General features: G+C 58.3%; 50 protein-coding genes and 2 pseudogenes (1 of these 52 cut by a window edge). 36 read left to right on the top strand and 16 right to left on the bottom strand.

The genetic code is table 11. The annotated features are described in order from the left end of the window. A protein-coding gene (locus ASG57_RS36105) for an HlyD family secretion protein (protein WP_057199280.1) crosses the window boundary here: on the bottom strand, positions 1 to 8 show its 5' end (the start). 1159 nt of this gene lie to the left of the window's left edge; only the first 8 of its 1167 coding nucleotides appear in the window; its start codon is at positions 6 to 8; its stop codon lies off the left edge, out of view. After that, positions 1 to 483, bottom strand: a complete 483-nt coding sequence (locus ASG57_RS36100) for a MarR family winged helix-turn-helix transcriptional regulator (RefSeq protein ID WP_057199279.1) — start codon at positions 481 to 483, stop codon at positions 1 to 3. Before ASG57_RS36100 ends, ASG57_RS36105 begins: the two co-directional genes overlap by 8 nt. A gap of 175 nt (positions 484 to 658) precedes the next feature. Continuing rightward, entirely contained in the window at positions 659 to 898 is a 240-nt protein-coding gene (locus ASG57_RS36095) for an acyl carrier protein (RefSeq protein WP_057199278.1), read from the bottom strand. 222 nt (positions 899 to 1120) lie between these two features. After that, entirely contained in the window at positions 1121 to 1417 is a 297-nt protein-coding gene (locus ASG57_RS39900) for a PepSY domain-containing protein (RefSeq protein WP_349510079.1), read from the bottom strand. Between the two features lie 827 nt (positions 1418 to 2244). Here ASG57_RS39900 and ASG57_RS38320 point away from each other — a divergent pair. The 4 genes from ASG57_RS38320 (at position 2245) to ASG57_RS36080 (ending at position 5061) form a co-directional block, all read left to right on the top strand. Further along, on the top strand, positions 2245 to 2394 hold the full coding sequence (locus tag ASG57_RS38320; protein ID WP_156402925.1) for a hypothetical protein: 150 nt from the start codon (positions 2245 to 2247) through the stop codon (positions 2392 to 2394). A gap of 4 nt (positions 2395 to 2398) precedes the next feature. Next, the gene (locus ASG57_RS36085; RefSeq protein WP_057199276.1) at positions 2399 to 3283 is read left to right on the top strand and encodes an alpha/beta fold hydrolase; all 885 of its coding nucleotides are present in this window, start codon (positions 2399 to 2401) and stop codon (positions 3281 to 3283) included. Further along, positions 3280 to 3696, top strand: coding sequence for a hotdog fold thioesterase (locus tag ASG57_RS37435; RefSeq protein ID WP_082529116.1), 417 nt, complete (start codon positions 3280 to 3282; stop codon positions 3694 to 3696). Before ASG57_RS36085 ends, ASG57_RS37435 begins: the two co-directional genes overlap by 4 nt. Positions 3697 to 3879: 183 nt before the next feature. Further along, a complete protein-coding gene (locus ASG57_RS36080) occupies positions 3880 to 5061 on the top strand; it encodes an ABC transporter substrate-binding protein (RefSeq protein WP_230646587.1) in 1182 nt (393 codons plus the stop codon). A gap of 945 nt (positions 5062 to 6006) precedes the next feature. Here the strand turns inward: ASG57_RS36080 and ASG57_RS36075 are convergent. The 4 genes and pseudogenes from ASG57_RS36075 to ASG57_RS36060 form a co-directional block, all read right to left on the bottom strand. Continuing rightward, positions 6007 to 7239 (bottom strand): benzoate/H(+) symporter BenE family transporter, encoded by a 1233-nt coding sequence (locus ASG57_RS36075; protein ID WP_057199274.1) that lies wholly within the window; start codon positions 7237 to 7239, stop codon positions 6007 to 6009. A 510-nt stretch (positions 7240 to 7749) separates the two neighbouring features. After that, a pseudogene (locus ASG57_RS36070) lies at positions 7750 to 8538 on the bottom strand (IS30 family transposase); the annotation flags it as partial. 241 nt (positions 8539 to 8779) lie between these two features. Then, a complete protein-coding gene (locus tag ASG57_RS38505; protein ID WP_162250096.1) occupies positions 8780 to 9229 on the bottom strand; it encodes a hypothetical protein in 450 nt (149 codons plus the stop codon). A 190-nt stretch (positions 9230 to 9419) separates the two neighbouring features. Beyond that, positions 9420 to 9851 carry a hypothetical protein gene (locus ASG57_RS36060; RefSeq protein ID WP_057199272.1) on the bottom strand — a complete coding sequence of 144 codons (432 nt, stop codon included), beginning with the start codon at positions 9849 to 9851 and terminating at the stop codon, positions 9420 to 9422. 760 nt (positions 9852 to 10611) lie between these two features. On the opposite strand from ASG57_RS36060, the gene ASG57_RS36055 reads away from it, so the two are divergent. Genes ASG57_RS36055 through ASG57_RS36030 form a run of 6 tightly spaced genes read left to right on the top strand, consistent with a single transcriptional unit; the run spans position 10612 to position 16005 of the window. Then, positions 10612 to 11229 (top strand): transglutaminase-like domain-containing protein, encoded by a 618-nt coding sequence (locus tag ASG57_RS36055; protein ID WP_230646583.1) that lies wholly within the window; start codon positions 10612 to 10614, stop codon positions 11227 to 11229. Continuing rightward, positions 11226 to 11675 carry a MaoC/PaaZ C-terminal domain-containing protein gene (locus ASG57_RS36050; protein WP_057199270.1) on the top strand — a complete coding sequence of 150 codons (450 nt, stop codon included), beginning with the start codon at positions 11226 to 11228 and terminating at the stop codon, positions 11673 to 11675. The genes ASG57_RS36055 and ASG57_RS36050 overlap by 4 nt, the downstream gene beginning before the upstream one ends. A gap of 35 nt (positions 11676 to 11710) precedes the next feature. Beyond that, a complete protein-coding gene (locus ASG57_RS36045) occupies positions 11711 to 12784 on the top strand; it encodes an acyl-CoA dehydrogenase family protein (protein WP_028139156.1) in 1074 nt (357 codons plus the stop codon). Continuing rightward, complete coding sequence (locus tag ASG57_RS36040) at positions 12781 to 13932, top strand: acyl-CoA dehydrogenase family protein (protein WP_057199269.1); 1152 nt, start codon at positions 12781 to 12783, stop codon at positions 13930 to 13932. Before ASG57_RS36045 ends, ASG57_RS36040 begins: the two co-directional genes overlap by 4 nt. Positions 13933 to 13971: 39 nt before the next feature. Then, a complete protein-coding gene (locus tag ASG57_RS36035; RefSeq protein WP_057199268.1) occupies positions 13972 to 14781 on the top strand; it encodes an enoyl-CoA hydratase/isomerase family protein in 810 nt (269 codons plus the stop codon). A gap of 27 nt (positions 14782 to 14808) precedes the next feature. Further along, positions 14809 to 16005, top strand: coding sequence for a phenylacetate--CoA ligase family protein (locus ASG57_RS36030; RefSeq protein ID WP_057199267.1), 1197 nt, complete (start codon positions 14809 to 14811; stop codon positions 16003 to 16005). Here the strand turns inward: ASG57_RS36030 and ASG57_RS36025 are convergent. Further along, positions 16002 to 17390, bottom strand: a complete 1389-nt coding sequence (locus ASG57_RS36025) for a TetR/AcrR family transcriptional regulator (protein WP_063997042.1) — start codon at positions 17388 to 17390, stop codon at positions 16002 to 16004. The two genes, ASG57_RS36030 and ASG57_RS36025, sit on opposite strands and share 4 nt — an antisense overlap. A gap of 120 nt (positions 17391 to 17510) precedes the next feature. Between ASG57_RS36025 and ASG57_RS36020 the strand changes: the two genes are divergently transcribed. From ASG57_RS36020 to ASG57_RS37430, 3 genes and pseudogenes are all read left to right on the top strand, one after another. Further along, positions 17511 to 18272: a glucose 1-dehydrogenase gene (locus ASG57_RS36020; protein WP_057199307.1), complete on the top strand. Its 762-nt coding sequence runs from the start codon at positions 17511 to 17513 to the stop codon at positions 18270 to 18272. 78 nt (positions 18273 to 18350) lie between these two features. After that, on the top strand, positions 18351 to 20288 hold the full coding sequence (locus ASG57_RS36015) for an AMP-binding protein (RefSeq protein WP_057199266.1): 1938 nt from the start codon (positions 18351 to 18353) through the stop codon (positions 20286 to 20288). Positions 20289 to 20536: 248 nt separating this feature from the next. Then, positions 20537 to 21482: pseudogene (locus ASG57_RS37430) on the top strand (IS481 family transposase); the annotation flags it as partial. A 40-nt stretch (positions 21483 to 21522) separates the two neighbouring features. On the opposite strand, the gene ASG57_RS36005 reads toward ASG57_RS37430, so the two are convergent. Further along, positions 21523 to 23556: an NADPH-dependent 2,4-dienoyl-CoA reductase gene (locus ASG57_RS36005; RefSeq protein ID WP_057199265.1), complete on the bottom strand. Its 2034-nt coding sequence runs from the start codon at positions 23554 to 23556 to the stop codon at positions 21523 to 21525. Between the two features lie 92 nt (positions 23557 to 23648). Between ASG57_RS36005 and ASG57_RS36000 the strand changes: the two genes are divergently transcribed. From ASG57_RS36000 to ASG57_RS35965, 8 genes are all read left to right on the top strand, one after another. Further along, positions 23649 to 24830 carry an acyl-CoA dehydrogenase family protein gene (locus ASG57_RS36000; RefSeq protein WP_057199264.1) on the top strand — a complete coding sequence of 394 codons (1182 nt, stop codon included), beginning with the start codon at positions 23649 to 23651 and terminating at the stop codon, positions 24828 to 24830. Then, positions 24827 to 25606 (top strand): enoyl-CoA hydratase/isomerase family protein, encoded by a 780-nt coding sequence (locus tag ASG57_RS35995; RefSeq protein WP_057199263.1) that lies wholly within the window; start codon positions 24827 to 24829, stop codon positions 25604 to 25606. Before ASG57_RS36000 ends, ASG57_RS35995 begins: the two co-directional genes overlap by 4 nt. Then, positions 25596 to 26786 carry an acyl-CoA dehydrogenase family protein gene (locus ASG57_RS35990; RefSeq protein WP_230646582.1) on the top strand — a complete coding sequence of 397 codons (1191 nt, stop codon included), beginning with the start codon at positions 25596 to 25598 and terminating at the stop codon, positions 26784 to 26786. The genes ASG57_RS35995 and ASG57_RS35990 overlap by 11 nt, the downstream gene beginning before the upstream one ends. 29 nt (positions 26787 to 26815) lie before the next feature. Next, on the top strand, positions 26816 to 28207 hold the full coding sequence (locus ASG57_RS35985) for a phenylacetate--CoA ligase family protein (protein ID WP_057199262.1): 1392 nt from the start codon (positions 26816 to 26818) through the stop codon (positions 28205 to 28207). Continuing rightward, positions 28204 to 29811, top strand: coding sequence for an acyl-CoA carboxylase subunit beta (locus ASG57_RS35980; RefSeq protein ID WP_057199261.1), 1608 nt, complete (start codon positions 28204 to 28206; stop codon positions 29809 to 29811). Before ASG57_RS35985 ends, ASG57_RS35980 begins: the two co-directional genes overlap by 4 nt. Positions 29812 to 29823: 12 nt before the next feature. After that, positions 29824 to 31839, top strand: coding sequence for an acetyl/propionyl/methylcrotonyl-CoA carboxylase subunit alpha (locus ASG57_RS35975; protein ID WP_057199306.1), 2016 nt, complete (start codon positions 29824 to 29826; stop codon positions 31837 to 31839). Further along, positions 31836 to 32792 carry a hydroxymethylglutaryl-CoA lyase gene (locus tag ASG57_RS35970; RefSeq protein ID WP_024343089.1) on the top strand — a complete coding sequence of 319 codons (957 nt, stop codon included), beginning with the start codon at positions 31836 to 31838 and terminating at the stop codon, positions 32790 to 32792. The genes ASG57_RS35975 and ASG57_RS35970 overlap by 4 nt, the downstream gene beginning before the upstream one ends. A gap of 189 nt (positions 32793 to 32981) precedes the next feature. Further along, the gene (locus tag ASG57_RS35965) at positions 32982 to 34535 is read left to right on the top strand and encodes a class I adenylate-forming enzyme family protein (RefSeq protein WP_057199260.1); all 1554 of its coding nucleotides are present in this window, start codon (positions 32982 to 32984) and stop codon (positions 34533 to 34535) included. Positions 34536 to 34677: 142 nt separating this feature from the next. On the opposite strand, the gene ASG57_RS35960 is transcribed toward ASG57_RS35965, so the two are convergent. The 3 genes from ASG57_RS35960 to ASG57_RS35950 form a co-directional block, all read right to left on the bottom strand. Next, on the bottom strand, positions 34678 to 35079 hold the full coding sequence (locus ASG57_RS35960; RefSeq protein ID WP_057199259.1) for a PaaI family thioesterase: 402 nt from the start codon (positions 35077 to 35079) through the stop codon (positions 34678 to 34680). Further along, positions 35076 to 35561 (bottom strand): PaaI family thioesterase, encoded by a 486-nt coding sequence (locus ASG57_RS35955; protein WP_057199258.1) that lies wholly within the window; start codon positions 35559 to 35561, stop codon positions 35076 to 35078. The genes ASG57_RS35960 and ASG57_RS35955 overlap by 4 nt, the downstream gene beginning before the upstream one ends. A 199-nt stretch (positions 35562 to 35760) precedes the next feature. Next, positions 35761 to 36612 (bottom strand): SDR family NAD(P)-dependent oxidoreductase, encoded by an 852-nt coding sequence (locus ASG57_RS35950; protein ID WP_057199257.1) that lies wholly within the window; start codon positions 36610 to 36612, stop codon positions 35761 to 35763. A gap of 190 nt (positions 36613 to 36802) precedes the next feature. Between ASG57_RS35950 and ASG57_RS35945 the strand changes: the two genes are divergently transcribed. From ASG57_RS35945 to ASG57_RS35880, 14 genes are all read left to right on the top strand, one after another. Next, the gene (locus ASG57_RS35945) at positions 36803 to 38401 is read left to right on the top strand and encodes an acyl-CoA carboxylase subunit beta (protein ID WP_057199256.1); all 1599 of its coding nucleotides are present in this window, start codon (positions 36803 to 36805) and stop codon (positions 38399 to 38401) included. Positions 38402 to 38413: 12 nt separating this feature from the next. After that, entirely contained in the window at positions 38414 to 39211 is a 798-nt protein-coding gene (locus ASG57_RS35940; protein WP_057199255.1) for a crotonase/enoyl-CoA hydratase family protein, read from the top strand. After that, positions 39196 to 41223, top strand: a complete 2028-nt coding sequence (locus ASG57_RS35935; protein ID WP_057199254.1) for an acetyl/propionyl/methylcrotonyl-CoA carboxylase subunit alpha — start codon at positions 39196 to 39198, stop codon at positions 41221 to 41223. Before ASG57_RS35940 ends, ASG57_RS35935 begins: the two co-directional genes overlap by 16 nt. Continuing rightward, positions 41220 to 42389 carry an acyl-CoA dehydrogenase family protein gene (locus ASG57_RS35930; protein ID WP_057199253.1) on the top strand — a complete coding sequence of 390 codons (1170 nt, stop codon included), beginning with the start codon at positions 41220 to 41222 and terminating at the stop codon, positions 42387 to 42389. Before ASG57_RS35935 ends, ASG57_RS35930 begins: the two co-directional genes overlap by 4 nt. Before the next feature lie 362 nt (positions 42390 to 42751). Then, the gene (locus tag ASG57_RS35925; protein ID WP_057199252.1) at positions 42752 to 43615 is read left to right on the top strand and encodes an SDR family oxidoreductase; all 864 of its coding nucleotides are present in this window, start codon (positions 42752 to 42754) and stop codon (positions 43613 to 43615) included. A gap of 52 nt (positions 43616 to 43667) precedes the next feature. Continuing rightward, complete coding sequence (locus tag ASG57_RS35920) at positions 43668 to 44462, top strand: ABC transporter ATP-binding protein (RefSeq protein WP_028139151.1); 795 nt, start codon at positions 43668 to 43670, stop codon at positions 44460 to 44462. Continuing rightward, positions 44452 to 46377: an AMP-dependent synthetase/ligase gene (locus ASG57_RS35915; protein WP_200948601.1), complete on the top strand. Its 1926-nt coding sequence runs from the start codon at positions 44452 to 44454 to the stop codon at positions 46375 to 46377. The genes ASG57_RS35920 and ASG57_RS35915 overlap by 11 nt, the downstream gene beginning before the upstream one ends. Further along, positions 46377 to 47264 (top strand): branched-chain amino acid ABC transporter permease, encoded by an 888-nt coding sequence (locus ASG57_RS35910; protein ID WP_057199251.1) that lies wholly within the window; start codon positions 46377 to 46379, stop codon positions 47262 to 47264. Before ASG57_RS35915 ends, ASG57_RS35910 begins: the two co-directional genes overlap by 1 nt. Before the next feature lie 3 nt (positions 47265 to 47267). Then, positions 47268 to 48341, top strand: coding sequence for a branched-chain amino acid ABC transporter permease (locus tag ASG57_RS35905; RefSeq protein ID WP_024343102.1), 1074 nt, complete (start codon positions 47268 to 47270; stop codon positions 48339 to 48341). A gap of 8 nt (positions 48342 to 48349) precedes the next feature. After that, positions 48350 to 49168, top strand: coding sequence for an ABC transporter ATP-binding protein (locus ASG57_RS35900; protein WP_029674699.1), 819 nt, complete (start codon positions 48350 to 48352; stop codon positions 49166 to 49168). Between the two features lie 41 nt (positions 49169 to 49209). Next, on the top strand, positions 49210 to 50457 hold the full coding sequence (locus tag ASG57_RS35895; RefSeq protein ID WP_230646581.1) for an ABC transporter substrate-binding protein: 1248 nt from the start codon (positions 49210 to 49212) through the stop codon (positions 50455 to 50457). Positions 50458 to 50559: 102 nt separating this feature from the next. Then, positions 50560 to 51810: an ABC transporter substrate-binding protein gene (locus ASG57_RS35890; protein WP_057199250.1), complete on the top strand. Its 1251-nt coding sequence runs from the start codon at positions 50560 to 50562 to the stop codon at positions 51808 to 51810. A 116-nt stretch (positions 51811 to 51926) separates the two neighbouring features. Next, on the top strand, positions 51927 to 52709 hold the full coding sequence (locus tag ASG57_RS35885) for an enoyl-CoA hydratase/isomerase family protein (RefSeq protein WP_057199249.1): 783 nt from the start codon (positions 51927 to 51929) through the stop codon (positions 52707 to 52709). A gap of 50 nt (positions 52710 to 52759) precedes the next feature. Further along, positions 52760 to 54037, top strand: coding sequence for an acyl-CoA dehydrogenase family protein (locus tag ASG57_RS35880; protein WP_057199248.1), 1278 nt, complete (start codon positions 52760 to 52762; stop codon positions 54035 to 54037). 53 nt (positions 54038 to 54090) lie between these two features. On the opposite strand, the gene ASG57_RS35875 is transcribed toward ASG57_RS35880, so the two are convergent. Genes ASG57_RS35875 through ASG57_RS35865 form a run of 3 tightly spaced genes read right to left on the bottom strand, consistent with a single transcriptional unit; the run spans position 54091 to position 56568 of the window. Further along, the gene (locus ASG57_RS35875; protein WP_063997051.1) at positions 54091 to 54957 is read right to left on the bottom strand and encodes an HTD2 family dehydratase; all 867 of its coding nucleotides are present in this window, start codon (positions 54955 to 54957) and stop codon (positions 54091 to 54093) included. Further along, the gene (locus tag ASG57_RS35870; protein WP_057199246.1) at positions 54957 to 55412 is read right to left on the bottom strand and encodes a Zn-ribbon domain-containing OB-fold protein; all 456 of its coding nucleotides are present in this window, start codon (positions 55410 to 55412) and stop codon (positions 54957 to 54959) included. The genes ASG57_RS35875 and ASG57_RS35870 overlap by 1 nt, the downstream gene beginning before the upstream one ends. A gap of 4 nt (positions 55413 to 55416) precedes the next feature. Further along, on the bottom strand, positions 55417 to 56568 hold the full coding sequence (locus ASG57_RS35865) for a thiolase family protein (protein ID WP_057199245.1): 1152 nt from the start codon (positions 56566 to 56568) through the stop codon (positions 55417 to 55419). A gap of 482 nt (positions 56569 to 57050) precedes the next feature. Here ASG57_RS35865 and ASG57_RS37425 point away from each other — a divergent pair, with 482 nt between their 5' ends. Next, positions 57051 to 57458, top strand: a complete 408-nt coding sequence (locus ASG57_RS37425) for an acyl-CoA dehydrogenase family protein (RefSeq protein WP_230646580.1) — start codon at positions 57051 to 57053, stop codon at positions 57456 to 57458. Positions 57459 to 57671 lie beyond the last annotated feature (213 nt).

The following is a 57671-nucleotide window of genomic DNA, read 5'->3' as shown; positions in this document are numbered from 1 at the left end:
TCAGCCATAACGCTGCTCCTCTCTAGACAAATCTTCGTTCGCACCCTGCACCGCGTTACGAACGTTTTCCTTGATTTCCTCAAGTTGTGTAAGCAGGCGGTAAGCATCCGCGACGGGAATGCCGTTAAGCGCAGTGGCAGTAAGCTCGGAACGCAGGCCGTTCAGTTTGCTAAGCAACTGGCGTCCGGCCTTCAAAAGATGGAGTCGATTGATCCGACGGTCATTGGCATCGCCCCGGCGTTCGAGCCAATTGTTCTCACATAATTTATCGACCAATCGCGTCAACGTGATCGGTTGCATCTCCATTTCTTCGGCGAGTTCCGCCTGGCTCATGCCCTCCTTGCGTCCTACCTTGGCCAAAACCGCCCACTGTGCGCGGGTTATGCCAAAGCGCCCTGCCTCCTTGTCCGCATAGACACGTAGCATTCGCGCCAGTTCGGCGAGAGTGAACAAAAAATCCTGATCCACGGAAGCGCGGCTCATTTACATCTCCGATAAGCATGTGATATTATAAGCTTGCTTATGTGATAGTCAAGCTTATGAGCGGCCGATCAAGATGCAATGATGCGCGGCGGGACGCTGGATGTGTAGGGTCGCTGAATCGCGTGCGAGCAGGCATTTTCATCGAATGACTCCAATCGCCTGCAAGAAGATTGGGCTATGTGTTTGCCTTGTCCTCGAGATACCTCCGCGCATCTCCTACGGTGAGGACAGATGTGGCAATCTCGTCAGGAATCTCACAGCCAAATGCCTCTTCAAAAGCTATGAGAAGCTCGATCGTATCAAGGCTGTCAGCGCCCAGGTCCTCGATGAAGCGAGCATTGTCGACGACCTTCTCCGGCGGAACGTCAAGATGCCGGCTGACTATGTCCCTAATCCGATGGCCAACGCTATCCATGGCTCAGATCTCACTTCAGCCACCGAAGACTACCGCACAATTTCAAAAACCCGTTAGGTAACAAACAGTTCCATCTACGCCGTGGGAAGTCGAGGGCAAGGCCCCGAGAGCCATCGGTAAAGCTTGCACGCGCCCGTCCCGATGGACGATCGTGGCCGCCTACCGAAGCACATGGAACTCCATGGCACCAACCACGCCGCCAAAGTCACAAAATGGCGACGGTCAAGGACGCCGCGCTGTCGGTGGCTCAAGGATGACTTCTCTTAACTGGTCGCCGCTCACGATCAGGATGATGAAGTTCAATCGGCCGTCCCTTTTCATCAAAGTTGCACTGATTGCATTTCCCTTTGTAACTTTCTCAGCAATAGCGACTGCATCCGATAATTCCTGCCGTACATTCTTCAGAGCCACCAATTCATTCCGGTTGTCGGAACTCTCCAAAGAGAGGGTGCTTTCTTTCCTTGCAACGCTTCCAGTTTTTGCGTCGATGGCATTCTCCCAGATCAGCGTCCTGCGCATGGTCTTGACCCAATAGACTGCGGAACCAGCCAAGATATCGAATCTGACTTCTAGTGCCGTTGATCCACTATGCAGCTTCTCTGCTATTTTGATCGCCCGCCGTAACGAAACTCGGGCTTCACGAAAGAATTGAAACTCCCGAGTTGTCCCTTGATCAGCGTCGCCAGTAGCCGGTGGATTGTCTTCGCTAGCCGCGACGTTTGACCACAGCATCGCTCGAGCTGGCGATAGGTGCGCGAGCGCCAGAAGGCCGATTAAGAAAAGTATGCGACTACACATCTCTAACCAAAGCCGAATCCCGGGACGAAATCCCCCGACAAGGTCGCAAACCTGTGTTTGCAAGCAATTTCCGACGCGGACGAACCTCTGCTTGTTGCCTTCCTCAATTCTCTCACTTCTTTCTCGCGCGAGCCCTATGGCGGCCATCGCGAGCAAATCCGTGCGCAAGCCTATCATAAGCTTGCTTGCTTCTTTCGAGAAAAGGGTTTATCTATGACGGAAAGGGACGACGCGGGTGCGCGTTCCATGCCTAAGGCGTGCCGGATTAAGTACTTGCCTTGCTTAGCGGTTCAACCGGTCCAATGAGAGAGCGGCGCGCACGGATAGAGTGGCAAGCTGGGGAGGGCCCGGCATCAACGATCGCGGTAGTCATTGCGGCGTGGTCTTGGGCGTCGTCGCCCCCTTCTCGGTTGCGGTGCTTCTGCTATTTTTTGAATGGGACGGTTGCTTTGGATTCTCCATCTGACCTTCATTGGCAAAAAGCCGGTCGCCAAAAGTCAGCGCTCTGCGAAGGCGTGTGGACTTAAGCATCAGGAGGGTCCCTGCAATTGTTCGCCCAGACCGGAATCAACCTGAGCCCCGAACATGCCTGCAAGGCCGCCCGCGCGGGGCCGCTCGCGATATCGATGATCGCCGCGCTGCCGATCGTCGGATCCTGTCACGAAACGTCGATCGACGGTAAGGTTACTCAGGATTGAGACGATGACGCAGCGCGCGACTATGCTCGCCGGGCACGAGGGCCACCAAATTGCCGCATCGACGGAAGGGCCAGAGAATGGCTTTCCGGTCGTGCTGGCACATGGCGGAGGCCAGACACGGCGAAGCTGGCTCGTCGTCTCGCAGCTGCTGGCCCGGCATGGATTTCGATCAATTGCAATAGACCTGCGCGGACATGGCGATAGCGCTTGGGCTGAGGATGGCGCATATGACATCCGAGATTTTGCGAGCGATCTTGTGGCCATCGCAAGCGCACAAGCTCGAAGGCCGGCGCTCATCGGCGCCTCGCTTGGGGGCTTGGCGGGCATTTTCGCGGAGGGCGAACTGAGCCCGTTCAGCTTTGCATCTCTCACGCTCGTTGATGTCACTCCACAAATGGAGCCGGCAGGCATCGCGCGCGTTGTCGGCTTTATGGCGGCTCATGCACGCGAGGGATTCGCCTCTCCCCAGGAGGCTGCGCAGTCGATTTCCAACTATCTGCCCCATCGCCCAAGCCGAAAAGCCTCATCCGGACTTCAAACATATCTTCGCCGCAAGGAAGACGGACGATATTATTGGCATTGGGATCCCGCCTTCATCGATCAAATCGTTCGACCGAAAGTGATGGAAGCAGCGGCGATCGATCGTCGGCGCTGCGCGCTGAACGCTGCGGCCGGCAGGCTGCGTCTGCCCGTCCATTTGATACGGGGAGGCTTGAGCGACCTCGTGTCTCCCGAAGCTGTGGTGCATTTCAAGACGCTGGTTCCCCACGCTGAATACACCGACATCGCGGATGCTACACATATGGTGGTGGGCGATCAGAACGATGCTTTCGGTCAAGCCATCGTTGAATTCCTGATCCGAAGGCATGGCGCGGAGGTGGTCTCGTGAACCGAGAAAGGAAGCCCCACGATATTGAACAACTGCGGAAGCGTTTGCTGATTGCTCCCTTTCATCGCTGGCTCGGGCTGAATTTGATTGATTTCGATATGAACGAACTCGTGCTCGAAATGCCTTGGCGAGACGAGATTGTCTCCAATCCCAAAATCGCATCGGCGCATGGCGGCATTCTTTCCGCGTTGATCGACCTGACGGGACTCTACACCATCCTTGCAGCTGGAGGGACACCGCGGGCGACAATCGATCTGCATGTCGATTTCCATCGACCTGCATTACCTGGTCAGCTGCGCGCAATTGGCCGATTAGTAAAGATGGGGCGTCAAATCAGTGTTGCTGAAACACGTGTTGTCGGTACCGACGGCGCCCTTCTGGCAAGTGGAAGAGGTGCCTATGTTTGCGAATAGGATGCCGTCAGGCCGTTTCGTCACATGCGTCACTGGCCCGATCTTCACTGGGCCCCAGCAAGGCACGGTTCACTTGCGGTCCGCCAAATAAGATTTCGCATAGAACTGATCCATCAAAAGCAAAGGAAGAATGGAATGAAGACAGTCACCTGCAGATTCGCCGCAGCGTCCCTCGCCCTGACGATGCTTGCGGTCTCGCCATCGGCGGCACTCGCCCAAAAGAAATACGATCCAGGCGCGTCCGACACCGAAATCAAGATCGGGAATATCATGCCTTACAGCGGCCCCGCATCCGCCTATGGCGTTATCGGCAAGACTGAGGAAGCCTACTTCAAGATGATCAACGATCGCGGCGGGATCAACGGTCGTAAGATCAACTTCATAACATATGACGACGCCTACTCTCCTCCTAAGGCAGTAGAGCAGGTCCGCAAGCTAGTCGAAAGCGACGAAGTCTTGCTCGTCTTCAACCCACTCGGCACGCCGTCCAATACAGCGATCCAGAGGTATCTCAACTCAAAGAAAGTCCCGCAGCTGTTCGTTGCGACGGGTGCAACCAAGTGGAACGATCCCAAGAATTTTCCCTGGACGATGGGCTGGCAGCCTTCCTACCAGAGTGAGGCCCACATCTACGCCAAGTATCTGATGAAGGAGAAACCAAATGCGAAGGTGGCCATCCTTTATCAGAACGACGACTTCGGCAAAGACTATGTCAAGGGCACCAAGGATGGGTTCGGCGCCAAGGCTGCCAATATCATCATGGAAGAGAGTCACGAAGTTTCCGAGCCGACTATCGACTCCCACATCGTCAAGATCAAGGCTGCCAACCCAGACGTTCTCCTGATCTACACAACCCCGAAATTCGGCGCGCAGGCGATAAAGAAAACGGCTGAGATCGGCTGGAGACCGCTGCAAATCATGACCAACGTCTCGGCATCGGTAGGTAGCGTGATGCAACCTGCGGGCTTCGACAATGCTCAAGGAGTGATTTCAGCTGCCTACGCAAAGGACGCGACCGATCCGCAATGGACTAATGATCCCGGCATGAAGAAATGGGCCGAGTTCGTCGACAAGTACATGCCTGGCGCCGACAAGACCGACAGCGGCCACATCTATGGATACGGCGCTGCCCAAACACTGGCGAAGGTGCTCGAGATGTGCGGCGATGATCTCACGCGTGCCAATATCATGAAGCAGGCCGCGAACCTGAAGGACTTTGAGCCTGACACGCTGCTGCCGGGCATCAGGATCAACACCGGGCCGACCGATTTTGCACCGATCAGTTCGCTCCAACTAATGAGATTCAAAGGCAAGAAATGGGAATTGTTCGGCGACACCATTCACGGTGACGTGCCTGCGGAATGATTCTCCGGCGGGTAGAACAAATAGGCTCCCGTGAGCAATCACGGGAGATCTTTTGTGACCTTGATGCTGTGCAGCAGCATGGCTCGTCCGACTTCGTCCATGACAAAGCAGCGCGACAACAAGGCTGGGTAACGCTTTCAGCGAGAGCGCTCGGCAGCGTCGGAAGTTTGGCAGGATTGAACTTTAGCGTCAGCGGCTTCGCCACCGGGGGCCGGCTACTCTTCGCGAAAGATGAACGTTCCTTCGAGAACTACCGCGGGAACTGCTCGGCCGTGCCAAGGTGACGAGCTATCCTGCCTCCGGCGCACGTTCCTTCAAACTTCAACGTGAGTTCGTCGTCGCTACCGAAAACGGTGTGCCCATCGGCATGCTTTGTTTTCAAGTTCTCCCTTCCTTTTAGAGCCATTCGGCGAGCGTTAGTGCTCCGACTGTCGGAGCAGGCCCGGGTTGCGAAGTCGGGGCGAGCGTGTTTGGATGATCCTCGGCGCGGCTCGGTCAGAAGTCCGCCCCAAGTCGCCGGTTGAAACGCCCTAGAGATAAAGGATTGGATCAGCACTTCGAGGCTCTTCGATCTCGGTGCATCGGCGGCAGAATCGCCGACGAAAAGCGGATGCGCGCCGAACCTTCACCGACGTGTTCGCGCACACGCTGAGCGCACAGCCCGATGCCAGTCATAATCCGGCTCAGGAGATGCCCGTGGCGCACCAACCCCTGGCGGCCATCCTCGGTGAGCTTGTCGGCATGCTGCTTAGCACGACTGCAGCTTTGGCCTCGACCGGCTGCGCCAACAGTGCTCATGTCTCAGATATTCAGCGGAGTGCTCCGGGTGATCGCGGACCTGCTTTTCGCGAAAATACCGCTTCTTCATTTCTCAGGCGACATCATTGCATGCTTTCTCGGGCTACCGCTGTTGGCCAAGAACAAATTGACCAGTAGAAATCCGTCTTACGACATCGGCCGCGACGCAAAGTCCGCCCGCTCCAACAGGACGGATATGACAATGCCGGAGACCAATCCCCAAAAGGGGGCCCCTACATTCAACAATGGCATGTCAGCAATGGTCACGAGAAACGCCACCAGCGCGCCGAAGGAGAAGCGGTTGGCGAACGCCGTAACGAAAGTCGTCTGCAACACGCTCAACATCGCGAGGCCTGCCAATGCTGCAACAAAGGACTTTGGAGTGTTGAGGAGCAGTCGGGTGAAAGTTGGCGCAAACAGCCCGAACATGATCGACAGAAGACCAACCACGATCCCGGCGACATATTGGCGTTTGCGCTCGCCGCTGCCGACGATGATGGCATTCGTCGGCCCTGTCAGGCACGTGCTGATGGCGCCAACAAGGGCGCTGGCGAACGCGCCGACCCCACAGGCGATCGTCACCGCAGTGACCGGCGGATTGTGCCCCGCTGCCTTGAGTACAGCGAAGCCCTGACCGTTCTGCACGACCAAGACGGTGATCGCCAGCGGCAAGACAAGCTCGACCAAAGCAGCGATCGACCAAGCCGGGTCCTGAATGACCGGTCGGATCAACTCGAACTCCAGCGGCGACGAATCCTCGAATCTGCCGAGGACGATCGTGGCAAGCGCGCCAACCACCAGCGCTCCGATGATGGGCGGGCAGCGGCGGCCCAGCCCTGGGACCGAGGACAGGAGCAGCCAGACCGCCACCATGGGTCCGGCGACAGCGCCGTCCGCGAATACCGCACGGACGAGGTCGAGGCCAAAACGCAAAAACACGCCGGCAACCATTCCCATCACTATCGGGAGCGGAACCAATTCCGTCAAGCGCTTCACCCAGCCGCTTCCACCCAGCACCAGGATGAGAGCGCCCGTGACGTAGTATGCTCCGACGACCTGATGAAAATTCAGGTGCGTCAATGACTGTCCGACCAGAACCGTGCCGGGAATCGTCCAGAAGAAAGCTAATGGCTGTCGATAAAGCCAGCAGAACAGGATCGTGATCAAGCCATTAATGAAGAAGGCACCGAAGATCCAGGACGCAATTTCGCCTTCCGAAAGTTCACCCTGCAAACCGGCTGTCAGGATGATGGCCATCGGAGCAGTCGCGGCAAAGAGCCAGCCGATGAATCCGTTCGAGGCGTACAGCAACCCAAAATCAGAAATGATCTTTCCGGATATTGACGGTCTATCAGTTGGCCGTTCGAGATGGGGGAGCATGGACAGCTAGCACCAGCGAGAAGTATCGGTGACCAATCCTACCAAGAGGCAGCTCGATACGATAGTCCGCAATCGGTTAGGAGCCAGGTGGTCCGCCGACGTCTCCAGAATGGCTTTTCTTGAACGAATGCCGCCTTGGCGAGGCTGCCCCCGGCACAAGGAGCCTCGCGACTCAGCCCCTCTTTCGGATTGTGCGATGACGCTGTGAAAGGGCACAAGCGTGCGGCGCGCTTTGGCACTAGTCCGATCGAAGGCCAGATCAGCAGGATCAAAGCCATCAAACGACAAATGTATGGCCGGGCAAACTACGCGTTATTGCGACGACGCGTCCTCCTGGCTGCTTTGCAACCTATCCAATCCCGATCGCTCATGCTTTGTCGCGCTATAGTGCTTCGCGCACTGCGCATGCCGGCTTCGTGCTCGATACGCTGGAACAGGCACTGCACGATCGGCGGCCGATCCATCGCGGCGGGCTCGTGCATCATAGCGACCGACGCAGCAAAGGCGGATTCAAGCGGTCGTCGCAACATCGATTTTGTTACTCATGGTAGCCACTCGTCAAGCGCCTCCGCCGGCGTTTTCCATCCCAGCGTCTTTCTCGGTCGGGCGTTGAGGGCGGCAGCAACGGCGGCGATCTCGTGAACGCTATGGACGCTCAGGTCTGTGCCTTTCGGGAAGTACCGACGCAGCAGAGTGTTCTCGTTAGTGCCGCGCTGCCATGGACTTTGCGGATCGCAGAAGTAGACCTGCACGCCTGCATCGATCTTGAGACGATCTTGTTGGGCCATTTCGGCCCCTTGGTCCCAGGTCAGCGAACGGCGCAGCTCTTGTGGCAAGGTGATGATGGTGCGAGTAATCGCGTCCCGCACGTTCAGCTCCGTGTCCCGCGAGCGCAGGCCCATTCTTGATGCGCGGAGCTTCGCCGTGCCCCATGAGCCGTGGAAGATGCAGCAGCATCGTGAACCGCGTTGTGCGCTCGACCAGCGTACCAATCGCTGAGCTGCCAAGACCAAGGATGAGGTCCCTCTCCGAGTGTCCCGGCACTGCTCGATCGGCTGCTTCGGCGGGGCGTTGACTGACCATGATCTCCGGCGAAACAAAGCCCTTGCCTCGCCTTCTTACGCGCGCTCTGGGCACTCTTAGCACACGTCCCGTTTGCAAGCAGGCCGTCAGTTCGCGGCGTAGCGCTCCCCGACCTTGAACGAAGAGAGCGTGATAGATGGCTTCGTGGCTGATGCGCATCGTGTTGTCGTCCGGGAAGTCGATCGGCAAGCGTCGGGCAATCTGCTCCGGGCTCCAGGCACCTCGGCCGCTGCCGTCTGTGCTGCGCGACCAAAGCGGCTGAGCCGAGTAGCCGCAGCGTCTCTTAGCTAACGGATGGTTAGTTCTTCCCGGAGGCCGTTTGATCAAAAACGGTTTCAGGGACCCGGCGGCGCACCAAATATCACCGGTGGCGCGTGTAGGTCGACCGCTCTGCTCATCCAACCGATATGCCTCCTCGAAGGCATCGTACGCGTCAGACGAGGGATCAACATCGAGATCAGCAATTGCCTCGAAAACATCCACGGCCACGTTGAACATGCAGGGCTGAATGTTCACAATATTTCCGTACCATTTGAATGCGGCAAATGCGGAGCGGATTTTCTTGATGCCGCCGCTCGGTCTCAACTTGCGCGCGTTCGATGAGCGAACGCGGCACAAGACACACGATCATCAGGTCTGTCGTCATTGGCGGGAGCTCATCGAGGGGAATGAGCTTGATTTCATGGACGGGCTCGACGTGGTGATGGAACAGATTGCGCAGCGCCTTCAGGGCAAGGAAGTTCGCGGATCCGAACAGGTCCCGACCGGCTTGCTTTTTGAGCTTGTCATTCAATCCGTAAAGGGCATTCAGGAAATTGAGCAGTGTGTCGGGATCCGGCTCTTGAAGCTGGTTGAAGTAGGATCGGAAAAACCGGTCGATCGCTGCGTTCAATGAATCGGAGCCCATGGGCGCTGTCTGGATGGACTTCGTATCCAAACCGCGCGATTCTGCTATAAGCATTGGGTCAAATTGAGATCTGGGAACCCGTTCGCGCAAGCACGCACCCTTTCATAGATGGCACCATCGTCACCGGGGGTGCCCAGCGTGAGATAGGTATGTCTTTCGTCCTGCCGGGCGTAGACAATCCATTCACCGGTCAGCCGCCGGGCTTGACTGCGATCATGATATCCGAGGTGACGAATTCGTGCAGCATGAAGCCGATCAGCTTGTCGTCGGGAACGGACATGTTGGTGGCCGCTTCTTCGACGGGGTCGGCGAAGCTGTTCGCGCGCCAGTGATTATCGACATTCGTCGGAATTAAGGCGGCTTGATGATAATGCTTATGCCGCAGGCCTCGCAGCGGTGGCCTTGTAAACAGTGACGGGGGTTTGGTGAGGCTCGGGCGGGCGATGGGATGTTCCTCCAGAGTGGCTATTTCATCAAAGACCGCAAACACACTGCCGGTGCGCCCCTCGTACACGTTGGCGAGTTCGCAAACAAGACCGGCAGAGTAACGGCCGTTCACCAGGTGAAGATCGAGGTTGTCACGGACGTAAGACGTGCTGTGGTCGAGGGCAGTTGATTCCATTGATGACATTCGTAAAGGCGACGGGTAGCCTCCGGCTCGACTATCTAAGGACGAGAATCGCCAGTTGGTGGATGCCGGATGATGTCGTGTTCATTGAAGAGATGCCGATGACGGCGACGGGGAAATCGGAATGCGTCACTACGCGAGAAATTTGAGGGTTGTGTGTTGCCCGAAAAACAGAGCTCGAGCAGACCTCAGCAGCCGCCACAGCGCAGCGGATGATCATCGCGGAATTTGATAAGCACGGCGTTTGTCTTGGTCACCCTAGACCGTACCGGCTCGTGGTCGAGGATCTCGCTGACCGTCTCATCGATCGGATGCGGCGCGCCGCCACAGCCAGTCAAGCCTAAAACTAGCAGGACGGTAGCCTGGCTTCGCGCACTTACCTCGATCGAGAAACATGCCGGTGAAGGTATCCGGACCGCTTCGCCGAGGTTGTCGATCTGTACGGAGGGCCCGCATTTCAATAGGGTCGACGCGGAACTGCCAGTGGGGCCGCTGCGAATAGATTTCCACAATTGAGGGAGCGGCCGAGGCGGATCGAACGTCCATCTCATTAAGCGGAAATCAAGATTTCGTGCACCGTTGACAGGCCTGCATACGATGGAGTAAATCTAACGTATGTTAGAAAAGCTGCTTCAAGGGGTGGATAATGTCTAGCGCGGATCATCGACCGCCGGCAGATCCGGCGTGCTTAACTTCCCCAACAAACTTTGTCGATAGCGATAGCGCCGAGGTGAGGGCTTTCGTAGAGTCTGCTTTGCGCAACCTGAACTCCAGCGCTTCCGATACCGAAAAGGCAATCCGACTGTTCGAAGCGGTGCGCGATGGCATCCGATATGATCCCTACACGTTTGAACTGAGCCCCGATGCTTATCGCGCTAGCGTGGTGGCAGGGGCGGAGTCTGCTTTTTGTGTGCCCAAGGCGATCTTGCTGACCGCCTGCCTACGTGCTGTTGGCATTCCCGCTGCATTGGGCTTCGCCGACGTTCGTAACCATTTGAATACGCCAAAGCTAACCGAGCTGATGCAAACGGATCTCTTCATTTACCACGGATACGTGCAGCTGTGGCTCGACGGGAGGCCCTACAAGGTTACGCCGGCCTTCAACATGGAGCTATGCAAGCGCTTCGGAGTAAAGCCTCTTCTCTTCGACGGGACGTCTGACGCTCTGTTTCACGAGTTCGACGAAAAGAATCAGAGGCACATGGAATATGTTCATGACCGGGGCTTGTACGTGGATGCGCCAATCGACGAATTCCTGGCGGCGTTCAAAGCAACCTATCCCAAGCTGGAGGAATTCAACCGTTGCCGGATCGCGGGGCAGAGCGGCTTTGACGATGGTTTTGCGCCGACGGAGGAAGGGCATCGGCCGTGAAGTACTTGGAGGATTTCAAGGTCGGACAAATTTTTGCGTTCCGCACCCCTCCCTTAAGCAAGGACGAGATAATTTCGTTCGCCAGGGAATGGGATCCGCAGCGGCTGCATACGGATGAATACTATGCCAAGCAAATCCATGGCGGTCTGATCGCATCGGGGTTCCAGACACTCCTCCTCGTATTCAGGCCGATTATGCGGGACTTCATGACGGGGGTCGCAAACATCGGTGGTTTGGGTTTCGAGAGACTATCTTGGAACGCGCCTGTGCGGGCGAATGAGCCGCTTGATGTTACATTGAAGATGCAGGCAGTGAGGCCCTCCCAAACCAAGCCCGATCGGGGTGTCGTCAGCTACCGTGTCGAAGCGCGCAACATGGCAGGAGAGCCCGTGCTGACCGTCGATACCGCCGCGATGGTTAAGCGAAAGGCAGCGCCGCCGTCATGAGCAATGTGAGGGCGCATTCACAGGACGATTTGCGGATGCTGCGCGGAAGCGTGCGCACACTCTTTGAGCGCGCGGGCGGCATCGCACGCGCCCGTAACGCTCGCGACAAGGGCTGGGACCGACAGGTGATGAACGAACTGGCCCATGCTGGCGTGCTCGGTGTCGCCGCCCCAGAAGCGGTCGGCGGACTTGGCATGGGACTTACAGCGGCCGGTGTGATCGTGGAAGAAGTTGGTCGCGCGCTCACGCCCGAACCGGTGGTGTCAGCCATCGCACTTGCGATCGGAATGATTCAACGGGTATGTCCTGGCGATGCGATGCTCGCTACGGCTATCAGTGGCAAAATCGCCTGCGCCCTCGCTTGGCAGGAACGTGGTCTTCGAGGTTACTCTGACCAAATGGCATGCCGTTTCGACGGTAAGGTGCTGAACGGCTCAAAGGCCTGGATTGCCGGGGCCGTCGGCGCGGATCAATTGCTCGTGGTTGCGCAAAATGATTCGAAGCCCGTTCTCGTTGCCCTCGACGCTGATGGCAAGGGGATCTACTCGGAGCTGCGGCGACAGTCCGACGGAAGCCAGCTCTGCGACATCGGCTTTGTCGACGCCCCAGGTAAATTGCTGGCCGAAGGCTCGGTGGTATCGGAAGCGTTGTCCACCGTCGTCGCCGACGCCACGGCGCTCGCCGCCGCCGAGCTGGTCGGCGTCAGCGCTAAAGCACTCGAACTGACCCTCGATTATGTGAAGACGCGCGAGCAGTTCGGCAAGCCAATCGGGTCGTTTCAGGTCATCCAGCACCGCGCCGTAGACCTGTATGTCGCTCAGCAGGTGGCCGAGGCGGGGGTGAGCGAGGCGCTGGCACGGATGGATGTGAGCGCCGATCAGGGCGCGCGCATACGTGAGGCGAGCCGCGCCAAAGCTCGCGCCTGCAGCACGGCCAAGAGGATCACCCGGGAATCGATTCAACTCCACGGTGCAGTCGGCTATACGGACGAGTTCGACATCGGCTTGTTTCTGAACCGTGCGCTTGTGCTTTCGGCCTGGCTCGGGGATGCCGCCTACCACCGGGCTCGTTGGATGGACGCTCTTGAGGCAAATGAGGCAGGTCGATGACCGACTGGAATGCACTGAGTGACGAAGCGTTCCGCCGCCAGGTTCGCACCTTCTTCGAGACCGAGTATCCCGAAGAGCTACGCCATCTGCCGCATCGGGCGAAGTTCGCCGAGATCCGCCAATGGCACGAGAAGCTCTACGCCAAGGGCATGGTCGCGCCTGCTTGGCCGGTCGAATATGGCGGCATGGGTCTGGAAGCTTCGAAGCTCCTCATCTTTTATGAAGAGCAGCAGCGCTGGGGCGTGACGCGGGGCCGCGACATGGGTGTGCAGATGGTCGGCCCCCTTATCATCAAGTTTGGCACCCAGGCGCAGAAACACTACTGGCTGCCGCGTATCCTTACTTGTGAGCACATCTGGTGTCAGGGCTACTCCGAGCCGGGCTCGGGGTCCGATCTCGCCAGTCTGCGCACGAGTGCCGTGATCGACGGCGATTATTTCGTGATCAATGGGCAGAAGATCTGGACCACGATGGCTCATGACGCCACGCACATCTTTATGCTGGTGCGCACCGATTCTCATGCGCGAAAAAAACAGGAGGGCATCAGCTTCTTGCTCGCCGAAATGAACCAGCCGGGCATCGAAGTTCGCACGATCACGACGCTCGCGGGTGAAGACGAGTTCTGCGAGGTATTCTTCGACAATGCTCGCGCGCCCCGCGAAAACCTGGTTGGCGAACTGAACAAGGGTTGGACGATGGCCAAGGCCCTGCTCGGCTTCGAGCGAATCTTCATCGGTGCGCCCAACCTGGCGCAAAACGCACTTGTTCAGTTACGGACGATTGCGCAAGGGCGCTGCATGTTCAACGATCCGGTGTTCCGCGATCGCTTTGCGAAAGTCGCTCTGGATGTTGAGGATCACGCGGCGCTCTATAGCCGCTTCGCCGACCAACTCAAGCGCGGCGAAATGCTCGGTCCCGACGTGTCGATGCTGAAGATCTGGGTCACTGAGACGTTCCAAGAGATTACCGAACTCATGATCGAATCCGCCGGACCTGACGGCGGCCTGATCGGTCCCTTACAGCTCGGCAATGTCGGTGTTGACGTGCTGGCGAACTTCTACAAGGCGCGACCGACCACGATCTACGGCGGGACGAATGAGATCCAGCGCAATATCTTGTCGAAAGCCGTTCTCGGCTTGCCTGGCTGATAGATAATTGCCCGTACATTGAAGGAGGAAGAACACACCATGTCTGACCGCTATGCCAAATACAACAAACTGAAATTCGACTATCCGGCGGACCGTGTTCTTCGGATCACGTTCGATCGTCCCGAAACCTTCAACTCCGTGGATGCGGAAACGCACACGCAAATGACCGACATGTGGATTGATGTCGACCGCGACCCCAACATCAACGCGGTTATCGTGACGGGGGCTGGCAAGGCGTTTTCGGCGGGGGGAGATTTCAGCCTGATCGAAAGAATAGCGGGCAACTTCGACGAGATGATGAGAACCTGGAAGGAAGCCAAGGATCTCGTTTACAACATCATCAATTGCAACAAGCCTATCATCTCGGCGATCAATGGCCCAGCCGCGGGTGCGGGGCTCGTTGTCGGAATTCTGGCTGACGTGTCGATCGCAGGCAAGCGAGCCAAGATTGTTGACGGGCACCCCCGCCTGGGGGTTGCCGCAGGTGACGTAGCGGCGATCATTTGGCCGCTGCTCTGCGGCATGGCCAAGGCAAAGTATTATCTTCTGACGTGCAAGGCAATCTCCGGCGAAGAGGCCGAGCGCATTGGCTTGGTATCCATGTGTGTCGACGATGATCAACTGCAGCAAGTCGCTCTCGACACTGCAGTTGAGTTGGCAAACGGCGCGCAAAGCGCGATCCGCTGGACGAAATATTCACTGAATAATTGGTTGCGCCAGGCCGGGCCAATCTTCGACGCTTCCACTGCGTTCGAGATGCTGGGTTTCATGGGCCCTGACGTCAAGGAAGGCGTGCTGTCACATCGGGAGAAGCGCGCTCCGAATTTTCGCAAGGACTGCCCTATTTAGTTTGCGCGGGAGAGAGGTAGCGAGCATATGCCCGACGCGATTTACCGGAAGATCGCTGCAGCCTATGGCCAGGCGGCACGTAAGGCGCCCGGCCTAAAGGCACGCTTCGATGCGGCGGGTTTCGACCCGGCAAGCATCAGATCATTGAGGGATCTCTCTCGCCTGCCGGTTCTGAAGAAAGAACAGCTCCTGGCACTCCAAAGGGAAAATCCGCCCTTTGGAGGCTTTCTCGCAGCCGATCTCGAAAGCCTGTCGCGGATCTATGTGTCGCCCGGACCGATCTTCGAGCCCTCATTGGCGGGAGGTGGCGGGCACGGCCTCAAGGAGCTGTTCAAGGCTGCGGGGATCACGGTGGGCGATCTCCTCCTGAACACATGGTCCTATCATCTGGTCCCGGCAGGTCTTTTGTTCGACGAAGCAGCGCGTGCAGTCGGCGCGACGGTCATTCCCGGTGGTACGGGAAACCGTGAGCTGCAGGCGCAGATCATCGTTGAAACCGGCGTGACCGCGGTCTGCGCCAGCACGGCATTCTTCCTTACATTGGCGGATACGGTAATCGAGGCGTATGGGCGGAACGCTTGGAAGGTCAGATCAGCATTCCTCGGCGGCGAGATGGGCGACTGGATGGCGAAACGGCGTCGTATCGAAGCGGACTATGGCGTTACAACCTGGGCCGCCTATGCGACGGCCGATCTGGGTCTTGTGGCTTATGAGGATGACGGCGAAGGGTATGTTGCGCATCCCAATCACGTGGTGCAGATCTGCGATCCCATCAGTGGGGAACCCTTGGCCGCCGGCGAAACCGGTGAGATCGTGGTGACCGCACGCGACGCCAACTGGCCGATGATCCGCTTCGGCACCGGAGATAGCGGCTTCGCTCTTGAGAGTGACGGAGATGGTCGCGTTACGCGTCTTTCGGCCTTGCAGGGACGAGTCGGCGCGGCCGTAAAAGTCCGTGAGATTTTCGTCTACCCCCGCGCCATCGAAGAAGTGGTTATCGCGACCCCAGGCGTGCGCGCCGCCCAGGCGGTTGTGACATGCGAGAACGATCGGGATACCGTGCGCCTCTTGCTCGTCGCCGAGCCCGGCGCCGATCGTATCATGGCCCAAACACGTGCCATCGAAGCTTTTGCCACCAGTGCACGAATCCGGGCCGATGGCGTGGAATTTATCGATCTCCTGGAGGAGAACGCGTCGCTGATTGTAAACAAGAAAGACGCTTAGCCGGCGTGAGATCCAGCGCGCAAGGCGCGCCGCCTCGTTCGTTTGCTCGTAGAGGGCAAGTCGCGATGGTGAAGCGAAGGACCGGCATCGTACTGAAGGCCATCCAACAGTAGGCTCTGCAACATCACAATCAATTCAGACAGCGAATAGTATCCATCGCGTTGGCCCTTTTCTGGATTGAACCACTCTACAGTCCAGTTGAGCGCTCCCAGCATGGCCTGCCGCAAAGGCACAACCTTGATATCGGAGCGCAGCTCACCCGCTTCCTGCGCTTTGCGTAAGCAGTCATCCCAAAGGTTCGCGTACTTGTGTCGTATTGGCTGATGACGTGCTCGCACCTTCTTGGGTAGCTGCCCGAAAATGCGGATATTCGCAGACGTAAATTCGCTCAAACGAAAGAGGTACTCCATATGGGTACGGATCGCTGCGGCGATCCGGCTGCGGTGATCGGGAAACTGATGTGTCTTCGAAATGGTCGACGACATTCCGCGCAGGACCGCTCGCAATCCAATATCGAGCACTTCGTCGAGTATCTCATCCTTTGAATTAAAATGATAATAGATGCTGCCTGCTTCCATGCCGGCTTCTTGCGCGATATCTCGCATTGTTGCAGCCTTGTACCCTCTGTCGCGAAAAATCCGCGCTGCAGCGGAGAGCACTTGGACGCGGGTGCGGGATGATTTGCTGTCGTCGGAATCAATCAGGTCCAGGGTTTCCAGTTCGATTGGACCTGGCTGTTTCAATGGCATGCCGCGTGCGGTGGACATTCCGTCCAAAAGAAGTTTACACAAGCGCTCAGACAGCATGCTTACGGGATAGCGCGTCGCATCATACCATTCGACTGTCCAATTCATTGCTCCCAGCACGAACTGTCGCAGCGGTACGACTTTGATGTCGCTCCGAATGTCCCCGGCCGTTTGAGCCTCTGCAAAGAAATTGTCCCACACGGAGGTGTAGGCTTGGCGCAGTGGTCGATGGGTCACGCGCATGTCCTGAGGAAGCCTCGAGTAATTTCGGATATTTGCCGAAGTGAAATCACTTTCTTTCAGGAAATACGTCAAGTGCGCGTCGATCATCAAGGCGAATGTCTGTCGGAAATCCCTGCCGGAGAGCCGGCAATCCTCTCGGACCTTCTGCACGGCGTCGAAAACGTGCCGTACGCCCAATCGAAGGATTTCGTCGAAGATCGCCTCCTTCGACGCAAAGTGATAATATAGGCTACCCGCCTCCATACGCGCAGCCTTCGCGATCTTGCGGAGCGTCGTGGCATCGTATCCTTCATCTCGAAATAGCTTCGCGGCGGCGCTCAGGATGAGGGCGCGCGTCTGCTCCGACTTGCCATGATTTTTTCCAGTAGTTCCAAGCTGCGGTGAGGGCGAATTCATATTGTGTAATTTGCCTCTAGACATCGAAATAGCAAGTGCGATAATCTAACATACGTTAGAATTTGGTCGCCTAAGGTTAGAACACCTATGGCGTATCCGCGGAAGGGAGGGGTGATAACCATGCGCGGGCTAAAAGGGAAGCGGACAATCGTAACCGGCGGCGGCAGCGGGATCGGACGCGAAGTATGCAAGCGATTCGCCGAAGAAGGCAGCGAGGTCGCCGTATTCGACATAAATGCCGCGGGTGCGACTGAAACTGTGAAGATCATAGGGGACGCAGGTGGCAAAGCGACTGCCCACGCCGTTGACATCACCGAACGTGCGGCAGTCGATGCGGCTGTGGCCGAGGTGGAGAAAGGCGGGCCCATCAATGTTCTGGTCAACAATGCCGGCTGGGACGTCCCTCGACTTTTCCTGGAATCCGACGCAACGCTCTGGAAAAAGGTTATTGACATTAACCTCTACGGTCCCCTGAACATGCATCACGCGGTACTTCCGGGCATGGTTAGAAACGGAGGCGGGCGCGTGGTCAATATCAGTTCCGACGCGGGCCGCGTTGGCTCCTCAGGCGAAGCTGTTTACTCGGCCTGCAAGGGCGGCATTATCGCCTTCACCAAGACAGTGGCGCGGGAATTGGCGCGCAAGGGAATACAGCTCAATGCCGTGGCCCCAGGGCCGACCGACACACCGCTTTTCGCCGAATTCTCGAAGGGCGAAGGTGGCGAGAAAATCGCGGAAGGTCTCAAGCGTTCCATTCCGATGCGACGGCTCGCGCAACCGACCGACTACCCGGGGATCATCTGCTTCCTTGCCTCCGACGACGCTGGTTTCATCACCGGCCAAGTGATTTCGGTCTCCGGCGGGCTGACGATGCATGGATGACGCGCGCGACGGCGGCGCCCTCAACTTGTGGATTGATACGGCCGGACCGTGCCGAGATACCGTATCGGATGAAATGGTATGTTTACGCCATCTAAAGACATCCAGGACTGCAGCGCGATCAGAGCTTTTCTCACGCGCTGCGGCCTGACAGATTACGAAAGTCTCGTCGCGCGGGCCGACGCTGAACCCGATTGGTTCTGGTCACAAATTCTCGATCTTGCGAACGTGCGCTTTTCGCGTCGTTACCGAACGTTGCGGGACGTGAGCGGTGGGCCAGCCGGAATCCGTTGGGCCGCGGACGCCACTCTCAACCTCACCGAGACTTGCCTTGACGCTCGTATCGAAGTTGGGCTCGGGGAAAAAGCCGCCATCGACTGGATCGGCGAAGACGGGGAACGGCGCGTCTGGACCTACCGCGATCTCGCCTGCGAAAGCGCCCGGGTTGCCAGCGCCCTGGCCGCCCGCGGCGTAGGCGCGGGTGATGCGGTTGGCATCTACATGCCGATGGTGCCCGAGATCGAAGCGGCCCTCCTGGGCGTTGCGAGGCTCGGCGCTATCGCCGTCCCCCTGTTCTCCGGATACCCGGCGCCGGCCGTGGCGGCACGCTTGAACGACTGCACGGCCAAAGCGGTTTTGACGGCCGATGCGAGTAGGCGTCGCGGCAGGCCTGTTCCCATGGAATCCGTGCTGGTTGAGGCTCTGGCCGACGTATCCAGCGTGCACACGGTGATCAGCCTGCGCCGCTTCGGCGGCAGCGCCGCCGACCCACGGCGGGATCTGGACTGGGCTGCCACAGTCGGGGCCGCAAAGGCGGATTTTGCACCTGTTCCGGTTGCATCAGAGGCGCCGCTGATGATTGCCTACACTTCTGGGACAACCGGCCGGCCCAAGGGGGTGGTTCACACGCATCTCGGTGTGCAGGCGGCGGCAACGACCAATTTCTTGTTGTGCCTCGACTTGAAGCGCGAGGACCGGCACCTGTGGATGACCGATATGGGCTGGGTTATGGGCCCGCTGACCCTGATCTCGACGCTTCTGGCGGGCGCGACACTGGTGCTGGCCGAAGGGGCGCCCTCCACGCCGGACGATCCATTCCGCCTGCTGCGCCTCGCGAGCGAACACGGCGTTACCCATCTTGGCGTCGCGCCCACGTTGGTGCGACAGTTTATGAGAAGCGATCCCGGTCCGCTGGCGCGGTACAATCTCTCCGCTCTGCGCATCGTCGCTTCCACCGGCGAACCCTGGACCGAGGATGCCTGGCTCTGGCATCTGGAACACATCTGCCGCCACAGGGCGGTGCCACTCAACATCTCCGGCGGGACTGAGCTTTTTGGCGCAATCCTGACGTCGACCGTGCTGCACACGTTGCGGCCCTGCGGTTTTTCCAGCGAGGCGTTGGGCGTCGGGGCGAAAGTGCTGCGACCGGATGGGTCCGAGGCGACAGACGGCGAGATGGGCGAGCTGGTGGTCACCAAGCCGCCGCTGGGCCTGACCCCGACGATCTGGCGGGATCACTCGCGATATCTCGAGACCTACTGGTCCGATTACCCCGGCGTTTGGCGGCATGGCGATTGGGCGCGCCGCGATTCCGACGGAACATGGTTCATTCTCGGCCGTTCGGACGACACACTCAACATTGCCGGCAAGCGTATCGGCCCGACCGAGATCGAGGCCGCACTAACCGCCACTGGTAATGTAATCGACGCCGCTGCAATTGCAGCGCCGGATGATCTAAAGGGCCTAGCTGTGGTCTGCGTCTGCGTCCTCGCCCCCGGCGTGAAAACCGACGACACCTTGGTGGAGCAACTGAAGGACAATGTAGCCGCCGCGGTCTCCCAACCTTTCCGCCCGCGCGAGATACACTTTGTCGAGGCGCTGCCAAAGACTCGCAGTATGAAGACCATGCGCCGCGTCGTCCGCGCGGCGTTTCTGGGCGAGAATCCGGGCGACCTGTCGCCGTTGCAGAATCCCGAGGTCATTGCTCCCATCGCTGCATTGAGGAACAAAGGCCGCTGAACGCCGTCTTGGAAGGGAGCGACAGGCTGCAACTCATCGACCGCCCCGCCAAGGGGGATCGCCGCTTTGGTATGGTATTGTCGGTCCTTCGAGGCGCGGTGCCCCAACAGGTTTCTTTTCGATAGCTTGGCCGCAATGCCGACGGCCCGCTGCGAGCGGGCTAGCTGTGAGCTTTCAGGAGGTTGTCCATTCGACCGCAACCGTGAACGCTGATGTCGCCAAACACACAGTGATTCGCGGGGGATCGAATGGACACTCACAAGAATGCGCCTCTGACGCCCAAAGGTCGAGAGGCCATGGTGCGCAGTGTTGTTGAAGGAGGGCTCAGCAAGGCCGCAGCCACGCGCCAATTCAACATCACCAACGATTGTCGCCAAGTGGGTCACCCGCTTCCGCACAGAAGGCGTGGATGGGCTGCGGGATCGTTCCTCACGGCCCCATTCATTGCCAGGCCAAACCCCGGCAGCTACATGTGCCACTGTCGAGGCGTTGCGTCGGCAGCGCCACACGGGCAGGCAGATCGCTGCCGAAGTCGGAATATCGCCCGCAACCGTCAGCCGCATCCTGCGCTGGCTCGGCCTGAACAGGTTGGCCGAGCTGGAGCCGGCCGAGCCGATCCGCCGCTATGAGCGCGAGCACTCCGGCGAGCTTATCCACCTCGACATCAAGAAGCTCGGCCGGATCGGCTCTGTGGGACATCGCATCACCGGGCGGTATCCCGGCGCGATCAATCGCCACCATGGCATCGGCTGGGAGTTCGTCCATGTCTGCATCGACGATGCTTCACGCATCGCCTTCGTGCAGGTGATGGCCGATCAGCGCAAGGAAAGTGCAGTGGCTTTTCTTGAGGCCGCTGTCACTTACTTTGCCAGGCTCGGAGTCCGCGTCGAGCGCGTGATGACTGATAATGGCTCGTGCTACCGCTCAAGGATGTTCCGAGCAGCTTGCAGGCGCCTTGGTCTTTCACCAAATCTTCACCAGGCCATATACCCCGAAGACCAACGGCAAGGCCGAGCGCTTCATCCAAACTTCCCTTCGCGAATGGGCATATGCCCGCGCCTACCAGAACTCAGATCAACGATCAGCCGAGCTGGTGCATTGGCTCATCGCTACAATTGGCATCGGCCGCATGGTAGTCTGAAGGCCAACACTCCCATCAGCCGACTCGGTTTAGCCAGGAACAACCTCTTGAGGCCCTACATAGACCAATGTCAACAGACGATATCATCCACCCTTAAAGCGATTGTGCCAGCCGGATGCCCTCGTCAATCGCGCGTAAGGCGTCCAGTTCGGTGGCTTCCTTGGCCCCGCCGACTACTGTGGCCGGGATGCCGCGCTCAATCAGTGCGGCGTGAAGCGCGCGCTCAGACTCCTGCCCGGTGCAAAGCACGATCGTGTCAGCTGCGATGACCTGACGTCGGCCGGCGATCTTGATGTGTAGGCCCTCATCGTCGATTCGCTCATAGCTGACGCCGCCCAACATCTCGACGCCGTATTTGCGTAGCGCGTTGCGAACGATCCAGCCCGTGGAAACGCCGAGTCCGTCACCGGGCTTAGTGGTCTTACGCTGCAGCATGACGACTTTGCGGGTGCCGCCCACCGGTGCTTGCGGATCAGCCTTGAGCGCGCCGGGCGCGGAGAAATTTCCATCCACGCCCCAAGTGTCGAAAAAAGCCTCGCTGCCGTTAGCCTCGGCGGTAGGAGTGACGAGAAACTCGGCCACGTCGAAGCCGATCCCGCCAGCGCCCACGATGGCGACGGTCTTTCCCGCGACCCGTGTGCCCGATAGGATTTCCGCATAGGTTGCCACCTTGGGATGGTCAACGCCCGGCAGATCGGGGATGCGGGGGCTGACGCCGGTAGCAATCACCACATGATCGTACCCGCTCAGATCCTCGGGGGAGGCGCGGCGGCCAAGATGCAGGTTGACCCCGTGCTTGTCTACCTGGCGTCGGAAGTAACGCAGAGTGTCGTCGAACTCATTCTTGCCAGGAACTGCGCGCGCCAGCGTAAGCTGTCCTCCGAGCGTTTGAGAAACTTCGAACAACGAAACAAAGTGACCGCGTCGCGCCGCTTCCGTTGCGGTAGCCATCCCCGCCGCGCCGCCGCCGACCACCGCGATCTTTTTCCGGACCTCCGCGGGCGTATCGCGCAGCTCGGACTCGCGGCCAGCGCGAGGATTTACAAGGCAACTCACCGCGCGGCCAGAGAAGATGTAGTCCAGACAAGCCTGGTTGCAGGCGATGCAGGTATTGATCTCGTCCACTCGTCCATCGCGGACCTTGTTGGCGAAGAACGGATCGGCCAGCATTGGCCGCGCCATAGAGATGAGATCTGCATCGCCGCTCGCGAGGATGTCCTCGGCCATCTCCGCGGTGCTGATGCGGTTGGACGCGACCACGGGGATGGAGACGGCAGCGCGGACCCGTGCGGCGGCCTTGCGCCAAGCTCCTCGTGGCACGGGGTAGGCGATAGTAGGCACGCGGGCCTCGTGCCAGCCAATTCCAGTGTTGATAATGTCGGCACCTGCGGCCTCCACCTTGCGGGCAAGGGCGGCGATCTCATCCGCCGGTGCGCCGTCTTCGATGAGATCGGCAGCCGAAATGCGATAGATGATCAGTAGATCCGGACCGCAGCGCTGGCGCACCGCGCGCACGACCTCGACAGGAAAACGATGGCGGTTCTCCGCGCTGCCGCCCCAAGCATCTTCGCGCTTGTTGGTGTGGGTCACCGTGAACTCGTTAATGAGATAGCCCTCGGATCCCATGATCTCCACACCGTCAAAGCCTGCAGCCTGCGCGTTCGCTGCCGCCTCGGCGAATTGGCTGATTGTGCGGAGAATGTCGCTATCGAGCATCTCGCGCGGGATATGGCGGTTGATTGGTGCCCGAATTGGGGAAGGCGCCACGCAGCCCGCAATCTTTGCATAGCGCCCTGCATGAAGGAGCTGCGCGCAGATGAGAGCGCCCTCGTGATGTACTGCATCGCAGATCGGGCGAAGCGCCTGGGCCTCTTCGGGATCGTCGAGCCGCGGTCCTTGAGCGTCAAGCACGCCTTCGGCGTTAGGCGAAAACCCCCCGGTGACGATGAGCGCAACGCCGCCGCGCGCACGTTCGACATAGAAGGCAAGTTGCGCGGCGATCGGGTCGGGCTTGCATTCGAGCTTGGTATGCATTGAACCCATGATGATCCGGTTGCGCATTTCGTGGCGCCCGACCTTGAGCGGTGAGAGCAATCTGGCGTAGGTCGACGAAGCCGTCGTGTTCATAATTTTCCTCCCTTTGGCACTTGCCGGGTATTCTAACGTTTGTTAGGTTTCTTGGAAAGTCGATTTAAGACGCTCCGCGGGAGGATCATTCAATGCCCTTTCAGCCGACCGAAGATCAGTTCGCCTTTCGGGAGGTCGCACGGCGTTTTGCGCGCGAAAGATTGGCCGATGGCTATCAAAAGCGCGCCAAAGGCCATGTCCTCGATCGGGGACTGATCCGTGAAATGGGCTCGCTCGGTCTGATTGCGCCGGATCTTCCTGAGAAGTTTGGCGGAATGGGTGAAAGCTCCGTCACGGCCGGGTTGATCACCGAACAGATCGCCTATGCCGATTTCAACGTCAGCTACGTGCAACTCCTGGGCTCGCTCATGGGCGGCATGGTCGCAAAACACGCCTCGGAGGACATCGCCCGCGATTGGGTGCCGCGAGTGATTGCAGGGGACGCGGTGATCGGACTTGGCCTTACCGAACCACGCGGCGGTTCGGACGCGGCAAATCTTCAGCTGCGCGCCGAGAAGTCAGGTAATGGCTGGCGGCTGAATGGCGAAAAGACCTCCATGAGCTTTGCTGCGCAGGCAGACGCTGCAGTTGTCTTCGCCCGCACCGGCGATCCAAAAGGCGGGTCGCGTGGCGTCAGCGCTTTCTTTGTTAACCTGACGGAAAAGGGGATCAAGCGGACCCATTTTGACGACATCGGCACCAAGCCGGTCGGCCGTGGCTCGGTTTTCTTCGATGATGTCCATGTGCCGGCTGAATGCTTGATGGGCGAACAGGACCGAGCCTTCGGGACCATCATGGCGGGCTTCGACTATAGCCGCGCGCTGATCGGGCTGGAGTGCCTCGGTCCGGCGCAGGCCTCTGTCGACGAGACCTGGGCCTATGTCCAGGAACGCGAGGCGTTCGGCGCGCCGTTGGCTCAATATCAGGGCGTCACCTTTCCGCTCGCCGAGGCCGAGACGCAACTGACGATGATGCGCCAGCTCTGTTACTATACCCTCGACCTGCGCGATCGCGGCATGCCGCATACGGCCGAGGCGGCCATGTGCAAATGGTATGTGCCAAAGACTGCCTGCGAGATCATCCACCAGTGCCTGATTTTGCACGGGCACTATGGCTACACAACCGACCTGCCGCACCATCAGCGTCACAACGACGTGCTCGGGCTTCAAATCGGCGACGGCACGGCGCAAATCCAGAAGCTCGTCATAGCGCGCGAGAAGGTAGGGCGCGTGGCGCTCCAATACGACAAGAGAGCGAAGGGGGCGGGAAAATGAGCGTTCCGGTCAAGATCCGAACCGAAGGCAGCACCGGGATCATCGAGTTGAGCCGGCCGGAGAAGCTCAACTGTCTTTCGCTCGAGGTACATCAGCTTATCGATGCCGGTCGTGCGAAATTTGAGGCCGACCGCTCGGTTCGCGCTGTTCTGATCTGCGCCCAGGGCAAACATTTTTGCACCGGAGCTGACCTCGTCGAAGTGAAAGGCAAGATGGACGATCCGGCGGCGCTGGATCGCTTCATTGGTTTCGGCATAGGCGTGTTGCGCCGGCTCGAGCAGAGTCCCCTACCGGTGGTCGTGGCGGTCCAGGGGCTGTGCCTGGCGGGGGGCATCGAATTGATGCTGTCGTGCGACGTCTGCTTCGCGGCGGAGACCGCGCAATTTGGTGATCAGCATGCGCAGTTCGGTCTCATTCCGGGTTGGGGCGGCAGTCAGCGGTTGGTCCGTCTTATGGGACTGCGCCGAGCGCTCGATCTGATGTTCTCTGCGCGTTGGTTGAAGGCGGACGAGGCCAAGGAGGCTGGACTCGTAAACTATGTCGTGGCCGATGATCAACTCCACAGCGCGGCCTTGGCTTACTGCCAGAAGATCGGCACGCGCTCGCGGCAGGGCATGGCTGAGATGAAACGGCTGGGTCGCGAGGGTCTGGAACTGACGCTCGACCAAAGCATGCGTCTTGAGCGCGACGCTGCATTGCGTCACCTGCCGGGAGCGGAGGTGGCCGAAGGGCTGGATGCCTTCGCCAATCGCCGCGAGCCGAGATTTGAACAATAACACCGCGTCGGAGTTCAATATGGATTTCAACTTGAACGATGAGCAGCGCCAGATCTACGAATACGGCGCCCAGTTGGCACAGCGTTTCGACAACGCCTATTGGCTCGATCATGCGCGTCGGCATGTTTTTCCGCGAGAGATGTTCTCTAAGATCGCCGATGATGGATTTCTGGGGCTTATGGTGCCTCAAGAGTTTGGCGGGGCCGGCCTCGGCATGACTGAGATGGCTTTGTTCATGGAGGGGACGGCCAATCACGGTATTCCGCTTCTGATGATGGTCGTCGGGCCGACCATGTCCTTGGCGCATATTGCGAACCATGGAAGCGAGTTCCAGAAAAAGGAGCTCCTGCCGCGGGCTTGTCGTGGCGAAATCCAGTTCTGTTTTGCGATCACAGAGCCCGGAGCTGGTTCGAACACGATCAAGGCTCGAACATTGGCAAGGCAAAGAGGTAACCGCTTTTCATTATCGGGGGAAAAGACCTTTATTACCGGCGCTGATGTCGCGGACTACTGCTTGGTAGTAGCCCGTACCAAGCCGCACGAAGAGGTCAAGCGCAAGACCGATGGCTTCACGCTTTTTGCGGTCGATCTGAAAAAGAAAGGCGTCGACAAACAACGGGTGAAGATTTCGATTCCACTACCCGAAGAACAATGGACGCTATTTTTCGACGAGGTTGATCTTGGTCCCGAAGATGTTGTGGGCCAAGTGGACGAAGGCTTTTCGATTCTTTTCGACTCGCTTAACCCCGAGCGCATCATCCTGGCTGCTCTATGCTGCGGAATTGGCCGATTCGCGCTAAATAAAGGCGTCGCCTATGCGTCGCAGCGCAACGTTTTCGGCCAGCCGATCGGTGCGCATCAGGGTGTCCAACATCCGATGGCCAAGGCCCACACCGCAGTCGAAATGGCGAGCCTCATGACCCGCCGCGCCGCTTGGGAATTCGACAACAGCCTACCCGCTGGCGCCTCGTCCAATATGGCCAAATATGCTGCGGCGGAGGCTGGCATCGAGGCGGTGGATGCGGCGCTCCAGGCTCATGGCGGATCGGGGTTTACCGAAGATACCGGCATTTACGAGCTATATCCACTGATGCGCTTGCTGCGCACGGCCCCAGTGAACCGCGAGCTTTGTCTGAGTTTCATCGGCGAAAAGATCATGGGCCTGCCACGCTCTTACTGAGAGCTGCGGATCGGCAAGGAGGTTAAGCAATGAATCTCGGGATGCGTTTCCGACGAGCGGACGCTCACGACAAGTCAAGCGCGCGCTGCTGGCATGCGATCGAAACAACGCCGCTCAGCGAAGTCCGACGCATTCAAGAAGAGAAGCTGATCGCGCAGATGGCCTACTTGCAGGCCAACTCGGAATTCTATCAGAAGAAGCTGGGCGCGGCCGGTGCGAGGTTCGACGACGTGCGCACTATCGATGATCTGCAGAAGCTGCCCTACACGTTCAAAGCGGAGATCCGCGACAGTCTTGCCGCTCGCAAGCCTTTCGGCCTCCACCTCGCGGCCAAGCCCGAAGATATAATTCAGATGCAGGCGTCCTCCGGCACTACAGGCAGCCCATCTTACGTGGCTCTGACCGAATCCGACGCCGCAATGTGGCATGAAATGTCGGCACGCTGTTTTTTCGCAACCGGCGTGCGGCCCGGCGACATGGTGCTGCATGCCTTCTCGCTGGCCAAAGGCTTTGTTGGCGGCATCCCGGTCATGCAAGGTTTGCAATACTTGGGCGCCATCGACATCCCGATTGGTGCCGATGGCGGTGCCGACCGTCTCATCCGAGCTTGTGCCGACATCCGCCCGCGCTGCGTGGTCGGTGCGCCAAACTTTGTTCTGCACTTGGGTGAGAAAGCGCCTGAGATCCTTGGCATTCCCGCATCGCAGCTTGGCGTCGAGCGGGTCATCGTGGGTGGCGAGCCGGGCGGTGGCATCCCCACCGTCCGCCGCCGCATTGAGGAGCTGTGGGGCGCAAAATGCACCGAGTTACTTGGTGGCACGGACCTCGGTGTGACCTATTGGGCCGAGTGCGACGAACAGTCGGGCATGCACATGGTCAGTATGGACTACATTATTACCGAGCTGCTCGACCCCGAAACTGGCAAGATTATCCCGTTCCAGGACGGGGCCCGTGGTGAGATGGTCTATACGGCGATAGGCCGTCAGGCGAGCCCGCTGCTGCGCTTCCGCTCCGGCGACTACATTGACGTCCTGGCCACCAGCTGCTCGTGCGGGCGAACAGGGCCAAAGATCCGTTGTATCGGTCGCGCCGACGATATGCTGATTGTCCGCGGTGCCAACGTCTTCCCCTCAGCCATCCACAGCATCATCAACGAAATGATGCCCGAGACCAACGGGGTTGTCCGCGTTGTTGCCGATTTCGAGGGGCATACGACGCAGTCGGCACTCAAAATCATTGTCGAACGCGGACCCCACCGTCCGCCCAACAGGGACGACGAACTAAGAAACAAGATCGAGACGCGTCTTCGCGATGCGCTGGTATTCAAGGCCGACGTCCGCATTGTGAAGCCCGACACATTCGAGAAACCCGGCGCGGCGAAGGTTGCGCTCACTCTTCGCAAATACCCCGATCTGTCATGACAATCCTTAAATCACTTCTCGATAAGGGTTCGGAGAATTTCCGGGCCAATGAGACGCACTATCGCGCGAGAATCAAAAGGCTGCACGAACTGCGGCTGGAGCAACGTGCCGGCGGCCCGCTGAAGGCACGGGAGCGACACGAGGAGAAGGGCAAGGTCCTGCCGCGTGATCGCGTCGAACGGCTGATTGATTCAGGCACCCCCTTTTTGGAACTGGGTGAACTTGCGGGCTTGAATAAATATGAAGGCGTGCCCCCTGGCGCTGGCATCATTACCGGCATCGGCATGATCGAGGGCCGGCATTGCATGATTATTGCAAACGACGCCACCGTAAAGGGCGGCACTTATTTCGGGATGACGAGCAAGAAACACGTTCGCGCCCAGCGCGTCGCTTGGACCAACCGGCTGCCAGTGATCACACTGGTCGACAGTGGTGGGGCTTTTCTGCCCGAACAAGCAAATATTTTTCCCGACGAAGGCCAGTTCGGCTCCATCTTCCACAACCAAGTGGGCATGTCGGGCGATGGCATACCGCAGATTGCTGTTGTGATGGGACCATGTACCGCGGGTGGTGCCTATATCCCGGCATTATGCGATGAGGTCGTGATCGTGCGCGGGCAAGGATTTATGTATCTTGGCGGGCCCGAATTAACGTTTGCCGCGACTGGCGAGAAGGTCGACGCCGAGACTTTGGGCGGCGGGAAGATGCATTGCGCGATCTCCGGCGTGACCGACCACTTGGCCGAGAATGACGCCCATGCGCTGGCGATTACTCGGCAAATCGTGGCACATCTGGGCGAAAAGACCAGTCCTCGGAAAATCCCCATCGTTCCGAAGCCTCCCGTTTATCCGGTTGATGAAATTTACGGCATCGTCAGTCGTGACGCCAAGGTACCGACGGATAATCGCGAAATCGTCGCGCGGCTGGTCGATGGCAGCGAATTGCACGAGTTCAAGCCGCTGTATGGCGACACATTAATAACTGGTTGGGCTCGCATTCACGGCCATGAGGTCGGCATCCTGGCCAACAACGGAGTGCTTTTCGTCGAGGCAGCTCTGAAAGCGGCTCATTTTATAAATCTATGCGTGCAACGCGACATTCCGCTGGTCTTTCTCGTCGACGTTAATGGGTTCATGGTCGGTCGCGAAGTGGAACAGGCGGGCATCGCTAAGGCTGGCGCCAAGATGATCACTGCTATGTCGTCGGCCCGCGTGCCGAAGTTTACGGTGATTACCGGCGGCTCCTACGGCGCGGGCTACCTCGCTATGTTGGGCCGACCGTTTCAGCCGGACGCCATGTTTGCCTGGCCGAACGGACGCGCGGCTATCATGGGGCCAGAGCAGGCAGCGAGCGTGCTGGCCCAAGTGCGTGCCCAGATCAATGACCGCGAAGGTAAAATTTGGACGGCCGAAGAGGAAGAGGTCTTTAAAGCTCCAATTCGCCGGGAGTACGAGACATTTCAAGACGCGTACAATTTCGCTTCGAATCTTTGGATCGACGGCGTTATCGAACCCGCTGAAACGCGCGATGTGCTGGCGCTGCTTCTGGATGTAGCTTCCCGACGTCCGAAGGTCGACAGTCACTTCGGCGTTTTTCGGTTTTAGGTGCGCGACACCATGCGTATTAAGTCTCTTCTCATTGCCAACCGCGGCGAAATCGCATGCCGGATCGCACGCACGGCTCGCTCGCTCGGAATCGTTCCGATCGGCGTCCATTCTGACGCTGACGCCGAGGCGTTGCATGTGCGCGAAGTCGGTCGGTCGCTCAGGATCGGAGGCGGACCGGCTGTCGAAAGTTATCTGCGGATCGACGCGGTGATAGCGGCCGCTCGGCAAGCCGGCGCGGACGCAATCCATCCCGGCTATGGCTTCCTCGCGGAAAATCCGGACTTCGCTCGTGCGGTGGAGGCCGCCGGTATGATCTTCGTCGGCCCTACCGCCGAGACACTACAGCGGTTCGGCGACAAGGCCAGTGCTAAAAAGGCCGCGACAGCCGCCGGCGTGCCGGTCATTCCCGGAGGCCATGGTGTCATGTCCGACCCCGATCAAATCGCACGGGCGGTACGAGAAGTTGGGCTTCCGGCTCTTTTGAAGGCCGTTGGGGGCGGCGGTGGGCGCGGTCAGAGGCTGATCGACAATGAGGCTACGCTGAAGGCCGACATCGAGAGCGCGCAGCGCGAGGCGAAATCCGCTTTCGGCTCCGAGGGACTTTTGCTCGAGCGCTTCCTGCCTGCGGCGCGCCATGTCGAAATACAAATCGCCGGTGATGGCACAGGCCACGTGGTGCACCTCTTCGAACGCGACTGCACGCTACAGCGCCGCCATCAGAAGGTGATCGAGGAAGCTCCCGCCTGGGGTCTCCCGCGGCCACTTCTCGATCACATCGCCCAGGATGCGGTCCGGCTTGCGGAGGCGCTGAACTATCGTGGGCTAGGCACTGTCGAGTTTCTAGTGCTAGGCGAAGAGTACTTTTTTCTGGAGGTCAATCCCCGAATCCAAGTCGAGCATCCGGTAACCGAAGCGGTCACCGGATTGGACCTCGTGGCGCTGCAGCTGCGCATCGCAGAGGGCGCAGGCTTGGGCCTGACCCAAGATCAGATCACCTGCACGGGGCATGCTGTGGAGGCTCGGCTCTACGCCGAGGATCCGCGGATGCAGTTCTCTCCTTCAACAGGGCGGATCACGGCGATTTCGCTGCCCGACGGTCTTAGGATTGATAGTGGCGTTGAGGCAGGCGACAGTGTTAGCCCTTTCTATGATCCGATGATTGCAAAGCTCATCGTGCATCATTCCGATCGGGATGCGGCGCTGGCGCGCCTGGCTCAAGCGTTGGATCACGTGGTTGTGGACGGGGTCGAGACGAACCGTACCTTTCTTGCTGCACTCACCCGAGACGCCGATTTTGCGCGAATGCAGGTGCATACCCGCTGGATCGACAGTTGCATCAATGCACTAACCGCCGCTCCGCAGCGCTCGGATGGGCGGCTGTGGCAGGCGGTGGCCGCCGTTCTGTTCGTCACCCGTGGCCGCGCCGACGGCGATGCCAACCCTTGGCGCAACCGTGATAGGTTTACCGGTTGGCGGCTCGGCCTTGGCGGCGCTCTGGACGAGGCAGGCCAGCGTGTGATCCTCGCGCATCCGGGAACATCCGGCAAAGAGCTGCGCGTCAGCCCGGTGGGAAATGACAACCTCTTTGTTGTCTACAGCGACGACAGCATGCCCTTGGCGCTGAACGCAACTGAGCTTCGATGCGGCCGCTTGCAGATCACGCATGAGGACGAAACGATTACCATCGAAGCGCGCGTCCGAGGCAATTCGATCGAAATCGACACGCCTGGCGGCCGTCTGCTGTACCAAGCGTCGACATCGCTGGCTTTCGCTGAAGTAGATAGCACTGCGGACCGCATTCTCGTGTCTCCTCTAACCGGCACAATTGTGAAGGTATTGATCGACGAGGGGGCCTCAGTAGCGGCCGGCGAGGTTGTGGCGATCCTGGAGTCCATGAAGCTTGAGATCTCGATAAAGGCGATGGTTTCGGGAGTGGCGAAAAATATATCCATCTCGCGAGGCGCAATGGTGGACCGAGGGCAGCCAATCGTCGAGATAACTCCCTTAGAAAGTGAGAGTTCATGAGCGATTTTCCAAAATTCGTCGAGTTTAGAGAAGAGGGACCCCGCGAGGGGTTTCAGATCGAAAAAAAGATCTACCCGATCGAAGAACGGGTCGAACTGATCGATATGCTCAGCGAAACCGGGCTGAAGCGGATTCAGGTAGGTAGCTTCGTCAACACCCAAAAGGTGCCCCAAATGGCCGATACAGCCGAGCTGTTCAAGCGCATTAGGCGGGTGCATGGCGTAAGATACACGTCGCTCTGGCTGAACGACAAGGGCTTTCGCAAGGCGCTCGCAGCGCCTCAAGTCGATATCGATCCGCGGCTATTGTTCTATCCATCCGACACATTCTCGCGAAAGAACAACGATGCTTCCTCGATGGAGATGCGCGAGAAGCAGCGCGAATGGGTCAACCTCTACAAGCAGGAGGGCTACACTGTCGACACGGCATATGTGATGACCGCATTCGGATGCAACTTCGAAGGACCGATCCCGCAGGACCGGGTCTTAGACGATTTCCGTTTCGTGCTGGATCTCTGCGCAGAAGAAAATATTCCGCTACCGATCCTTGTTGTCGCCGACACGATGGGGTGGGGCAATCCTGAGGCAGTTAAGCGCATGATCGGGGCGATAAGGGAAATCAAGCCGGATGCGCGCATCGGCATGCACCTGCACGACACCAGGGGCCTCGGCATAGCCAACATCTATGCGGCGCTTTCTATGGGCGTTGACATGTTTGAGAGCTCCGTCGCTGGACTGGGCGGATGCCCGTTTGCCGGTCACGGCCATGCGCGCGCGGCCGGGAATGTCTGCACCGAAGATGCAGTTTTTTTGTGCCATGAACTGGGCATTGCGACTGGCGTCGATCTCGATAAGCTCATTGCCGCTTCCGTTTATGCCGAAAAGATAATTGGTTCACCACTAATGGGCCGTGTGATGCATTCCGGCGGACTCGATAAGTACCGTAAAGTTTAGCTGAGGAAAAAACCGAGATGGCTAAGTTGCTCGACGGAAGTGGTGCTGCGGCAACTCAATTTTAGATATGCTGCAAACCGTACGTCGACGGCGGTGTTAGCGTTCATTCGAAAAGGGCGGCCAAATCGCAGAGCGATCTATCACAACGGCAGGAATGCGACTTGGTTAGAGTGACCGAGGGAGGAATTGATGCCGGAAATACTCCTGGCTGCGGGTCAGGCCAACGTCTATGGCCTGTTCAGAACCTGTGCACGAAAACAGCCATCCAGTGCCGCGATCGAGTATGAGGGGCTAACCGTTTCATACGGTGACCTTCTGAAGAGGGTCGACGCGATTGCTTCCGCGCTGCTCGGCCGAGGTGTCAATCCTGGCGACCGTATCGCGATCCTTTCGCATAACCGTCCTGATTACGTCGAACTGCAGCTGGCTGCAGCTGCAATCGGGGCCATCGTTGCTTGCTTGAACTGGCGACTTTCGCCGGCTGAACTCAAGCATTGCATCGAACTGGTGGAACCGGTGATGGCTGTCGTCGAGCCGGAATTACATGCGACGTTTGCAGCCGTGTCGGAATTGCCGACAATCCAAGTCGGCCCTGAGTTGAGTCGAATGAGCTCGTCGGCCGCCCTCGATTCTCGGCTCGGCACGTTGCTTGAAAGTGATGAGGAGGGGCTGACCATTCTTTTCACCTCAGGAACCACGGGACTGCCCAAGGGCGCACTTGTCAGCCATCGCGCACATGTGGCGCGTGCGATGGCTTTTTCGGCTGAATTAATGCTGGACCCACGTGACGCGTTCGTTGCTTGGGCGCCCATGTTTCATATGGCATCGACCGACCATATGCTGGCGACACTCATGCGGGGTGGTACGGTCGTCATCATAAACGGCTTCCAGCCGGAAGCGATCAATATGGCGTTGTCTCAGCACAAGATTGGTTGGCTGGTGATGATGCCGGGTGTGGTCGACGCATTCATCGAAGAGCGAAAAGCGCGACCAACACCCATCAAAGGCATCAAAATCTGTGGCGCCATGGCGGATCTCGTACCGCGGCATCAAATTGCGGAATTGACCCGCCTGCTTGACGCTCCCTATCTGAATTCCTTCGGCGCAACGGAGACCGGTCTTCCGCCAGCAAGCGGTTCTGTAATAGAGGTCGGAGTGACGCCGACCGATCTCGCCAAACGCATTTCTTCATTCTGCGAGATCAGGCTGGTCGATCCGCTTGACAACGACGTACCTGATGGCGAGCCGGGTGAAATGGTGGTCCGAGGACCCACGCTTTTTTCGGGCTATTGGAATGCGCCGGAAACCAATGCTGTAGATTTCAGAGGCGGTATGTTCCATATGGGCGATACATTTCGGCGGCTTCCTGATGGACGTGTGGATTTCGTTGACCGGGTAAAATACATGATCAAGAGCGGAGGTGAAAACGTTTACCCAGCCGAGATCGAGCGAGTGTTACTGGCTCATCCAGCAGTTTTGGAAGCGGCGGTAGTCAAGGCTAGTGATCCAAAATGGGGAGAAAGGCCCGTAGCGTTCGTCGCTTGTGACGAGGCAAACATATCCGCCGATGAAATCTTGCGGCTCTGCAGCGAACGCCTCGCCGGATACAAACGGCCAAGGGAGATCCGGTTCATTGCGTTCGATGATTTTCCGCGTTCGACCAGCGGCAAAGTCCAGCGTCACGTTCTCGAAGATCGGCTGAAGGATCAAGCTTCTGGCAGCCGAACACGTAACGCTGACTGATCGGAACTGCTATGACGATCTAGGCTTTCGGCGGAACTACGAGGCCTTTGTATCGTACTTGATAATGTATTTGTTCTTTGCAGGCCGGTTAGTGCCAAGGTCTGTCACCTGCGTTATTGTCGGGCGATAAGCGATCGCGCTCTCAAGCGAGCAGAAAATGAAATAGCCCTTTGGCGACAGAAATCTCCGGCTCCGCCTGCCAACTCACGGCTTCGACGCTTGCCATCCGACGCCCTTTTCGTAAGACCGTCGCCCGCACATTCAACGGCTCTGCGATGGCGGGCCGCAGGTAGTCAACCGTAAGGTTGATTGGCTTCGGACTTCGATTCCTAAGATCTTGCCAAACTGCGACGGATGCCACCGCCTCCATAACACTGGCAATGATGCCGCCATGATAGTAGTTCATGACAGGATTACCTATATAGCTTTCGGAAAAGGGCATTTGGGCAGCGACGTGTCCCTCCTCAATGTTCACGATGGTAAAGCCGAGGAACCTGAAGAAGGGCCTCTTCATCAGTAGCGTGTTCGTTTCCTCGGGCGTCATTCTGGTTTCCGCGGTGTTGTCTGGATATCGAAAAGATTTCTCTCGCCTCGTGTGAGAGCGAAGGTAGCACAGCCACGTGCGACTTCGTCGCCCTTGTCATCATCGAACCAGATAACGCCGGAATTGAAGGCAATATGGCGGGTCTGGTGATAGCATTTGGCGCGGACCAACACGTCGGCGCGGGATTGTGCCGGTCGAAGATAATCCACGCGCAGATCAAGCGTGGCCATCGTGCTGATGTCGTCGATCGCGATGAAATTGACCAGCCCGAATACACTGTCCAGCAGCGCAGTCAGCACTCCGCCATGGAGAAGAGTTGGTGGCTCGTCGATACAAAAAGCGGGATTGAACGGCATCCGGACGGTTACGCCGTCAGGCCCGTGCCCCTCAATCCGCAAGTTCATGTGGGTAATGAAACCCTTGGCTCTCGTGATCCAGAGAGTGCTGATTTGCTCAAAGCGTTGCTGGTCTTTGAGGAGCATCGGTGCGACCTTAGCTGATGACTATTGAAAAAAATAAGCGCGGTTTCTTTCAGTTCATGGAGATTTTGACTCTTCGAGGGGAAGCGGCGTTGTCTTGACAACAGCAACCCATTTCAGTGCTTTCCTCTGTAGGCCGCTCGAGCGCCGTCAAAATGCGAGGGTGCGCAAGCAATACTCCGGATGCGGAACGGTTACAAAATCAGCCATGTCGGCGATCTCCGCGTTGACGGTTGGCAAACATTTCGGTGTTGATCATGTCACGGGCATCGTGTGCTAGGTGAAGGGTTTCGCCGCCGTCTACGTACCAATCTTCGCCGGTGATGAAGTTACCTAACTTCGACGCAAGAAAGACAATCGCGCCAGCGACATCCTCGGGCGCGCCCATGCGGTTGAGAACGGAGCGGTTAAACTCATTCCATTTCTGTGGTGGGATCGGATAGCGACCGAGCGCCTCCGTCTTTACAGTGCCGGGTGCTACGCAATTTAGCCGAATGCCGTATTGTGCCCACTCGGCGGCGAGGGTCTTCATCAGTCCGGTCACGCCGGCGCGTGCAGCGGCGGTATGAGCAAAGCCGGTCAACGCGGTGCGGCTGACCGCCGTCACGAATACGATGGAGCCGCCATGTTCGAACATGAAATGATCGGCGACAGCGCGCGTCATCTGCCATGATCCAACTAGATTGTTACGCACTACGGCCTCAAAACCCTTGTTGGTGATATCGCGTGCGGCGGCAACATATTGCCCACCAGCGTTGTTGACCAGGACATCCAGCTGCCCGTAATTCTCTTTAATCCGGCGCATCGCAGCAGTAACACTTGCTTCATCTCGGATGTCGCCTGAGATTACCAATGCTTCGCCGCCCTGGGCACGAATCATCTCGGCGGTTTGCTGCAGCGGATCCTCGCGGCGGGCGAAAAGCACGAGCTTTGCACCGCAGAATGCCATTTCAAGCGCGGTAGCGCGGCCCATGCCAGAGCCGCTTCCGGTGACAAGTGCAACCTGACCGAGCATTAAACTAGGGGCGAAGCGACTTCCGATTTCTCTCTTCATCTCCGCTTTCCAATATTATTCCCAGAACGACTCGCCGATGATGGTCAGATTGCCATTTCTTGCACACGTGCACTCTCCGCAGATGCAGCTTACCGAAGACGTTGACAAAAATCAAACGGATGTTAGAAAACGGCAATTGCTCTGGACGCATCCGCGACAGTAGCACCGGTGAACAGTCTGAGAAGAACGAATGAGGAGCCTTTCTTCATCACTCAACATCGCCTCTGAACGATTTATTCGCAACCGCGCTACACAAAAGGCGCGCATAGCGCTTCTGCGCGACCGAATGGCCGAGGCCACAGGTGGTGGACGGGTTGAAATTGTTGAGCGGCACCGCGCTCGCGGCAAGTTGCTGGTGCGCGAGCGCATCGACGTCCTGGTCGATCCCGGCTCGGCATTTCTGGAGCTTTCGAGCTTGGCGGCATGGGGGCAGTATGGCGGCGAGGTACCGGGTGCGGGCATCGTCACTGGCATTGGAATCATCCACGGCCTGCACTGCATGCTGATCGCCAACGACGCTACGGTCAAAGGCGGATCATTCTATCACGAGACGGTGCAGAAACACATTCGCGCACAGGAGATCGCTGACCAAAATCGGCTGCCTTGTCTCTATCTCGTTGACTGCGGCGGTGCCTATTTGCCCGAGCAGGACCGAGTGTTTCCTGGGGGGCGCGATTTCGGCAACGCCTTCTATCGGCAATGCAACATGTCGGCTTCGGGGCTGCCGCAGATATCGGCAGTGTTTGGCGGCTGCACCGCTGGTGGAGCTTATATTCCCGCGCTCTCTGACGAGGTCATCATGGTGCGCGGCAATGCCCGCATTCATCTGGGTGGCCCTTCGATTGTCAAGGTGGCGATCCGCGAGGAAGTCGATGGCGAGACCCTCGGGGGGGCCGAGATGCATACCCGCGTCTCGGGCGTGAGCGATCATCTAGCCGAAAACGAGCATCACGCGCTCGCACTCATGCGCGATATCGTCGCTAGTCTGGGGCTGACACGCCCAACCGCGCCCACAGCTCCACCGCGCCGTCCGCTTTATGATCCCGAGGAGCTTCTGGGTGTCGTGAGCGGCGACCGTAAGGAGCCCTATGACGTGCGCGAGCTCCTGTTGCGCATCATCGATGCCGGTGAGTTCCACGAATTCAAACCCGATTGGGGGGCAACGCTGGTCTGTGGCACTGCACGTATTCACGGCTATCAGGTCGGCATCTTGGGTAACAACGGCGCGCTTCTGTCGGACTCTTCGCTCAAGGGTGCACAGTTCGTCTCAATGTGCGATCAGAGAAATCTGCCCCTTATCTTCCTGCACAATGTCACAGGCTTCATGGTCGGCACGGAGGCCGAGCGCGGCGGCATCGCCAAGAATAGCGCCAAGCTGGTTTATGCCATGTCGGTGGCCAAAGTGCCCAAACTTTCGATGATCGTTGGCGGCTCCTATGGGGCGGGTAACTATGGAATGTGCGGCCGCGGATTTGCGCCGCGCTTCCTGTTTGCATGGCCGACGGCAGAAGTTGCCACCATGTCAGCGGACATCGCAGCAAGCGTGATGATGGAGTTGCGTCGTCAAAAGGGGGGCGACGAGAGGCAGATGCAGGCGGAGCTGGAGAAGATCGAGCTCGCAGTGCGCGCGCAATATGCGGAACAATCCGATCCTTACTATGCAACCTCGCGGCTGTGGGACGACGGTCTGATTGAGCCGGGTCAAACGCGCGACGTCCTCGGGCTGTGCCTGGCCATCGTGACCTCGGTGCCCGAGGCCGGGCGCCATACGCCCGTCTTTAGAATGTGAGACAATGCAACCATGAAGCTCGGCGTACACAACACCGTCATCGTCGACGTGGATGCCCGCGGGGTTGCGACGCTGACGCTCAGTCGTGCGGAGAAGCACAATGCGATCAATGGCGAACTGATGGCTGACCTGGGTGCGGCAGCTCAGATACTGGCGGACGACCCAGCCGTGCGCATCGTGGTGCTGACCGGTGCAGGCAAGAGTTTTTGCGCGGGAGGCGACTTCAACTGGTTTGCCTCGAACGTGGAAAAGACGCGCATTGAGCGGGTGGCACAGAGCGCATCGCTGGCTCATCTGCTACGCAGCCTCGACACCCTGCGCAAGCCGTTGATCGGGCGCGTCAACGGCCCGGCCTACGGTGGCGGCGTTGGCCTGATCTCGGTGTGCGACTACACGATCGGCATCGAAGGCTCGAAGTTCGGTCTTACGGAGGTACGAATGGGCCTGCTGCCCTCCAATATCTCCCCCTATGTGGTGGCGAAGATCGGAGCGGCTGCCGCACGCGAGACCATGCTGTCGGGAGCGTTATTCGATAGTGCGCGTGCCGAGCGGCTCGGGCTTCTGACCGAGGTCGTGGCAGCCGAGGCGCTAGACAAGGCAGTCGAGCGCGTCGTCAATGCCCATCTACAGGCCGCTCCGGGGGCAGTGGCCGAAACCAAGCGGCTCATCGCCTATGTCGCCCGGCACGATCTCCACGCCAACATGATCTATACCGCCGACCGGTTGGCCGACGCCTGGGAGACCGAAGAGGGAGTTGAAGGCATCAACTGCTTCTTGAGCAAGGGCACGCCCTCATGGCGCGTGAAATGAGCTTCACGCGCGTCCTCATCGCCAATCGAGGCGAGATCGCACGGCGCATTCAGCGCGCCTGCGCGAAACTCGGGCTTGAAAGTGTCGCCACTTATTCCGAGTCTGACCGCGACGCCCCCTTCGTAACCGAGGCCAATCACGCTATCTGCGTCGGCCCGCCGGCACCTTCGCGGAGCTACCTGAACATCGATGCGATCTTGGAGGCCGCGCGCGCTGCGGGCGCGGGCGCGGTGCATCCTGGCTATGGCTTCTTGTCGGAAAGCGCCCAATTCGCTCGCCGCGTGGCGGAGGCGGGGCTCGTCTTCATCGGCCCCTCTGTCGAGGCGATCGCGCGGATGGGTTCGAAGATCGAGGCCAAGGCGGCCGCTGAGGCGGCGGGGGTGCCCGTTCTGCCCGGCTATCGCGGGGCGGATCAGTCCGAAGCGCGGCTGCTCGCGGAAGCCGAGAGCCTCGGCGTGCCATTCCTCGTCAAAGCCAGCGCCGGCGGCGGTGGGCGGGGGATGCGGCTTGTTATGGAGCTCAAGACGGCAAGTGAGGCGATCCGCGCCGCCAAAGCCGAAGCGCTTGCCGGCTTTGGCGATGCAACCGTGTTTCTTGAACGCTACGCTCCACGCGCACGCCATGTCGAAGTGCAGATCTTGGGCGACAGCTATGGTCATGTTGTGCACCTGTGGGACCGCGATTGCTCGCTCCAACGCAACCACCAGAAGCTGATCGAAGAGGCGCCAGCTCCCGGCCTGCCGGCGCCGCTGCGCGAGAAAATGCTCGGGGCCGCCGTCAGCCTCGCCCGCACCATCGGCTACAGCTCGGCTGGCACGGTGGAATATCTCTACGACTCTGAACGTCGGGAATTCTATTTCCTCGAAATGAATACGCGCCTTCAGGTTGAACATCCCGTAACCGAGGCGATCACCGGCATCGATCTCGTGGAATGGCAACTGCGAGTCGCGCGCGGCGAGGAATTGGCCTTCACCCAGAAGGACATTGGCTGCGCGGGTCATGCCATCGAGATTCGCCTTGCAGCTGAGAATCCCGCCGAACGCTTTCGCCCCGAAACTGGCACGATCACCCTCTGGGCACCCCCCAAGGGTCCAGACCTTCGGCTCGACTCAGGGGTCGAGATGGGCAGCGTTGTGAGCCATCACTACGATTCGATGCTCGCCAAGCTGATTGCGAAGGCAGGCGATCGTGAAGGTGCAATCCGCCAGGCCGTTGCTGCGCTCGACAAATTCGCCGTCGGGGGCGTCGGCATGAATATCGCCTATCAGCGCGCGCTGCTCACTCATCCAGATTTCGCCTCGCTGCGCCACCACACCGCAGCGCTCGAACAGCTTTTTCCCGGCGGCTGGAAGGCGCCAGAGGCAGACAATGAAAGTCGAGCGCTAGCTGCGTTGGCGCTGCATCAGCATCTTTCCAAGAGCGCGAATGCCGACCCGTGGCATACGCTGGGTGCCTGGCGTGTGACCGACCGGGCGGGACGGCCTGGTGCGGCACGCTATTGGCAAGCAGGGGACGAGCTGGAAGAGCTTTTGGCGGTCGGGCAGGATTTGCGGCTGGAGGTTCGCGGAGCAAAGATGACACCGGTCTCGGTTGAAGACATCTCACTCCGCGATGGACGATTGATGGGGCGCGTTGCCGGGCGGCCATTTGCCCGCATCGCGCACTTGGAACGTACCGACGGGAGCTGGCGTGTCCATCTTTCGGGCCGTGATGGCATGATGCAGGTCCATTTCCTCACGCTCGAGGATCTTCATGGCCACGGCGCTGGTGCGGGTTCAGCTGACGAGGATACTCTGAATGCGCCGATGCCCGGCACGATCGTCGAGCTCAGCGTCAGGCAGGGCGACTTTGTCGAACGAGGTCAGACATTGGTGGTGCTGGAGGCAATGAAGTTACTGCAAAGCCTGGTCGCCCCCTTGAGCGGCAACGTGAAGGAGATCTATTGCGTGACCGGCGACACCGTTGCTGGTGGCGCCCCGCTCGTCCGAATGGAGCGAAAGGAAGACACATGAATACCCGTCAAGTCCTAACCGAGGCGACCGCGTTCCCCTTCAACGAAGAGTTGGAGATGATCCGCGCTCAATTGCGGCGGTTCATCGAAACCGAAGTTATTCCGGTGGCACACGCGTGGGAGGAGCAAGGCTTAGTACCTCGCGACGTCCTACGCAGAATGGGCGGGCTCGGCGTCCTGGGAATGCGCTATGATCCCGAATATGCCGGTGCCGGGCTCGACACGATGGCGAGTGTGATGCTGGCCGAGGAGCTGGGCCGCTCCACCTTTGGCGGATTCTCGGCGACGGTTTTGGTCCATACCGATATGGCATCGCCGCATCTGGAAAACGCCGGGACGCCGGAGCAGAAGGCGCGTTGGATGCCCGCCATCACCAGCGGTGAGAAGATCACGGCAGTGGCCGTCACTGAGCCGGGCGCGGGATCGGACGTCGCCGGTATGCGTACGCGCGCTGTGAAAAGCGGTTCTGATTGGGTGCTGAACGGCACCAAGATGTTCATTACCAACGGCGTGCACGCCGACTTGTATTTTGTCGCCGCCAAGACCGATCCGGGAGCGAAGGGCTCCCGCGGGATCACGATGTTCGCCGTCGAGAAAGGTGCGCCCGGCTTTTCGGTAAGCCGAGCGTTGAAGAAAACGGGATGGCTGTGTTCGGACACCGCCGAGCTGATTTTCGAGAATGTTCGCGTGCCTGCCGAAAACGTGCTGGGCGAAATCAATCGCGGCTTCTACTCGGTGATGAAGAATTTCCAGAATGAGCGGATTGTGCTGGGTGCACTAGCAGTGGCCGAAGCGCAGACCGCACTGAACCTGACCGTTGCTTACGTCAAGCAACGCAAAGCATTCGGCGGCGCATTGTGGGACAAACAGACTGTGCGCCAACGCCTGGCGGTTTGCCAGACCCGGGTCGAAGCGGGGCGTCAACTCGTTTATCACGCTGCTCGTCTCGACTGCGAGGGCCGCGACTGTGTGCGTGAAGTCTCGATGGTCAAGGCCTACTCCGGTGAGTTGGTGAACCGGGTTCTCTACGACTGTGTTCAGTTTCACGGAGGCATGGGGTACATGCGTGAGATGGCGGTGGAGCGGATGTCGCGCGATGCCCGAGTTCAGGCCATTGGCGGCGGCGCCAGCGAGGTCATGCTAGAAGAGGTCGCCAAACGAATGTAGTCGTTTGGCCTACACCTGCGACATCTGAGAATGCTCGCGTGAAGTATTTGGCGGCTGTATAGATTGCGGCGATTGTGCCAATTGAACAGATTCAGGAAAGCGGTCGTTGCAGCCGAGATGCGGACCAACGACATGCCGATGGAGCGATCGTCGTTCCTTCGGCGCGACCGGGCGCGGCATGCAGCGTCAGTGAAGGTCATCGGATCACGGCCGGACACAATAGACTGCGTGTTGAACCCGAAAGGCTCGTTCCTTTTTCTGGCTAAGAGCGAAAGCGCCTCCCCTGAAGCACCTTGCGGTGTTTTCTAACACATGTTAGATGTGATCGAGCCCGACAACAACAGATCGGGGGGAGGGAGGAAATGGACAGTTCACCGCGAGCGCAGTTCGGGTTATCGGAATCCAAGTTGCGCAATTGCGCGACGGTTTTCAGGCCTGATCTTTTCAAAGGAAAAGCCGTCGTCGTTTCCGGTGCTGGCAGCGGCTTGGGTCGGGCAATCGCTTCGCTCTTCGCGCGGCTTGGTGCATCATTGGCGATTTGCGGCCGCAATGAAGAAAAACTGAATAGCGCTGCGGATTATTTGCGCGGATTCGGCGGCGATGTCCTCAGCGGTCAATTGAGCATCCGCGATCCAGAGCAGGTAGCAAATTTTATCAGCGCAGTCGGCGAGCGATTTGGCCGGCTGGATGTTCTCGTTAACAATGCTGGAGGGCAGTTCCCACAGCCGGCACTCGACTACTCAGTTAAGGGCTGGAACGCAGTGGTCGACACCAACCTCAATGGCACATGGTGGATGATGCAGACGACAGCGAAGAGATGGGTTGCGACAGGACAGCCCGGAACCATCGTAAACATCGTCGCCGACATCTGGCGCGGCCTGCCAGGCATCGCGCATTCCTGCGCGGCGCGCGCCGGCGTGATCTATCTGTCCAAATCGGTGGCCGTGGAATGGGCGCCGTACAAAATCAGGGTCAATTGCGTCGCGCCCGGATGCTGTGAAAGCAGCGGATTCGGCAACTATTCGCCGGAAGGCGCGGCCACCTTCGAGGAATCAAATCCCATGCGCCGGTCTGGAGACGAGTGGGATATTGCCGAAGCTGTAATTTACCTGGCTGCGCCGTCGGGCAAGTTCATTACTGGAGAAGTCTTGACGGTCGACGGTGGTCAGCAGCTGTGGGGTGATCCGTGGCCGACGGGGCGTCCAGACTATTTTAAATTAGGCTAACCAGGTTCAACGGGCCGCGAATGCGAAGCGAGCTGGTATGACAGAAGATTGTGTGCCGAAATCGTTTCACCAAGCGGAACCGGTACTGCAATGCACTGGCATTGAACGACGCTTCGGCGGCCTTGTTGCCGTGACCGGTGTCGATCTGAGTGTGTACCGCGGCGAAATCTTTGGGCTCGTCGGCCCAAATGGTAGCGGCAAAACTACGCTGACAAACGCCATAACCGGCTTTTATCCGCCTAACAAGGGAACAATCAAACTCGACGGCAAGGACATTACTGGCACAGCACCTCACAAGGTGGCGAGTTTAGGCGTTGCCCGCACGTTTCAGAATCTGGCGCTCTTCAATGGCATGAGTGTGCTCGACAATATTCTGCTTGGACGACATATTCACATGCGCCCGGGCGTCATTCGTACGGCGCTATACTGGTGGTTGGCGCGTCGCGACGAAATGCGAAGCCGCGAAATCGTGGAGGAAGTGATCGAGTTCTTGCAACTCGAAAGTGTCCGTCACGAACTCGTCGACGGCATTCCGATCGGAATGAAGAAGCGTGTCGAGCTTGCACGCGCGTTGGTGGCGGAACCGCGCCTTCTGATCCTCGATGAACCGATGGCTGGAATGAACCAGGAGGAGAAGGAGTATATGGCAAGGTTCATTCTCGATGCGCGCGCGGAACGCGGCGTGAGCGTTTTGTTGATCGAACACAGTATGGATGTGATTACCGGCATATGTGATCGCGTGCTGGCATTGAACTACGGAGAAATGATCGCAACGGGCAAGCCCAGGGAGGTTGTCAAGGATCAGCGGGTCATTGAAGCCTATATTGGTGTCGGTCATGCGGCATGAAAAAGTGATGAGCATGCCTACATGCGCTGCAGACGATACCCTGCCGCGCCTACTAGTCCACAATGCCGCCCAGCATGGCAACAAAATCGCGATGCGGGAAAAAGATCGCGGCATCTGGAAGGAGATGACGTGGTCAGAATATTTCAATGAGGTGCTGGTTTGCGCTGCTGGCCTTGACGCTCTCGGAGTTCAACCGGGCAATGCAGTCATGATTCTTGGCGATAATCGCGCGCGCCTTTACGCGGGCATGATTGCATCGTCGATGCTGGGAGCATACGCGATGCCAGCCTACCCTGGGACGACGCTGGACGAATTGCGCCACTTCGTCGGTGAAGTGAAGGTTGTGGCGGCGCTCGCCGAAGACCAGGAGCAGGTCGACAAATTTCTCGATTTGCGGGAGGCCGGCAGTACGATCGAATATATCGTCTACGAGGATAAGAGAGGCCTTAACACCTATGACGCGTCGGGGCTCCTGTCGTGGGAGGAACTTAACGATAAAGGCGAGACGAACCTTAAGGCCGATCCGCAACTGCGGGACCGCATCGTCAATCGCGCGGCGCCGGATGATCCGGCAATATTCCTGCATTCGTCAGGCACGACCGGTAAACCAAAGGGGGTCGTGCTCAGCCACAGAAATGTCATCGCCGCAGTTCGCAATGCATATTCTGGCGGGGCATTCAATTATGGTGAAGAGGTTCTCGCTTACTTGCCGATGGCATGGGTCGGAGATTTTGCCCTGACCGTGGCTGCCGGAATCGCTTTTCGTTTCACCGTCAATGTACCGGAAAGGCAGGAGACGGTCTTGCGTGACATGCGCGAGATTGCGCCCAGCCTTTATCTTGCTGCCCCGCGCAGCTGGGACAATTTGCTGACCTCTATTCAGGTCGGAATCGAAAACTCCACTCCGTTAAAGAAATGGCTCTACCACTTTTTCACGGACAGAGCGATTGCTTCGGAAAGGCGAAAGCTCGACGGTCAAGAGGGTAGCCATCTGGAATGGCTGGGCCGGTTGCTCGGCGAACGCATTGTCTTCGGACCGATAAAAGACCTCTACGGTCTTAGCAGACTAAAAAGCGCGTTCACGGGCGGCGAGGCCATTGGGGAGGACACCTTTGTTTTCTACCGCGCGCTGGGGATCAAGTTGCGGCAGCTCTATGGCCAGACCGAGAATGCAGCCTTCAACGCTATCCAGATGCCCGATGAGGTCAAGCTACACACCGTAGGGCGACCGCTTCCCGGCGTTCAGGTCAAGGTCACGGACGGGGGTGAAATACTGCTGAAGGCAGAAAGCGTGTTTCGGGGGTACTACAACAATCCCCTGGCAACCGCGGAAACGCTCAAGGACGGTTGGCTGCACACCGGCGATGCCGGATATTTGGAAGACGATGGTCACCTTGTCGTGCTGGGGCGTGTGTCAGAGGTCGTCCATACCAAGGAAGGTGAGCGTTACGTCCCCAACTACATCGAGAATCGGCTGAAGTTCAGCCCATACATAAAAGACGCAGCCGTTTTCGGAGCCGGTCGGGACGAACTAACGGCTATTGTTTGTATCGATCTGGAGGCCGCCGGGCATTGGGCAGAGACCAACGCGGTGCCCTATGTCTCCTACGCTGACCTGTCGCAACGGAACGAAATTGCCGGACTACTTGGCGACGCGTTTCATCGGGTCAATAAAGCGCTTCCAGAATCACTGAAGCTGCATCGGTTCGTCAGCCTTCACAAGGAATTCGACCCGGACGATGGAGAGATAACACGCACCCGCAAGCTTCGCCGCTCTGTTGTTGAAGAACGATACGCATCGGTTATCGACGCACTTTATGATGGATCGAAAGAAATCCACGTCAAAGCTGCGGTGACGTACGAGAGCGGTGAGGTCGGGTTGGTTGAGCGCACGCTGGTAATTCGGGAGGTCTAATGGACATCGCATATGTCAGCGAGTTAGCTGTAAATGGCGCATTGACCGGACTGCTCTATTCGCTTTTCGCACTTGGACTAGTGTTGATCTACAAATCATCGTCCGTTCCCAATCTTGCCCAAGGCGCATTGACGATGCTGGCCGCATACGTGGTGCTGGCCTTGTCCCGGCAGTTGGGTTTCCCATTGTGGCTGGCAATCGCTGTGACAACGATCATCATGTTTTTGGCCGGCTTTGGTGTGGAGAAGGTGACGTTGCGGCGCATGGCGGGGCGTCCGATTGTCATGATCCTGATGATGACGCTCGGCCTCGACATCTTCATACGAGGTTCGACTTTGGCAGTGTGGGGCGGTACCTCCCGTTCGATGGAGCTCGGCGTCAGCTACGATCCTTTGTTTCTTGGACCGTTGCTGCTGAGCCGCATCAATCTGGCCGGGGCCTGCGTCGCGATCGCACTTTTTGTAGCATTCCTCCTGTTCTTCCGAACGCGCCGTGGAATCCGGTTACGCGCAATCTCGGACGACTACGTCGCTTCTTGGTCGATCGGAATCTCCGTTGAGCACGGCGTAGCGTTGTCATGGGGTATGGCTTCGGTGGTCGCCGTTGCGTCAGCCGTGATTTGGGGAGAGATCCAGGGCGTCGACCAATCGCTTTCGCAACTCCTGTTAAAAGGACTGACTGTCGCCGTCCTGGGTGGGCTTGACAGCATAGTTGGTGCGATCCTCGCCGGAATTGTCCTTGGGGTCATCGAGAACGTGGGCTCCTCCTACCTCGATTTGGTGGTTGGAGGAGGTAGTCGTGACCTAATCGTCGCTGCCGTGCTGATCTTCACCGTCATGTTGCGTCCACACGGACTCTTCGGACGCCATGACATCGAAAGAGTATGACGCATGTTTTATCCTCTCGCGGGCGTTCGTCATCAGAGCTATGTATCGGACAGCAAGCTATTTCCGGTGCCAACGGACCGGAACCTGCTTATCGTCCTTACCGTCGCTGCTATCGCTGCGCCGTTCCTGTTGAGTTCGTTGTATCTAAACAGCTACGTTCAGCCTTGGCTGATCTGGACGGCGCTGGCGCTCGGTCTCAATTTGGCGACAGGCTGGGCGGGGCAGCTGCATCTGGGATACGCTGCGACGATGGCGGTGGGCGCCTATGCGGCCGTCCACGCAGCCAGGTTCGGCATACCCTGGGAATTTGCTCTTCTGATCGGCGGCCTCGCCGCATCCCTGATAGGAAGCCTGTTTGCGTTCGCGGCCCTGCGGGTGAAAGGGCTTTATCTCGCGATCGTGACACTTGCGATGCAGTTCGTCATGGATTGGGTACTGAATCACTCACCAGCGATATCTGGCGGCTCACATGCCTCGCTTCAATCCCCTCGTTTTGCGCTTCTTGGGCAGGAAATCGCTTCAGGCAGAGGGTTATACTACGTGGCGCTGGGATGGTGCGCGTTGGTGACCGTTTTCATGATGAACCTGCAGCGAACCGCCTTGGGACGTGCCCTGGTTGCCGTGCGCGAGAAGGATTATGCGGCTGCAATTCTCGGCGTGAACAGCTTCTACTACAAGCTAATCGCGTTTTCGATGTGCTCGTTCATCGGTGGGATTGGTGGCGCCCTGCTTGTTGCTACGTTCTTTTTCCTTGCTGCGCCCGAGCAATTCTCGGTCAATGTTTCAATTCAGGTGCTTGCCATGATCATCGTCGGCGGGCTCGGCAGCATCATCGGTACGTATTTTGGAGTGGCATTGATCCTCCTCATGCCGGGAATCGCCAATGAGATAATTGCGAATTTGACGTCTTTCCTTGGGCTTCCACTCGGAAATGAAACCCTTGCTCATATCCCTACCACCGTCTACGGCGCTTTGATCATCATTTTCCTGCTGGTTGAGCCTTTGGGACTCGGGAAGCTTTATGCGAATATCAGGGACTATTTCCTGGTCTGGCCCTTCGACCAGTTCAAGAAATAGAAATCGGCATGAAACCAAACGACATTCAACAAGATGGCCCAATCCTGTCGATGAACAGCGTGGAGGTGCTTTACAATTCGGTCATGCTCGCCATCAAGGGCGTGTCGATTGAGGTGCCCTACGGCGGAATGGTCGCGCTCCTCGGATCCAATGGAGCTGGGAAGAGTACCACATTGAAAGCCATAAGCGGCCTTCTGAGCGCAGAACGCGGAAAGGTAAGCCGGGGCGAGATCCGCTTTGACGGTAGAGTGATCGGCGACAATCCGCCTCAGCAGCGTGTCGGACTGGGGATTTGCCACGTGATCGAGGGGCGCCGAGTTTTCGAGCATCTTACGCCAGATGAGAACCTCGAGGCTGCCGCTCCGATGTCATTGTCGAGAACGCGGGTCGCATCGGAGAAGGCGCGCATTTACGACTACTTTCCGCGTCTAGCTGAGCGAAAATCTTCGCTTGCCGGATATCTTTCGGGCGGTGAACAGCAGATGCTCGCAATCGGACGGGCCTTAATGACGCAGCCGCGCTTGCTCATGCTGGACGAGCCAAGTCTGGGTCTGGCTCCGTTTCTGGTCGCCGAGATTTTCGAGATCATCAAACGGATCAATCGCGATCATGGCCTGTCCGTCCTGCTTGTCGAGCAAAATGCGCTCGCAGCTCTCGATATCGTCTCGCGTGGCTATCTGATCGAGAATGGACGTGTCGTCATGCACGACACGGCAGAGAGGCTGAAAGCAAACTCCGATATTCAGGAGTTTTACCTCGGGGGCAGTCAAGCCAAGAGTTTTCACGACATCAAGCACTATCGCAGACGCAAGCGCTGGCTCAGCTGATCAGAACGCCCCAATGTGTCAGTTGTGAACGGAGGAGACTCATGATGGGATTTTTGAAATACTCAGTGGCTGCGGCAATCGCTGGCATTGTGGCGCTTTCGGTAGCTCCGCCTGCCGGCGCCGCACAACCGCTGAAGCTCGGCGTCTGCTACGATCTAAGCAAGGCCTACACGTTCGCCACGCCTCAGGTATCGCAGGCGGCACAGGATCTGGTCGCGCTAACCAATCTCAAGGGTGGGATCGGGGGCGCTCCGATCGAAGTCATCGTGCAAGACCACGGCAATGAGCCGCAACGCGGCATCGAATGCTACGAGAAACTTAAGCGGGAAGGCGTGTTCATCTTTGACACGCTGTCGACTCCCGTTTCAATCGCCATGTTGCCGCGAGTTATGCAGGACAAGAACATCCTCATCCAAGCACTAGTTGGCCGCGGAGACGCCGTCGATGGCGGCGTATTCGGGTGGGTTTTTCCGCTGGGTCCTACTTATTGGGGACAGGTTGCCAATAATGTTGCCTACTTAAAGCAGGTGCACGCTGGCAACCTGCGCGGGGTAAAAATCGGCTTTGTCTATCTCGACTATCCGTTCGGACAGGAGCCGATTCCAATTTTACAGACGCTCGCCAAGGTGGAAGGATTTGAATTGAAGCTCTATCCGGTGCCGCTCCCTGGCAAAGATCAGACGAGTGTCTGGACCCAAGTGCGCCGTGACCAGCCAGATCACATCATTAGCTGGCTGCTAGCGGGAGCGCATGTCGTGGCATCCAAGGAGATGAAGCGCAATGGTATCCCAATGGATAAGTACATCTCGGTTAATTGGTTGAACGAAGTTGACATTGCCAATATCGGCGCTGAGGCTGCAAAAGGATTGAAGCGTGGCACCAACGTCGCGGGCGGTCAGGATATTCCAGTGATTCAAGAGATTATTGCTGAGCTTTACAAGAAGGGTAAGGGCAGCGGGCCAGAGAAGAATCTCAAAGATGTATACTACAACACCGGACTAGCGATGTACTCGATGGTCCTTGAAGGCGCTCGCCAAGCTGCCAAGTTGCATGGCACTCCAATTTCCTCCGCCACAATGCGCGAGGGTCTCCAAAATATCGCAAGTTACGATGCCGGTGGACTTATGGCGCCGGTAACTGTGACATCAAGCGATCACGGCGGTGGTGGGAAGACCCGCATCGAGATGTGGGATGGAGAAAAATGGATACCCCAAACAGAATGGATCGCCGCCTACACAGATATCATCTGGGAAGTGGTAAGGAAAAGTTCTTCCAACTATCACAACTAGCACTTGAAGACATGACGAACGCCAACTCCGTTCAGCAGCGCTCTTAAAGGCCGAGGACAGCAGAAGGCGTACTGAAATTCGACCAACAGATTGGGAGGTAGAATGTTAATCGGGAAAGTGACAAAGGGCTTGGCGGTCGCTGCCGCTCTCAGTGCCGCAGGCTGGACAGACGCTTTGGCTCAGGAAGGAACCCTGAAGTTCGGCTTGTGCTTCGATCTAAGCAAATCCTACACGTTCGTCTCGCCACAGGTGGCGCAAGCTGCGCAAGACCTTGCCGCCCTGACGAATATTAAGGGTGGTATCGAAGGGCACAAGGTAGAGATCGTGGTTCAGGACCACGGCAACGAGCCCCAACGCGGCATTGAATGCTACGAAAGGCTTAAACGTGACGGCGTGTTCGTATTCGACATGCTGTCGACACCGGTGTCGATAGCTGTCCTACCGCGGATCATGAAGGATAAGAACATTTTGATGCAGTCATCGGTCGGACGCGGTGATGCCGTTGACGGCTCGGTGTTCACGCAAATCTTCCCCGTGGGTGCGACTTATTGGGGGCAAGCCGCCAACGATATCGCCTACATCAAACAACAGCGCAGCGGCGATTTGAAGGGGGCCAAGATCGGATTTATCTATCTCGACTATCCCTTCGGTCAGGAGCCGATCGGTGTCTTGAAGACACTCGCTGAACGCGAAGGCTTCGAGTTGAAGCTCTACCCGGTGCCGTTGCCCGGCAGCGATCAGACGAGCGCTTGGACGCAGGTAAGGCGCGACCGGCCTGATTTCATGATCAGCTGGCTCCTGGCCGGAGGACATGTCGTCGCGGCTAAGGAAATGAAGCGCAACGGCTATCAGATCGAAAAGTACATTTCGGTCAACTGGCTTAACGAGGTGGATATTGCCAATATTGGTCCCGATGTTGCCAAGGGCATCAAGCGTGGCACAAACGTCGTCGGCGGCCAGGATGTCCCTATCATCAAAGAAATAATGGCTGAGCTTTACGCAAAGGGTAAGGGAAGTGGCCCCGAAAAAAACCTGAAAGATGTGTATTACAACTTGGGTCTCGCCAACTACTCGGTTGCCTTTCAAGCCGCACGAAATGCGGTGAAACAAGCTGGTTGGCCAGTGACCGCCGCATCGATGAAAGTTGGCTATGAGAGCCTCAAGGATTTCGATGCCAATGGCCTTCTTGCCCCTGTGACCGTCACTGCTCAAGATCATGGTGGCGGAGGCAAGACAAGAATCGAAATGTGGGACGGTCAGAAGTGGGTGCCGCAGACCGGCTGGCTGGCGGACTATCAGGACCTCATCTGGCAGATCGTGAAAACGAGTTCATCCGGATTTAAGGCCGAATAGTTCCGGCGATCCCGTTGGCTCAAATCCTACGTGTCGGCGGGTGCAACCGCCCGGGGGCGGTGGATAATGCATCCGCCGCCGACTGCCAACCTTCAGCGCGAAAGCCAGTGAACTCCATGATCGATAGTCCAATCGAAGTCAGCGTCGAAGAAGGTATTGCTACCGTTCTTATCAATCGTCCTGACCGCAAGAACGCGCTATCTGTGGCGGCGGCTAATGGACTGGCCGATGCCTGGGACCGGATCGAAGCGGACAGCAAGATCCGGGCGGTAATTCTAACCTCTGCCGACTGTGGCGTCTTCAGCGCGGGGCTTGACCTCAAGGAGGCGGCCGAGATCGCTCGCAACGAACAGATCGATATCCTGTCCAAAATGCGCGATCCTTTCCACGAGCGCATGCGCACGTGCTCCAAGCCAATCATTGCCGCGATGACCGGCTCGCTGATGGCGGGCGGAATGATGCTGTCGCTGATGTGCGATCTGCGCGTCGGTCTCAAAGGGACTAAGGCCGGCATCACGGAGGTAAAGATCGGTCGTGGCTCGCCCTGGGCCGCTCCGGCCCTCTATATGCTACCTCAGGCAATCCTTATGGAGATCGTTCTGACGGGCGATCTCATGCCAATTGAACGGCTGCACGATTACGGTTTCACTAATTATCTTGAAGATACACCACACGCTGTGCGCTCTCGTGCCAAGGATTTGGCTATGCGCATTGCCAACGGTGCGCCATTGTCTGTCATTGCTGCCAAAGCCAGTGTTCGCTCGACGATGGACCTCGGATGCCGCGAGGGACTGGTAGAGGGTAAACGCCTTCACGAAGTTGTCTATGCCAGCCAAGACGCAATCGAAGGTCCCAGAGCGTTTGCCGAAAAGCGCAAGCCGGTCTGGCAGGGCAGGTAAGGGTGCGCGTGATCTAGCGGCTCTGTCGGGAGATCAGAACGCAAGGTTCCGTGACGAGCGTTGCCTATTTAGAAACTAGCGGGGCGATCGCAGTGGGCAGTGTTGCGTTTGAACTTCCCGAGTACGTCGTTGAAGTGCGCGATGGCGTTCTGCGTTTTGTCGATTCGCAGGTCGTGCCGCTGATCGATGGGAATCGCACGCTTCTCGAAGATCAGCGACGGCTGTACGACGAATATGGTCGATACAGCGCCGAAGTACGCACGTTGATCCAACAAGTTAGGATGCTTTCGGCCGAAGCCGGCTTCTATGCGATGTGCGCACCGGCGGAAATCGGGGGAGGTGGGCTGGGGCACCTTGTCTACTACGTGGCCTGGGAGGCGATATATCGCCGGCTCGGGGGGCAGGGCGTCATTATTCCCTGGGTCATTGCACACTGGGCTTTCGGGCCCAGCCGACTGCTCACCCAGGTCACAGAGGTAGCCCGCGAGAGATGCTTGGCGGGCATGATGGCCGGGAAGACATCGATGTGCTTTGGTCTTTCCGAGCCGGGGGCCGGCTCAGACGCCAGCATGATCAAGACGCGGGCTGACAAGACCGGAACAGGCTGGAAAATCTCTGGCCGCAAGCTCTGGACAACCAACGCTCCCACTGCGGAATGGTGCATTGTTTTCGCCATCACCGACGTCGAGAAAGCTGTGCGAAAGGCTGGAGGCATCAGCGCATTTCTCGTTCCAACCGATGCACGAGGATTTCATGTTGAGAGCGTCGTGCGCTTGTTTGGTCACGTCGGCGGGCACGAGGGCGCTCTTGTGCTTGAGGAGGTAGAGGTACAGCCTTGGCAATTGGTCGGCGAGCTCGACCAGGGATTCAAGATCGCACTATATGGAGTCTCGCTGGGTCGGGTGTACAACGCCGCCCGAGCTGTCGGACAGGGAAGATGGGCGCTGGAAATGGCCATCGACTATTCGAAGCAACGTGAGGCCTTCGGTTCAAAGATCGCGGAGTATCAAGCCGTCTCGTTTCCGATAGCCGAAGCAGCTACGGAATTGCACGCTGCGCACCTGATGGGATTGAATGCAGCGATGCTCCTCGACCGCGGCGATAAAGCGCCGAAGGAGCTTTCGATGGCAAAGGCCTATTCGGTACAAGCCGGATTTCGCGCCGTGGATCGTGCAATTCAGACACACGGCGGCATGGGATTGACGAACGAAATCGGTCTTGTTCACGCCTGGCAAGACCTGAGGATCGTCAACATTGCCGACGGCACGAATGAAATCCTGACGCGAATGATTGCCCAGCGATTACTGTCAGGCGACGTCGATCTCTAAGCCCGGGAGGAAGTTGACGATGTGTCCGCCGTCGATTCCCGCGGCCAAACCGGTCAGGTGAACCGAAGTTGCACCTCCATGGCGATGGTTCCGCCCGACGTCATTGCCCACAACTCGGCTCCCGCCCCGCCGTCGGCCGGGCGCCCCGTGACGTCGAATGGCGCGGTATCGAACAAGGGTGCGCGCGCGCGTTGCGTGAATGAAGCAATCGTCCTGGTCGGATTTTTGTCGCGAGCGAGATCAATGAGACATTGCTGAGAATAGGGGCCATGAACCACCAGGCCTGGGTAACCCTCCACGGTCATCGCGTACGTCCGATCGTAGTGAATACGATGCGGGTTGAAGGTTACAGCCGAATAGCGGAATAACGACACCGGATCCGTTTCGATCTGTCGTGTCCACGGTAGACCGGCGGGTGGCGTGCTTCGCTTTGGAATGCCGCTTTGCTCTCCCGGTTTCACGGCGTCGCGAAACACGGTGTAGCTCTCCTCTACGATCGCGAGACCACGTGGTGAAAATATACGTCGCGTTTGCGTAGCAAAGAGAAGAGGGCCCGTACTGCCGGAACGCAAGGTAATATCCGTCAGTTCCGTCTCACGTTTGAGAGAGTCACCCACGAGAAGCGGATGATGAAACGCCAGGGTCGTACCCGCGTACATGCGTCGCGGGAAAGGCACCTCGGGTATCACACCCCCCGAACTGGGCAAGCCGTCCTCGCCCAGCGTCGCCCTGCGCGCGAATGAATGGAAATAGGCGAGGTGCCATCCGGGCGGAATCGCTCCACCTTTGATGGGTACCGCATCGTCTCGATCGAATGCCGCGACGAGACCGAAGAGGGGCGCTCGCGTAGCTTCGTCTTCTTCCACGATCTTGGTGCCTATGTGTTTGCGCAAGCCGTCAATGTCGATTTCGGCAGCCATCATCGTTCTCCCGAGCTGGGTGCGGACATATCGGTCGCGGGCGCTGCAAGAACGAATCCGGGCAGCGTAAGGCCTGGTTTAGCTCTCTCGACGACGAGGCGGACGGGCATGCCGATATCGAGTCTCGTGTCCACGGGCGCATGCAGTCGCGCTAGCATGCGCACACCTTCCTCCAGATCGACGGTCACCAGCGTGTAGGGAAGATCCGACCGGTAACCGTCGTGAAACGGATGATGCGTGATCGTCCAGCTGTGAATTGCACCTTGCCCCGATGCTTCGATCCACCGGGTTTCGAACGAATGGCACGCATCGCATACTGGCCGAGGATAATGCCGGACTCTCCAGCAACGCGCGCATTCCTGAAGCAGCAGCCTTCCCTCGTTGAGGCCCTTCCAGTAGGGCATGGAGTCGGGCGTCGGTTCGGGCACGAGTTTCGAATAGATGTTTTCGGTCATGCTCTCAACCTCTCCTCATGATCGCTATCGACCCGTCGCCCATGTCGCCGTAGCCGGAGACGAGACCCAGTTCGGCTCCGTTTACCTGGGCCTTTCCGGCACTTCCCCTGAGCTGCTTTACAAGTTCGACCACATGGTTCATCCCGACCATGTGCGCTTGGGAAAGCAGACCGCCATGCGTGTTGATCGGCAGGTTTCCGCCAAGCCTTATGGCGCCGCTCTCGACAAACGATCCGCCCTCGCCCTTCTTGCAAAAGCCGATATCTTCCAGCTGGCAGAGAACGACATACGTAAAACAATCGTAGATCTCGGCCACCTGAATTTCCCGAGGCGATACGCCCGCCATCGCAAAGGCCTTGGGGGCGGCTTTTGCAATGCCCAAACGTGTCATATCGGGACGCTGGGTAATCGAACTCGGAGAGTCGGGATGTCCTTCAGCCACGCCCATAACGAGGATTGGCTTCTGTCTCATATCCTTGCCGCGCTCGGCAGCGCTGACGACGATCGCGGCACCGCCATCGCTCTCAAGACTGCAGTCCAGCAACCGAAGCGGATCGGAGATCATGCGCGAATTCTGGTGATCTTCAATGGTGATAGGCTTCGTCATCATCGCATTGCCATTCAGGACTGCGTTGTGGCGGGTCGAGACGGCGATCTCCCCAAGTTGGCGGCTTGTCGTGCCATAGAGTTCCATGTGCCGCCGCGCCATCGCGGCGTAGAGCTGCGCTGGCGCGATTGCCCCGATCGGCATCTCGAACTCGCCGACGACCTTGAACTGCGGCATCTGCTGGACCCGGGTGCCAATGCGACCTGCAGACGAGCCGTTCCGTCCGATCGGCAGCAGCACATGGTTGCAGAGACCTGCGCTGATCGCTAAGAGCGCGGCTTGAATTCCGGCCACGCAACTTGCGCCTCCGAGAGGCGTGGTGGCTGAAAAGCGAAGGTCGTCGATGCCGAAATTTGTCACGAAATCCTCCGCGACGACCGCTGAGTTCGAATAGGGAATGATACCGTCAATGTCTTTAGGCGACAGTCCGGCGTCGTCGATGGCTTTTAGTGATGCTTCGAGCTGAAGAGCGAGCACGCTTTTTCCAGAGTTGCGGCTATATGCCGTTTCGCCGACGCCGGTTATGGCGATCCGTTCCCGGAGTGACATCTAAAGCCTCCTTAATTGTACTATGTTGTCTTTGGCCATCGCGACGCCGACGATCTGAGCTGATACAAGGCCGACCGAAACAGTATGGCCGTCTTGCTCGTATGTCTCGAGTAACCCTTTGCTTCATCGAACAAGCTCGACGCATCCGGATATGCCGACTCTCCGAGCTCCTACGGCCGGCCAATTGGGTCGTCCCGAATGAACCAAAATCATGTAGCAGCCTCCTTGACCGCGGCTGCAGAACATAAGAGTATAAACCAAACAAACGTTAGAATTGTTGCGCAATGAAGGCAAGTGCCCGGCTGCTCGGTCAGGGGCTGAGGGGGCGGTTCGGAAGCTGCGAGATCTTGCGCAAGCGAGGGCCACGTCCGTTGTGGCGCATCGCACCGACTGTGCACGGAGCACTTGGCGGAGGAGGATGCTCATGGACTTGAGCTACGGCCCCAAATATCGAGCGCTACGGGAGGAGGTTCGCGGCCTTCGTGAGGCGCCACGGCGACCTATCGCCGCGAACGGGCGGCGGCCGCAAGCGACCCGACAAGCGGGCGCTCGAGTGGCAACACCTGCTGCTTCGACACGGATATTTCGCGCGCACGATTCCCAAAGAGTATGGCGGCTTCGGATTACCTTTGGACGTAAGGGAGCTGGCGATCATAGCCGACGAGTTTTCGACGGCCGGTGTTTCCGCTGGCATTATGAACCAAGGGATATCGATGCTCGTTCCGACCCTTCTTGAGGTCGGATCCAAGGAGCAGTGTGCGAAATGGATCGGTCCGACCATCCGCGGCGAGGTCATCTGGTGTCAAGGTTATTCTGAGCCGGGGTCTGGCTCGGACCTCGCTGCCGCAAAAACACATGCGCGGGTTGAAGATGGTCAGTCGCACGTCTGACCACGGAAGTGCATGGAGGGATGGGCTTCACTGACCTGCTTGGCTTGCACTATTGGTTCAAACGCATCGCGTTTAACCGTCAGATGCTGGGAGCGCCCGAGTATTGTCGGCAGGAGGCTGCAGCCGTGCAGGGCTGGCTAATGGCGTGAATTGGAATACGGCGGCTTGGTCCGGCCGACGCTCGCCAGACCGCAAGTCATCTTTGAACGCTTG

The organism is Bradyrhizobium sp. Leaf396, assembly GCF_001424605.1.
GTDB classification, from domain to species: Bacteria; Pseudomonadota; Alphaproteobacteria; order Rhizobiales; family Xanthobacteraceae; genus Bradyrhizobium; species Bradyrhizobium japonicum_C.
This window is presented reverse-complemented; position numbering and strand designations above follow the sequence as displayed.

Coding starts and splice junctions, on each gene's coding strand:
- ASG57_RS36100 (WP_057199279.1), bottom strand. CDS start 483: ATGAGCCGCGCTTCCGTGGATCAGGATTTTTTGTTCACTCTCGCCGAA.
- ASG57_RS36095 (WP_057199278.1), bottom strand. CDS start 898: ATGGATAGCGTTGGCCATCGGATTAGGGACATAGTCAGCCGGCATCTT.
- ASG57_RS39900 (WP_349510079.1), bottom strand. CDS start 1,417: ATGCGCAGGACGCTGATCTGGGAGAATGCCATCGACGCAAAAACTGGA.
- ASG57_RS36085 (WP_057199276.1), top strand. CDS start 2,399: ATGACGCAGCGCGCGACTATGCTCGCCGGGCACGAGGGCCACCAAATT.
- ASG57_RS36080 (WP_230646587.1), top strand. CDS start 3,880: ATGCTTGCGGTCTCGCCATCGGCGGCACTCGCCCAAAAGAAATACGAT.
- ASG57_RS36075 (WP_057199274.1), bottom strand. CDS start 7,239: ATGCTCCCCCATCTCGAACGGCCAACTGATAGACCGTCAATATCCGGA.
- ASG57_RS38505 (WP_162250096.1), bottom strand. CDS start 9,229: ATGGGCTCCGATTCATTGAACGCAGCGATCGACCGGTTTTTCCGATCC.
- ASG57_RS36060 (WP_057199272.1), bottom strand. CDS start 9,851: ATGGAATCAACTGCCCTCGACCACAGCACGTCTTACGTCCGTGACAAC.
- ASG57_RS36045 (WP_028139156.1), top strand. CDS start 11,711: ATGCTGCGCGGAAGCGTGCGCACACTCTTTGAGCGCGCGGGCGGCATC.
- ASG57_RS36040 (WP_057199269.1), top strand. CDS start 12,781: ATGACCGACTGGAATGCACTGAGTGACGAAGCGTTCCGCCGCCAGGTT.
- ASG57_RS36035 (WP_057199268.1), top strand. CDS start 13,972: ATGTCTGACCGCTATGCCAAATACAACAAACTGAAATTCGACTATCCG.
- ASG57_RS36030 (WP_057199267.1), top strand. CDS start 14,809: ATGCCCGACGCGATTTACCGGAAGATCGCTGCAGCCTATGGCCAGGCG.
- ASG57_RS36025 (WP_063997042.1), bottom strand. CDS start 17,390: ATGAATTCGCCCTCACCGCAGCTTGGAACTACTGGAAAAAATCATGGC.
- ASG57_RS36020 (WP_057199307.1), top strand. CDS start 17,511: ATGCGCGGGCTAAAAGGGAAGCGGACAATCGTAACCGGCGGCGGCAGC.
- ASG57_RS36015 (WP_057199266.1), top strand. CDS start 18,351: ATGTTTACGCCATCTAAAGACATCCAGGACTGCAGCGCGATCAGAGCT.
- ASG57_RS36005 (WP_057199265.1), bottom strand. CDS start 23,556: ATGAACACGACGGCTTCGTCGACCTACGCCAGATTGCTCTCACCGCTC.
- ASG57_RS36000 (WP_057199264.1), top strand. CDS start 23,649: ATGCCCTTTCAGCCGACCGAAGATCAGTTCGCCTTTCGGGAGGTCGCA.
- ASG57_RS35995 (WP_057199263.1), top strand. CDS start 24,827: ATGAGCGTTCCGGTCAAGATCCGAACCGAAGGCAGCACCGGGATCATC.
- ASG57_RS35985 (WP_057199262.1), top strand. CDS start 26,816: ATGAATCTCGGGATGCGTTTCCGACGAGCGGACGCTCACGACAAGTCA.
- ASG57_RS35980 (WP_057199261.1), top strand. CDS start 28,204: ATGACAATCCTTAAATCACTTCTCGATAAGGGTTCGGAGAATTTCCGG.
- ASG57_RS35975 (WP_057199306.1), top strand. CDS start 29,824: ATGCGTATTAAGTCTCTTCTCATTGCCAACCGCGGCGAAATCGCATGC.
- ASG57_RS35970 (WP_024343089.1), top strand. CDS start 31,836: ATGAGCGATTTTCCAAAATTCGTCGAGTTTAGAGAAGAGGGACCCCGC.
- ASG57_RS35965 (WP_057199260.1), top strand. CDS start 32,982: ATGCCGGAAATACTCCTGGCTGCGGGTCAGGCCAACGTCTATGGCCTG.
- ASG57_RS35960 (WP_057199259.1), bottom strand. CDS start 35,079: ATGACGCCCGAGGAAACGAACACGCTACTGATGAAGAGGCCCTTCTTC.
- ASG57_RS35955 (WP_057199258.1), bottom strand. CDS start 35,561: ATGCTCCTCAAAGACCAGCAACGCTTTGAGCAAATCAGCACTCTCTGG.
- ASG57_RS35950 (WP_057199257.1), bottom strand. CDS start 36,612: ATGAAGAGAGAAATCGGAAGTCGCTTCGCCCCTAGTTTAATGCTCGGT.
- ASG57_RS35945 (WP_057199256.1), top strand. CDS start 36,803: ATGAGGAGCCTTTCTTCATCACTCAACATCGCCTCTGAACGATTTATT.
- ASG57_RS35940 (WP_057199255.1), top strand. CDS start 38,414: ATGAAGCTCGGCGTACACAACACCGTCATCGTCGACGTGGATGCCCGC.
- ASG57_RS35935 (WP_057199254.1), top strand. CDS start 39,196: ATGGCGCGTGAAATGAGCTTCACGCGCGTCCTCATCGCCAATCGAGGC.
- ASG57_RS35930 (WP_057199253.1), top strand. CDS start 41,220: ATGAATACCCGTCAAGTCCTAACCGAGGCGACCGCGTTCCCCTTCAAC.
- ASG57_RS35925 (WP_057199252.1), top strand. CDS start 42,752: ATGGACAGTTCACCGCGAGCGCAGTTCGGGTTATCGGAATCCAAGTTG.
- ASG57_RS35915 (WP_200948601.1), top strand. CDS start 44,452: ATGCGGCATGAAAAAGTGATGAGCATGCCTACATGCGCTGCAGACGAT.
- ASG57_RS35910 (WP_057199251.1), top strand. CDS start 46,377: ATGGACATCGCATATGTCAGCGAGTTAGCTGTAAATGGCGCATTGACC.
- ASG57_RS35905 (WP_024343102.1), top strand. CDS start 47,268: ATGTTTTATCCTCTCGCGGGCGTTCGTCATCAGAGCTATGTATCGGAC.
- ASG57_RS35900 (WP_029674699.1), top strand. CDS start 48,350: ATGAAACCAAACGACATTCAACAAGATGGCCCAATCCTGTCGATGAAC.
- ASG57_RS35895 (WP_230646581.1), top strand. CDS start 49,210: ATGATGGGATTTTTGAAATACTCAGTGGCTGCGGCAATCGCTGGCATT.
- ASG57_RS35890 (WP_057199250.1), top strand. CDS start 50,560: ATGTTAATCGGGAAAGTGACAAAGGGCTTGGCGGTCGCTGCCGCTCTC.
- ASG57_RS35885 (WP_057199249.1), top strand. CDS start 51,927: ATGATCGATAGTCCAATCGAAGTCAGCGTCGAAGAAGGTATTGCTACC.
- ASG57_RS35875 (WP_063997051.1), bottom strand. CDS start 54,957: ATGGCTGCCGAAATCGACATTGACGGCTTGCGCAAACACATAGGCACC.
- ASG57_RS35870 (WP_057199246.1), bottom strand. CDS start 55,412: ATGACCGAAAACATCTATTCGAAACTCGTGCCCGAACCGACGCCCGAC.
- ASG57_RS35865 (WP_057199245.1), bottom strand. CDS start 56,568: ATGTCACTCCGGGAACGGATCGCCATAACCGGCGTCGGCGAAACGGCA.